This window comes from Pseudoalteromonas sp. MMG007, assembly GCF_018100985.1.
Classification (GTDB): domain Bacteria; phylum Pseudomonadota; class Gammaproteobacteria; order Enterobacterales; family Alteromonadaceae; genus Pseudoalteromonas.
The window spans coordinates 1-57671 of record NZ_JAGJEI010000005.1; the positions used below are offsets into that span (position 1 = coordinate 1).

Consider the following 57671-nt stretch of genomic DNA (forward strand, 5'->3'; position numbering starts at 1 on the left):
CCAAGCAGAGGCTTATTTTGCGTTTTGGAGCGAAGCGACAGCAAAATAAGTCCTGCTGCCTTGGTTTGTTAGGCATTTTTGATTCAAAGCCCATAGAAGCCTTTAACCGCATTTTTTATTACGTCAGTTGCCACTGAAATACCCACCTTCCAAGTACCATCTTCTGCTTTCTTAAGATTACTAAGAAGCCATTGCTTAGCTTTACTACCTAGTGGCTCATCTTTTGACTCTGGTGATTCAGCCTTAACAATTTCGGACAATTCTTTAGCCGATTCTTGTGATATACCTGATTCTTCGAGTGTTTTTTCAAATGTTTCAGAGTTACCCTGAATAGCTTTTACTTCAATATGAGCGCTATCCCCTGAATTAGAAATTTCAGTATAATTTCCATAAATAGTTTGATTGATAATTTTAGACACTTCACCCTCATCAATATTCTCCATACCTTCCGGCACCAATACAATTTCAGCAGCAGCTGGTACAGATTTTTCTAACTCAATAGTTAATTCCAGCGCTCTACTTTTTACTTCGTTTTGAATTTGAACCAATGAACTTCTAGAAATTGATCCTCGGATATCATTACATGCATAGTCTTCATATATCTTACCTTGCAATAGTAATATTAAATTAGAGCAATCTAACCCAAGTGATCCAGGTTCTTGGGCGCTCTTAACTAAATCATCAATTGCTGCAATGCCTTGCCTGACTCTATGATTACTCCAATGTTCACCTGCATGTTGCTCTACAAGTGCAGTTGGGATAGGTGCATTATTAATTCCTGAACCAAAAGCACCACTAAAGGTACCTTTAAAGGACACACCTATAACTCTGTAATCTGGCAAATCGACATCGTTTGGATAGCCTGACATTTCATGTTTTACCCAATCACTCAGAATATCACTACCTAACCTTGCCGCGAGTAATCGTAGCTTTAATAGAACACCACCTAAGTTTGGTTCATCAGATATGAGTGATGCTTGAATTTCTCTCAAAAGGCTCAATATTTCCTCCTAGATGCCTAACGCCCTGTTAACAGGCACAAAATAGTTGGTTAAAATTAGCGACGAAGGAGCAAAACCAACTGTTTTTTGTCCTTGTTGAACAGCTTGTTATGACAACAGTTGCATATATGGAAATTTAGCGTGTGAAGATCCTGTTCTTTGATTGATTTTAAAGAACGGCTGTACTCCATGAATTTTATCTACGTCAGCGTTTTTCGGTTCTTTATGAGGGAATTTCACGACAAAAGATAACTTATCCTTTGAAATCAACCCTGTAGGTTTACTGTACTCGTTGGGTAGTATACTGTTGCCAACATTAATTTGGCTATTAAAAAAATCAAGAATAGGCTGAAAATTGACTCTTTCAGGTTTACTTCCTTTAAAGAATATACGATTCAAATGAAATATACACAAAGATACAAAACCTAATGAATAGCGTAAGAAAAAATCATATGATATCGCTGTACTCGCCCCGAGATATTCTTCATGAATTTTGGGGCATGGCCCTTGTAAGTCATTTTTACCAATTATGTTTGAAAAATAAAACCCCTCAACTTGACGCCCTTTATGATCAGTAACAGTTAAGTAACAAATGGTATGAGTGTCATGCTTTATTACATTAGCCATATCACGTATCATTTTATGTGATTTACTTGTGCTGTCCTTAAACTGCGTATAGAATTTAGAAGTGTTATCTTTTAACCATATATCAGCATTTCTATTATCTATTTCAGAAGGCTCTGTAAGCCCTTTCATAACAAGGAGTAGGCGATCATAAAAAGAGTCAAGCTCACATATATAGTTACATATAGCCTTCTCTTTAAATTCATCTAAAGCATGACTTTTTTTCCTTTCAATAAATTGACCTAAAGCGACATTCAGTTTTTCTATCGACATTTTAAATGTATCAGCAGGATGCCTAATCTTATGTTGTTCATGATAAGTACTTTTAATTTCCAAAAGGTTATTATATAGCTTTAAACCAGATTTCTGTGAAACTCGAAGCTCCATACTTTCCCCATGTTGTCATAACAACTTTATCAGAGGACACTTTCCTCTTTTTATGAGCAATGTATGTCCTCTTAATTATTTTTAATATTAATAACAAATCCTGTAACACATTGCCAGCTTTAAACTTTAAGTCAGGCTGTTCTTTTATTAAAATGTAAAAAAGAGGAAAATGTCCTCATTTCTTGACTTAGGAGGAAAAACGTCAATACTGTATATAATTACAGTTAATTGAGATTTAAAATGAAAACTAAATCCCCTTTTCTTAATAGTATTATCAACTATATGTATAGCCATCACTACGCTAAAAAATCTATTGAAACTTATGTATTTTGGATTACTGCCTATATCCATTTTCATAATAAGCGGCACCCTACCAGTATGGGCAATAATGAAGTTGAAATATTTTTAAATCACTTAACAGTCACTAAAAAAGTGGCAGCGAGAACACAAGCAACCGCTTTAAATGCACTTGCTTTTTTATATAAACATATTATAAAGAATGAGCTCTCATTAGATTTAAATTTCGTTAAAAGTAACCGCCAACAGAAACTTCCTGTCGTACTTACACAAACTGAGGTATCGCTATTTTTTAGAAATATAAATAAACGACATTATTTGATAGCAAGCCTGCTATATGGAAGTGGTTTACGGCTGATGGAAGCAGTAAAAATAAGAGTTCAAGATATTGACTTCGACTATAAAAACATACGCATTTGGAACGGTAAGGGTAATAAAGCTACGCACTTGCTGCAAAGCGGCGCTGATATACGCACAGTACAAACTTAGTTAGACTACAGTGACATACGTACTATGCACATAATTCCCGCTGTATTGAATTAGTGAACAATTATAGCGATAGATAAATAGCTCAGTAACAAGGCAAATACTTAGTTATATAGTTTATCTATATGAGAAGTTTTTAACGCAGTTAATGAGTTATTTAGAACGCTAAAATGTTCAACGTTTTAATTCAGCGGGTATCCTACCCATGTACTACAACAAGGTGCTAACGGGGTTGTTAGCCCTTTTTCAAGATTATAAACCTCCCCTATTGAAAACAAAAAAGCACAACTCGTTTGAGCTGTGCTTCCAATAATTAAATGAGAGCTGACAAATTACAAACGAATACCGCCGTCTATTTCAACCACGCGGCCGGTAAAAAAGTCGTTTTCAATTATGTATTGTGCAGTATGGGCAATTTCGTCGCTTTCGCCTAAGCGCCCTACGGGCGTTACAGCGAGCATACGTTGTTTGGCTTCGGGTTTCATGGCATCGGTCATGGCGGTGCTTATTACACCTGGTGCAATAGCGCCTACGCGTATACCAAAGCGGCCAAGCTCTTTAGCCCATGTGGTGGTAAGTGCCACTACGCCAGCTTTTGATGCTGCGTAGTTTGTTTGGCCTATGTTACCTGCGCGCGCGACGCTCGACATATTAACGATTACGCCGCCTTTGCCTGATTCAATCATTTGGCTTGCAGCTTCTCGCCCTGCTAAAAATACGCCTGTCAGGTTTACATCAATTACTGATTGAAATTGCTCTAGGGACATTTTTTTTACCACTTTGCCGTCTTTAGCTTTAATAAACATGCCGTCGCGTAAAATACCGGCGTTGTTTATAAGCACACCAATGTGGCCAAAATCACTATTAATGGTATTAAATACGTTTTCTACTTCGCTCTCAACAGTTACGTTTGCGGCATAACCTTCAATGTTGCCTGTGACACCTTCAAGCTGTGTGAGTTGCTCGCATGCTGTATTAAGAAGCTCTTGCGCCATATCTATTAAAGCAATGTTAGCGCCCATAAGGGCAAACTTTTGCGCCATTGCAAAGCCTAAGCCTTGTGCGCCACCGGTTATAACTACCATGTTATTTTTAATTTCCACGCCTTGCTCCTACTTAGAAAACAGTTTAAAAATGGCACTAAAATCATCACTGCCTGAACCTTGGTGCTGCAGCATAGTGTATAAGTTTTTAGCCATTGACCCCATTGGGGTTGATGAATTACTTTGCTGCGCGGCTTCCATGGCAAGGCCTAAATCTTTAGCCATTAAATCGACCATAAAGCCCGGTTTATAATCGTTACTTGCAGGGGCTGTATCCATTACACCTGGGCATGGGTTATAAAGTTCTAGCGTCCAGTTACGGCCAGAACTTGCGGTCATTATGTCGCTAAGTACTTTAGGGTCTAAGCCATTATTAATACCCATTTGCAGTGCTTCGCTGGTACCTGCCATTAAAATGCTAAGTAGCATGTTGTTACATATTTTGGCAACTTGCCCTGCGCCAATATCGCCTGCATGAAATATGTTTTTACCCATATCACTGAGTATTGGCTGTGCTGTATTAAACGCAGCTTCACTACCACCAACTATAAACGTAAGCGTGCCAGCCGCTGCGCCTGCAACGCCGCCCGATACTGGTGCATCTACAAAGCTAATGCCCTGCACGCCAAGTGCGCTACCAACTACTCGGGCTGATTCTGCATCTATTGTTGAGCAATCAATAACTAGGGTGTTTTTGCTCAGCACATTAATCAAGCCGCTGTCGTCGTTATTACCTAAGTAAAGCGATTTAACATGTTTGCCTGCTGGTAACATACTAATAAGTATATCGGCATTGGTTGCACATGCTTTTGCATTTTCAGCTGCGTGTGCACCTTTGCTTACAAGTTCATTTAAGACCGACTGGTTTAAATCGAATGCCGTAACACTGTGGCCGGCTTTAATTAAGTTAGCCGCCATAGGGCCGCCCATATTACCTAAGCCGATAAAACCAATATTGAGTTTAGTCATCGTCTTTCCTTTATGTGTGTGATGGCGTGTGTAAGCCATTGAGTGGGTGATTTTCGCCAAAGCGATTAGCAAAAAAGCTCTCTATTATTGTTTGTGGTACATCGCTCAGTGTTTTGTATTGCCAATTTGGCGCGCCGTCTTTATCTATTAATAGCGCCCTTACGCCTTCTTGAAATTCACCAACTTCGCCAGCGCGTACTGACATACCCAGCTCCATTTTAAAACACGCTAATAAGCTTTTGCCTTTACTGGCTTTTAATTGCTCACTAACCAGTGCACAACTTAGTGGGCAGCCATGCTTGAGTGACTTTTGGGCGCGTTGCAGCCATTTATCGTCAGTAGTTAGGCCTAAAATATAATCAACTTGTTCTTGTAGCGTATTAAATTCAGCTAATTTTTGAATGGTTGCTAAATTAGCTTTAATATTACCTTTGGGCATTCGCGCAGATTGGTTATCTAAATCGGTTAATAATTTTGTTAAACGCTCATGATTTAAGCTTGCAGTTTTGCCCCACTTAGCAGCTAAAATTTGCGCTAGCATGGCATCGTACTTTGTGCTGTCGATAAAGTGATCGGCAAGCGATACAAAGCGTGCATCTTCACAATTAATAGAAGCCGACGTTAGCCCTAAAAATAGCCCTACACTGTGTGGCATTTTATGTAAAAAGTAACTGCCGCCTACATCTGGGTATAAGCCTATGGTTTGCTCTGGCATGGCAATACGCGATGTTTCGGTTACTACGCGGTGGCTAGCACCTGCCATTAGACCTAAACCGCCACCCATTACTATGCCGTTACCCCAAACTAGAAATGGTTTATCAAAGGTATGAATAAGGTAATCAAGCTGGTACTCAAGGGTAAAAAACTCTTCAACTAGGCTTGTGGGTTTACCTTGCGCCATTGCATGATGCAGGATTACTACATCACCACCGGCGCAAAAGGCTTTATCCCCTGCGCCTTTTAACAATACCATTGCAACTGCATCATCGCTTTGCCAAGCGCGCAGATGCGGCTCTAGTAATTTGATCATGTCAAAATTAAGTGCGTTTAATGATTTTGGTACGTTGAGTGTAATAACCCCAATTAAGCTGCCGTTTGCTGCACTTGCCGTTTCAAATAGCACGGGGTCGCCTGCATTATTTAATAACGTTAAATTACTCATTAGCCATTTACCCAATTTGCGCGGCGTTTTTCTAAAAAGGCATTAACGCCCTCTTGTTGATCTTGTGTATCAAACAAACCAACAAACAATTCACGTTCAAGTGGTAATATACTTGCCATTGGTTGGTGTCGCCCTTTTTGAATTAGTGTTTTACATACAGCTACCGAGCTTGGGCTTTGCTCGCTTACTTGGTTGGCAAGTGTTAACGCCGCAGCAAAGCTTTCACCTTGTGGTACTACTTCTTCTACTAAGCCAATTTGCAGGGCTTTATCAGCTTTTAAGCGCTCGCCGCATAAAATCATGCGCTTTGCCCAGCCTTCACCTACAAGCCATGCTAAATTTTGCGTGCCACCCGCGCATGGTAATAAGCCCACTTTTGCCTCTGGCAGTGCCATTTGTGCTTGCTCTTCTGCTATGCGTATATCACATGCAAGCGCCACTTCTAGCCCGCCACCCATGGCATAACCATTAATGGCCGCAACCGACACCCCTGTAAAATTAGTTAGTGCTTCAAATGCTTCACCAAATACACGCGACATATCAGCGGCAACGCCTTTATCGCCACTGGCAAATACGTTTAAATCGGCACCGGCGCTAAAAAACTTCTCGCCTTCGCCGGTAAGTACTAAGGCATATATATTTTTGTTGTTATTAAGCTCGTTAACTTTGTTTTTTAAATCTATTAAGGTGTCTTTTGTCCAGGTATTAGCTGGCGGGTTAGACATAGTTAAAATTGCAACATGGCCTTCGGTTGTTAGCTCAATACTCGGATTAGATTTAGACTCTGACATAACTTGCTCCTTATAAAACGTCGCTTGCAGATTCAGCTAAAATACGGCGCGCTATAATTACGCGCATAATTTCGTTTGTGCCTTCTAAAATTTGATGAACGCGCACATCACGTACATGGCGCTCAAGCGGGTATTCTTTTATGTAACCGTAACCACCATGAATTTGCAGTGCCTCGTTACACACGGTAAAGCCAACATCGGTCGCAAAACGTTTAGCCATGGCGCAGTAAGTCGTTTTTTCGCAATCACCGGTATCAAGTTTAAATGCCGCAAGCCTTACCATTTGGCGCGCAGCGACAAGTTCGGTATTCATATCTGCAATTTTAAATTGCAAAGCCTGAAACGCAGCCAGTGGCTTACCAAATTGAGTGCGCTCTTTTAAGTACTCTTTTGCCGTGTTTAGCGCGGCTTGTGCTGTACCAATTGAGCACGTTGCAATATTTATGCGCCCGCCATCTAAGCCTTGCATTGCAAATTTAAAGCCTTCACCTTCTCTACCTAATAAGTTGTGCGCAGGTATACGCACATCTTCAAAACTAATTAAGCGTGTTGGTTGTGCGTTCCAACCCATTTTTTCTTCTGCTTTGCCGTACTCAACACCTTTAGCATCGGCCGGGACTACAAATGCCGAAATACCCGCAGCGCCTTCGCCACCGGTACGTGCCATTACCACTAATACTTCAGTTTCGCCCGCGCCCGATATAAACATTTTTGAGCCGTTAATAACGTACTCATTACCCTCAAGTACGGCTTTTGTTTTTAGTGATGCCGCATCTGAGCCCGAGCCTGGCTCTGTTAAACAATAAGAGGCAAGTAGTTCCCCCATTACTAATTGTTCTACGTATGTGTCTTTAACTGCGTCGGTTCCAAAACTTGCCACCATCCAGGTCGCCATATTATGTATGGTTAACATGGCCGTTGTAGCAGTACAACCCATAGCAAGCTGCTCAAATATAATGCTTGAATCTAAACGTGATAAACCAAGGCCGCCGGCTTCTTCTGGCGTGTATAAACCGCAAAAGCCAAGCTCACCCGCTGCTTTAATTGTATCTTTAGGAAAAATATGCTCGCGATCCCACTTTGCTGCATGTGGGGCAAGCTCTGATTCGGCAAATTGGCGTGCTGTTTCTACAAAGGCGTGTTGATCTTCTGATAAGTTAAAGTCCATGGTAGACCTCTTTAATTGTGTGTTGTTAGTGTGCCCTATTGGGATAGGTGTGAAGAGCGGCAAAGGCTGATGTGTGTGTTCTAGTTGCTTGTCAGCGAGTTTAGCCTTTGCGCTCTTCTTTATTATTATTTTTGAGTGTGTTTATTTTAAATTAATGCTCATGTTTGGACCTGAAGCAATGTCGTCTTCAAACCAACGTGAGGTAATGGTTTTAGTTTCTGTGTAAAAACGTATACCTTGCTTACCGTAGGTGTGCGTATCGCCGTAAAACGAGCCTTTCCAACCTGTAAACGAGAAAAACGGCAGCGGCACCGGAATAGGTACATTAATACCCACTTGCCCGACTTCTATTTCGTGTTGGAATTTACGAGCAACAGCACCGCTTGAGGTAAATAGTGATGTACCGTTACCGTATGGGCTGTCGTTAATAAGGGCAATTGCCTCATCTAGCGTATCTACAAACATACAGGCAAGCACAGGACCAAAAATTTCTTCTTTGTATAAATCCATCTCTTTTGTAACGTCGGTAAATAGCGTTGGGCCAACCCAGTTACCTTGCTCATAGCCTTTTACTGTAAAGTTTGAGCCGTCTATTAAACAAGTGGCGCCTTGCTCTTTACCGCTTGCTATAAGCGATAAAATACGCTCTTTTGCGGCTTTTGATGTTTGTGGGCCGTAGGCTGCGTCTTTATCATCCCACACGCCTGGGCGTACGTTTTCAAAGCCTGCTTTTATTTCATCTACCCACTCACTTGCTTGGCCTACAAACACAGCAACCGAAATACCCATACAGCGCTGGCCTGCGGCACCAACCGATGCGCCAACAAGGTTATTTACAACATGCGATTTACTCGCATCTGGCATAATAACCATGTGGTTTTTAGCACCTACACACGCTTGCACGCGTTTAAGGTTTTGTGTGCCTTTAGAATAAATATACGCACCTACGCCACACGAACCTACAAACGAAATTGCACGTACTGCTTTATCTTCTAGTAGGCGGTCTACTTGTGGTTTTGTACCGTGTACAACTTGTAAAACACCTTTTGGGGCGCCAGCTTCAATAAATAGCTCAGCTAAGCGCATAGGTGTAAGTGGGTCTTGCTCAGACGGTTTTAAAATAAAGGTGTTACCACATACAATAGCCAGCGGAAACATCCAAAGTGGGATCATCGCCGGAAAGTTAAACGGAGTAACGCCTGCACAAACGCCAAGGGGCTGCATGTAAGAGTAAGTATCTATTTTACGGGCAACGTTTTCCATTGTTTCGCCCATCATTAATGACGGTGCATTTGCAGCTTGTTCTACTACTTCAATACCGCGCCACACATCGCCTTTTGCGTCTTCAAACGTTTTACCTAGTTCGTGGCAAATAATGGTTGCAAGCTCATCATGGTGCTCTTTTAATAGCGTCGCGTATTTCATCATAATGCGGGCACGCTCTGTAATGGGCACGTCTTTCCACGTTTTAAATGTTTCTGAGGCCGAGGCAATAGCTGCATCCATTTCTGAGTCGGTAGTACATGGAACTTGTGCAAGCACTTCTTGGTTTGCTGGGTTAATTACATCAATAAGCTCGTTTGAAGCCGACTGAACAAATTCGCCATTTATAAGTAGTGGAACTTGGTGCATGTGTAAATCCTGTTGTTAGTGTGTTCTTTTAAAAAATGGCACCGTTTTGTTATTAGTATGAGTACGGTGCATTTTAGTTGCTGTTAGTTAATTAACTGCTTTGTTAGTAAGCCTCTACAGCCATGGCTACGGCTTCGCCGCCACCAATACATAAAGACGCAATTCCTTTTTTAAGGCCTCGGTTTTTAAGTGCGTGAATAAGCGTGACTAAAATTCTCGCGCCGCTGGCACCAATTGGGTGGCCAAGTGCACACGCGCCACCGTTTACGTTTACTTTGCTCTCATCAAGTTTTAATTCGTTAATAGCAAGCATGGTAACCATTGCAAAGGCTTCGTTAATTTCCCACAGGTCTACATCAGCGGTAGTCCAACCTGCTTTTTCAAGCACGCTGTTCATTGCGCCCACAGGTGCTACTGTAAATTCACTTGGTTTTTGAGAGTGCGTGCTGTGCGCTACAATTTTACAAAGCGGTGTTAAGCCTTGCGCTTTTGCTTTTGATTCGCTCATTAATATAAGCGCTGCGCCACCATCAGAAATTGACGATGAATTAGCCGCAGTAATGGTGCCGTCTTTTTTAAAGGCAGCACGCAGGCTTGGTATTTTTTCTGGGCGGGCATTACCGGGTTGCTCATCAACCGATACGGTTACATCGCCTTTACGGGTTTTGATGGTGTGCGGCGCAATTTCGTTCTCAAAGCTGCCGTTTTCAATTGCTGTATTAGCTTTACTTAACGAGCCCAGGGCAAACTCATCCATTTGCTCACGGCCAATGCCGTACTCATCGGCGGTGTATTGTGCAAAACAGCCCATTGCTTTGTTATCGTAAGCATCTTCTAGGCCGTCGCTCATCATGTGATCTTTAATTTCACCGTGGCCCATTCGCATACCACCACGCGCCTTAGGTATAAAGTAAGGTGCATTACTCATGCTTTCCATACCGCCGGCAATTGCGCTGCTAATTGAGCCCGCTTTAATTAAGTCGTTTGCTAGCATGGCTGCTTTTAAACCAGAACCACATACTTTATTAATGGTAGTGGCACCGGTACCCAGAGCAAGGCCTGCTTTTAACATGGCTTGGCGAGCAGGCGCTTGTCCAAGGCCTGCTGGCAAAACACAGCCCATAATTACTTCATCTATTGCATCATTAGCTAAACCAGTTTGTGCCAGTGCACTTGCAATGGCGGTAGCGCCAAGCTCGGTAGATTGTGCATCGGTTAATGCGCCCATAAAGCCGCCCATAGGCGTACGCTTAGCTGCTACAATTACCACTGATTCTAAAGTCATAACTAACTCCGTTGTATTTTTATGCAAATAGTTGTTAGAATATTTGCTCTATTAATTTAGTATTCATTTATTATTTAATACCCATACACAATACTAACGTTTACGCTAACGTCAACTAAAAAACGCTTAATTTTTAGTTTTAAAAGTGTAAGGTTTATTTTCCAGTAGCACGGTTAATCAACACAAATAAAAATAAGCCACTGAATATTAATAATTAAATTTAACATTTCACGCCAACACTCCTTTATAAATAGTTTCATACCACACTGGGCTTTACCTTTACGTAAACTTCACTTATATTGGAGTTATTCGAATGAGGTAAACACAACTATGAAACCAGATAACCAAACAAACTTCGCAAGTTCAGCCAACGTACCTGGCAGTAACGAACAAACCTTTAGCATTAGCGATTTAGCTAAAGAGTTTGATATTACTACCCGCTCTATTCGTTTTTACGAAGACCAAGGCTTAGTAAGCCCAGAGCGTAACGGCCAAACCCGTATTTATTCAAAGCGCGACAAAGTTCGCTTAAAGCTTATATTACGCGGTAAACGCCTAGGCTTTACCCTTGCTGAAACAGGCCGTTTGTTTGAGCTGTACGACGCCGATAAATCAAGCGCTAAACAGCTGGTGACTATGCTCGATTTAATAGCTGAGAAAAAAGCCGACCTTTCTCAACAAATGGACGACATAAAAGTTGTGCTTATGGAATTAGTGACAGCGGAGCGCCGCTGCAGAGACACACTCAATAAAATAGACGAGTAGCCTATTTTAATAATAAAAACACACTGACAACACACACTCACACAGGAATGAATCATGAGCACTATTTCACTTTATAAAGAGATGAACTTTGGCCTAGGCGAAACCGCCGATATGATCCGCGACCATGTAAATAGCTTTGCAAGCCAAGAAATTGCGCCACTGGCTGAGCAAACTGATATTGATAATGCGTTTCCTAATCAGCTTTGGCCGCAAATGGGCGAAATGGGTGTACTTGGTATGACCGTTTCTGAAGACTTTGGCGGTGCAGGCTTAGGTTACTTAGAGCATGTAATTGCAATGGAAGAAATTAGCCGCGCTAGTGCCTCAATTGGCTTAAGCTATGGTGCGCATTCAAACTTGTGTGTAAATCAAATTAACCGTAACGGTAACCAAGCACAAAAAGAAAAATACCTACCAAAACTTATTAGCGGCGAACACATTGGTGCCCTTGCCATGAGCGAGCCAAACGCAGGCTCTGACGTGGTATCGATGAAACTTAAAGCAGAGAAAAAAGGCGATAAGTACATTTTAAATGGTAATAAAATGTGGATCACCAATGGCCCCGACGCACACACCTTTGTTATTTACGCTAAAACAGATTTAAACGCCGGCGCTAAAGGCATTACCGCTTTTATTGTACAAAGCAGCTTTGCTGGTTTTTCTACTGCGCAAAAGCTCGACAAGCTGGGCATGCGCGGCTCAAACACCTGTGAGCTAGTATTTGAAAACTGCGAAGTGCCAGAAGAAAACATTTTAGGTAACTTAAACGAAGGCGCTAAAGTACTTATGAGTGGCCTTGATTACGAACGCGTAGTACTTGCAGCGGGCCCGCTTGGCATAATGCAAGCGTGTATGGATATAGTTGTGCCGTACATTCATGAGCGTAAACAGTTTGACACCCCTATTGGTCAATTTCAGCTAATTCAAGGCAAAGTGGCCGACATGTATACGCAAATGAATGCAGCGCGCTCATACGTTTATACTGTTGCAAAAGCCTGCGACCGCGGCGAAACCACCCGTAAAGATGCCGCTGGTGCCATTTTATATGCCGCTGAACTTGCCACTAAAATGGCGCTAGATGCCATTCAAATTTTAGGTGGGAACGGCTACATAAACGAATACGCCACAGGGCGCTTACTACGTGATGCCAAATTATACGAAATTGGCGCTGGTACATCAGAAATTCGCCGCATGCTAATTGGCCGCGAACTATTCACCGAAAGCCGTTAAGGATTAAACTATGACGATATTAAAATCGAGCGTTAATCCTCACGATCCTACTTTTGTGCAAAATCACAAAAACATGGCGGCTTTAGTTGATGATTTACAAAGCAAAGTGGCCACCATTAGCTTAGGCGGTGGTGCTGCATTAAAGGAGCGCCACGAAGGCCGGGGTAAATTATTTGTACGCGACCGCATTAGCACTTTATTAGATGAAGGCTCACCGTTTTTAGAAATTTCGCAATTTGCAGCCTTTGGTGTGTACGAACAAGAAATTGCATGCGCAGGTGTAGTGGCAGGTATTGGCCGAGTTAAAGGCATTGAGTGCATGATCATCGCAAACGATGCCACTGTAAAAGGCGGTACGTACTTTCCGCTTACTGTTAAAAAGCATTTACGCGCACAAGACATAGCTGAGCGCTGCCACTTACCATGTATTTATTTAGTTGATTCGGGCGGTGCTAACCTGCCTGAGCAAGACGATGTATTTCCTGATAAATTGCATTTTGGGCGCATCTTTTACAATCAAGCCCGTATGTCGGGTAAAGGCATTCCTCAAATTGCTGTGGTAATGGGTTTGTGTACCGCAGGTGGCGCATACGTACCCGCAATGGCCGATGAAAGCATAATTGTAAAAGAGCAAGGCACTATATTTTTAGCAGGCCCGCCGCTTGTAAAAGCAGCCACAGGTGAAGTAGTAAGCGCTGAAGAACTTGGCGGCGCCGATGTGCATTGTAAAACATCAGGGGTTGCCGATCACTTTGCTGAGAATGATGCCCATGCGCTGTCTATTGCGCGCCAATGTATTGAGCGTATTAACTACACGCGCCCTACAGCGCCGTTACTTAAACAAGAGCTAGAGGATATTAAACCGCCACGTTACGATATAAACGAGCTTTACGGCATTGTAGGCACCGACCTTAAAAAGCCGTTTGATGTACGCGAAGTAATAGCGCGCACAGTGGACGACTCATCATTTGATGAATTTAAACGTTACTTTGGTGAAACGCTCGTCACCGGTTTTGCCAGCATTTATGGCAACCCGGTTGGCATAGTGGCTAATAACGGCATTTTATTTAGTGAGTCGGCGCAAAAAGGCGCGCATTTTATTCAACTATGTGCACAGCGCAATATTCCTTTAGTGTTTTTACAAAATATTACCGGCTTTATGGTAGGTAAAAAATACGAAGCTGAAGGCATAGCAAAGCACGGCGCTAAAATGGTAATGGCGGTTTCGTGTGCTGATGTGCCTAAATTTACGGTGCTAATTGGTGGCTCTTACGGCGCGGGTAACTATGGTATGTGTGGCCGCGCATTTGAACCAACCATGATGTGGATGTGGCCCAATGCCCGTATTTCAGTAATGGGCGGTGAGCAAGCCGCAGGTGTAATGGCTCAAGTTAAGCAAGATGGTTTAGCACGTAAAGGCCATAGCATGAGCGAGCAAGAAGTTAGCGATTTTAAAAAGCCAATTATTGATCAATACGAAGAGCAAGGCCATCCGTATTACGCAAGCGCGCGCTTGTGGGACGACGGCATTATTGACCCTGCCGATACGCGTAACGTATTAGGCCTTGCCTTAAGTGCAGCTAAAAATGCACCACAGCAAGACTCTAAGTTTGGCGTATTTAGAATGTAACCGGAGCGCAAAAATGTCAGTAACACTACAAATAACAAAATCTAATGTGGCTGTACTTGTTTTAAGCCGAGTTGAAAAACGTAACGCATTTAATAGTGAAGTAATACACGAGCTGATTCAGTGCATAGAGCATGCAAATACGCTGGATATTCGCGCTTTAGTTTTAAAAACTGAAGGAAAGCATTTTTCTGCAGGTGCCGATTTAGCCTGGATGAAATCAATGGCTGATAACAATTACGCCGATAACCTTGCCGACTCTATGCAACTCGCTAAATTAATGCAGGTGTTAGCGACCTCCCCTCATCCAACCATATGTGCTGTACAAGGCGCTGCGTTTGGCGGCGCATTAGGCTTAATTGCTTGCTGCGATATTGCCCTAAGTAAAGATGACGCTCAGTTTTGCTTAAGTGAAGTAAAATTAGGACTTATCCCTGCGGTAATTAGCCCCTATGTCATTAAAGCCATTGGTGAGCGCGCTGCGCGCCGCTACTTTTTAACCGCCGAGGTGTTTGATGCCCACACAGCAAAACAACTTGGTTTGGTTCATCAGGTAACCGGTAATTTAGATTGTGCGCTTGATAACATGCTGCAAACATTAATCGATAACGGCCCTGTGGCTGTAAAAGCCGCTAAATCATTAATAAATGATGTAGCAAATAAGCAAATTAACGATGAACTTATTGAGCTCACGGCCGAACGTATTGCAAAAATTCGTGTATCTGATGAAGGCCAGGAAGGGCTAAGTGCCTTTTTTGATAAACGCCCTCCCGCTTGGCAACTGTAGGATTAACTATGAACACACACACTTTAAAAAAGATATTAATTGCCAACCGTGGTGAAATTGCATGCCGTGTAATGCGAAGTGCAAAACAAATGGGGTTGACTACGGTGGCTGTTTATTCTGACGCCGACAAATATGCACAACATGTAAAAATGGCTGATGAGGCCTACCACATTGGTCCAGCACCCAGTAAAGACTCATACCTAGTTGCCGACAAAATTTTGCAAGTGGCTAAAAACGCAGGCGCTGACTGTATTCACCCTGGTTATGGGTTTTTATCTGAAAACAGTGAATTTGCTAAAGCCTGTGAAGTTAACAACATTGCGTTTATTGGCCCACTTGCAAGCAGCATAGAAGCTATGGGCTCTAAAACCCGCGCTAAAGAAATAATGGCCGCTGCCAATGTGCCATTAGTGCCTGGGTATTATGGTGATAATCAAGACCCTGCTTTTTTACAGTCTGAGGCTGAAAAAATTGGCTACCCCGTGCTAATTAAAGCGGCCTTTGGTGGCGGCGGTAAAGGCATGCGCGTAGTTGAGCAAGCCAACGATTTTATAACTGCACTTGAGGGCGCACAGCGTGAAGCAATTGCCGGTTTTGGTAATGACTTAGTACTGCTTGAACGCTACGTTAACCAGCCTCGCCATGTAGAAGTGCAAGTATTTGCCGATAACCACGGTAACTGTGTTTATTTAGGTGATCGAGATTGTTCCCTGCAGCGCCGTCATCAAAAAGTAATTGAAGAAGCTCCTGCGCCTGGTTTAAGCGATGAACTACGCAAAGAAATGGGTGAAGCCGCAGTACGCTGCGCTCTGGCAATAAATTACAGAGGTGCAGGTACCGTTGAGTTTTTACTGTGCGGTGATGAGTTTTTCTTTATGGAAATGAACACGCGCCTGCAAGTAGAACACCCCGTAACCGAAATGGTAACTGGTGTAGATTTAGTTAATTGGCAAATTAATATTGCCGCTGGGCAAACACTACCACTAACACAATCAGACATACAACTCCAAGGCCACAGCTTTGAAGCGCGTATTTATGCAGAAGATCCAAGTAACGACTTTATTCCCTGCTCGGGCACAATAGAAGCGTTAAGCACACCACTTAACAGTGAGTTTGTACGTATTGATACCGGTATTGCACAAGGCGATGAAATAAGTCCGTTTTACGACCCTATGATTGCAAAACTGATTGTGCATGATGATAACCGAGAGCAAGCATTATCGCGTTTACGCCAAGCACTTGAGCAATTTCACTTAGCGGGTTTTAGCACTAACATTGGCTTTTTACATAATTTAGCAAGCCACCCTACGTTTGCTCAAGGTGCGCCAAGCACCCACTTTATTGCTGAGCAAGGTGATGCATTGGTGAGTATTGATAGTATCGCACTTGAAAAAGCACACGTAATTGCAGCCTATACCTACCTTGAATCGCTTAGCGCTAAAAACGAAGCAAAGCAAAGTGCAAGCCCTTGGCAACAATTAAGAGGTTTTACGCTTAATGCACCGCAAAAAGTGGATGTTCCATTTACAGATTTATCTATAAACGCCGTTAAAATTAAAGCGGGTTTTGTCATTAACCATAATGAAAAGCCGTTTGAGGTTAGCGGTGAAATAAACCAAAACGTATGCAACGTGTTTATTAATGGGGAAAAATTTACCGCCCATGTAAGCCACGTTGATAACAGTATTAGCGTGATGTTTGCAGCGCTTCAAATCAAGCTTGCTCTAAATACTAAACATTACATTAGTAGCCATGAAAATGACGCACTGCCACTTGCTGCGCCACTTAATGGCACAGTAGTTAAGCATTTAGTTGAAGTAGGAAGCACTTTAACCAAAGGCGATGCAGTCGTTATTATTGAAGCTATGAAAATGGAATACACGCTGAGCGCACCACACGATGGTATTTTACAAAGTTATTGTTTTGCCGAGGGCGAACTTGTAACCCATGGTGCCCTACTTGCAATTGTAGAAGATACCACGGCGCAGGAGGCATCGTAATGACCGCCTTTCCTAAAAAAGTACGTATTGTAGAAATGGGTGCCCGCGATGGTCTGCAAAACGAAAAAGCGGTGTCTTCAAAAGATAAAATCACCTTAATTAATGCACTCAGTGATGCAGGCTTAAAAGATATAGAAGCAGGCGCATTTGTATCACCTAAATGGGTGCCGCAAATGGCCGACTCAGCAGAGGTGATAAAAGCGCTTGATTTACCCCATGTAAATTTAAGCGCCCTTACGCCTAATTTAAAAGGTGCCCAAGCTGCACTGGATACAGGTGTTAAAGAATTTGCTATTTTTACTGCTGCAAGCGAATCGTTTTGCCAAAAAAACATAAACTGCAGCATTGATGAGAGTATTGAGCGCTTTAGTGAAGTAATGGCGTTTGCAAAAGCCAATAACATACGCGTGCGTGGTTATGTAAGCTGCATTGCTGGTTGCCCATACGAAGGTGACATAGCGCCACAAAAAGTGCTTGAAGTAACACAAAAGCTACTTGCACTTGGCTGTTATGAGGTAAGCCTTGGCGATACCGTAGGTGTCGGTACCGCCAATAAAATTACCGAGGTGTTATCTTTATTATTACAACACATAGATAAAACTAAATTAGCGGTTCACTTTCATGATACTTATGGCCAAGCGCTCACAAATATTTACGCAGCACTTAGCTTAGGAATAGCAACGGTTGATGCCGCTGTTGCAGGCCTTGGCGGGTGCCCTTATGCAAAGGGTGCGTCAGGAAATGTTGCCACTGAAGATGTTGTTTACTTACTCAATGGGCTTGGCATTGAACATGGAATTGATTTACAAAGGTTAAGTAACGCAGGCTGGCAAATTACGCAAGCACTTGGTAAAGCCCCTGTAAGTAAAGTGGCAATTGCACTGCACAACACACAAAAATAATAGTTTGACTTGCCAAATGGCAGTTAACACAATGAGGAGAGTCTCATGGCCGGTTTTGATAAGGTGGTTTCTAGTTACGAAGCTGCAATGGCAGGTTTAAAAGATGGCGATACTGTAATTGCTGGTGGTTTTGGCTTATGCGGTATTCCTGAGGGCTTAATTAAACACATTAAACAAATGAAAACTAAAGAGCTAACGGTGGTTTCTAATAACTGCGGTGTAGATGACTTTGGATTGGGTATTTTACTCAAAGACAAACAAATTAAAAAAGTGATTGCCTCATACGTTGGCGAAAACGCCCTGTTCGAACAGCAACTTCTTAGCGGCGAAATTGATGTAGAGCTTACCCCGCAAGGCACGCTTGCTGAAAAAATGCGTGCAGGCGGTGCGGGTATCCCGGCGTTTTATACCGCAACAGGTTACGGTACGCCAGTTGCTGAGGGTAAAGAGGTTAAAGAATTTGACGGCCGCCCTTATATTTTAGAAGAGTCCATAACGGGTGAGTTTGCCATTGTAAAAGCATGGAAAGCCGACCGCTTTGGTAATTTAGTGTTTAGACACACCGCTATGAACTTTAACCCTATGGCGGCAACAGCAGGTAAAATTACCGTTGCCGAAGTAGAGGAAATTGTAGAACCCGGTGAGCTTGAGCCCAGCCAAATTCATACCCCAGGTATTTTTGTAAATCGCGTTATTAAGGGTAACTTTGAAAAACGCATTGAACGTGTAACAACACGAGATTAAGCAGGAGCACAGTTATGGCATTATCACGTGAACAAGTTGCAATGCGCGTTGCACAAGAACTACAAGACGGCTACTACGTTAATTTAGGCATAGGAATTCCGACACTCGTCGCAAACTATGTACCTGATGGCATAGAAGTTATGTTACAGTCCGAAAATGGTCTGTTAGGCATGGGACTATACCCTACTAAAGAAGAATTAGACGCCGATATGATCAACGCGGGTAAAGAAACCGTGACAGCTGCAACAGGCGCAGCCATATTTAATAGTGCAGATAGTTTTGCCATGATACGGGGTGGTCATGTAGACTTAACCGTTCTGGGTGCATTTGAAGTTGACCAGAACGGCAACATTGCGTCGTGGATGATCCCAAAAAAGCTGATTAAAGGCATGGGTGGCGCGATGGACTTAGTCGCTGGCGCGAAAAATATTGTTGTTACTATGACCCATGCAAGTAAGCATGGTGACTCTAAATTGCTAGAAAACTGCTCATTACCGCTTACAGGCGTTAATTGCGTTAAAAAAATAGTAACAGATTTAGCCGTATTAGAAGTTAAAGACGGCGCATTTCATTTATTAGAACGTGCTCCTGGCGTATCAGTTGATGAAATCATTAGTAAAACAGCAGGTAAACTACTTGTTGACGGTGAAGTACCAGAAATGGTTTTTTAAATTATGTTACTGATCACATAAATATAAATAGCTTTACCATGTACCGACCTCATTCCCAGTGCCAATGGCGCTGAGTTACCCAAAATCCCTCGCAAGAGGGATTTTTTTTGCTTATTACTGTCTTATTCATACATCTGTAGTAAATTTATATCTATAATAGCGTTATATATAAAATGTAAGCGCTTAGATTAATTGCACTAATTTGTAGATAGTCTGCACCTTTTTTGTGAACTAGCGCCAGTTTTATTTTTAACTATATGATATTATTATATTAAATAGTTGGTTCGATTTTTGCCTTACATAGGCGTCTTAATAAATTAAATAATACTGGAAAACATGCAAACTCCTATACGTGGCCTCCGCTCTTTTTGCTTTGCAGCAAGAAGTTTAAGTTTTAAGCATGCAGCCAATGAGCTGTATTTAACGCCGTCTGCGGTAAGCCATCAAATAAAACAACTTGAGGAACAACTTGGAATAGAGCTATTCCAACGTAAAACACGCTCTATTAGTTTAACTACAGCAGGTAAAAACTTTTTTGATGCTATATCGCCCATTATTAGCACTCTAGAGGGCACTATTAATGAGTTTAGCCAAATGCAACAAAATACTAATTTAACAATTACGTTGCCTGAATTTTTTGCTAGCGAATTGCTCATGCCAAAGCTAAGTGAGTGGACATCAGAGCATCCTAATATAAACTTGCAAATGGATACGCTAAAGACTCGCAAAGAGTTAACCCGCCATAGCGATTTATCTATTGTTTTATCATCGAGTAAACCCACCGAAGGCTTAGCTACAGAGCTATTTAATCTTGAATATATACCTGCTTGTAATGAAAAGCTTTTAAAGCAATGGAAAGATGATCATTGCCAAGCGCTTAATCAAGTACCGCTTATTCTACATAAAGCACGCCCGTGGGCATGGCATCAATGGGCGGAAAAAGCAGGGATTGATGACTTCTCGCCTTCACAAATCATTCAAATAGACAGCATGTTTGGTGTAGCCCGTGCAGCGCAGCAAGGTATCGGTATTTCACTTATTCCATTACCCATTAGCCAAAGCTGGCTTGATGAACAATGGTTATATAAATTATTTGAACGACCACTTACCACTAAAGATAAATATTACTTAGTACAGCATGAAACTAACACACCTAATCCTGCGTTAGATCTGTTTGCTAAATGGGTGGTATCTACATTTCGAAAAATCCAAAATTAACTTATGCAGGGCGGCGAGCGCTTAAAATACGCAATACTACTTTTTAGTTATTTTAAAATAGTTGCCTAATCTTCGCCCTTCTCTCCTCGTTAAATAAACTTTTATTATACTTATAAAAATCATCATTATAGCCTCGCGAGTTAGACTAAAGTCTATAGCTTAATTTTTTTCACTTATTAGTTTTATTTTTATCGTTTGTCGAGCTGCTACGTTTATTTTAAAGTTAATTTATCGAAAGCAAACAATGAAATACTTTAATTTTATTTATTGTTTTGCTCCAAATAAATGCAACCTTTTTGGATGTGATAGCTCTAACTAGGTAAGAAAAGAATCTTATATTGTGTGTGTAAGATGTTGTCAGTGTGAAAAAGCAGTTCAAGTTAGGTGGTGACTTGGTTTGGACTGTTTTTTATTCCACCAATACCACGCAATAAATTAATTAGCTACTGTGTAGCAAACCAAATCTTATATTGTGTGTGTAAGATGTTGTCAGTGTGAAAAAGCAGTTCAGGTCAGGTGGTGACTTGGTTTGGACTGTTTTTTATTCCACCAGCACCATGCAATAAATAAATTAGCTACTGTGTAGCAAACCAAATCTTATATTGTGTGTGTAAGATGTTGTCAGTGTGAAAGGCGGTTCATATGAGGTGGTGACCTTATATGGGCCGTTTTTATTTTTGGCTTATTATTCTATCATTATGTGGTGCTTGCGCTTCAATGCATTAATCTCTTCTGTATTTTCTTTTAAAAAAATATCAAATTTGTGAACTACTTCAGGGTAATTAACACTCGATAGCTTATAAGCTTGCTTAGCTATAGGTAGATGATGCTGAAAATACACAGGATCAACCACGTCAAAAAATTCTTTGATGTTGTAGGTAAGCACGTTATGTGAAATATAGATGCAATTAATACGCTTTTTATAAAGTAAATAAATCATATCGAGTACACTTTCAGACTCTACAATACGCACATTAGCTTTATTAGTTAAACTAGGGATACCTTGTAAGGTAAACCCCCTCACTTTGCCAATAATTTTGCAATCGCCTAAGCTGATATTTTCTTTTAATGAAGCAATGCCAGTATGCGGAACAATTAAATCCTGTGAATAATTGATACTAACCTGCTGTTTTAATTTATAAGGTTTTTGCCAGTTAGGGTTATCAGGATATTTAAAATCTACACGTTGGTGTTCAACAAATTCTTTGTAAAGCCTTGGGATAGGTAACGTATAAAACTCAAACTGTATATTGTTTTGTTTAGCAAACAACTCTAAAAGTGCACGACTAAAACCCGTATATACTTGCATGGTGGTCATACTGCCATCATAAAATGGCAGATACTCGATATTCTCCACACCAACCACATATTTCTTTTTAGGCTCTGCAATAGTATTACCGCAAGCTAGTATAGTGGTCATAGAAAGTAAAAACGTGAGTGTTTTAATAATTCACCATTATCGAAGATTTTATATTAGTTTAGGTTTACTTACCGTTACCTGCCAACTTGAATAACTAAATTTATTAACTCAAATGTAATTATAGGTATTTGACATCATTTAACAGCTTCTAGTTTATTACAGATTGTAAAATCACCATTTGATCACGGTAATAAAGAGCTTGGTATTAGCATGAGTAAATACCAAGCTCTTTTACAATTACTTAAGAATTATCACGAGGGACAAATTCTAGCACTGTCGCATTTATACAGTAACGGTCTGTGCCTCTTGGCCCCTCTCCAGGGAATAAATGCCCAAGGTGAATACCTGTGCTTTTAGATTTGAGTTCTATGCGCTGCATACCCCAACTACTATCATCATGCTGAGTGACACTATTTTTTACTGGATGCTTAAATGATAACCAACCTGTACCTGAGTTAAATCTATCGCGTGTATCAAATAATGGCTCTCCACTTAACTTATCTACAAATACACCATCAGGCGTATTTTTAAACGCTTTATATTCCTTGCAGTAAGGTCGATCCGTTCTTGCATTAAATGCCACTCTATATGCATCACTTTTACCCAGTTTGAAAGCACCTAGCGCTTTATAAAACTCTTTTGGGCTTGCATAACCTTGACGGCTATATACTTCTTCACCATTTTCTAAAAAAAGTATCGTAGGCGTAGCCCACGTTGCCGATTTAATCTTTAAACCTTCAAGCTGATCTGCATGACGAAACGACATAGGCACTGTGCCTTTATAATCGTTAGCGACTGTTTTTTTAAACTTTTCACAGTATGGGCAGTACTCTCGTGAATCAAGAACAACAATTTGCTTGCCTGTTAATAACATAGCGTTATCAACTTTTTCGGTTGGTTTTTTATTAAAAACTACACCGGTAGAATGATCAGGGCAATAACCATTTGGGTTCTTTTCAAGGTAATTTTGGTGATACTCTTCGGCTGAGACAAACCCTTCAAGCGGTTTAATTTGTGTGGTAATTTTGCCATAACTAGCGTCTGTTAATAGTTGCTGATACTGCGACTTAACTTGCTTAGCAATTTCGGCTTGTTTATCTGAAGTAGTTAAAATAATTGAGCGATACTGTGTGCCTACGTCGTTACCTTGACGATTTTTTTGCGTTGGGTCGTGACTTTCAAAGTAAGTTTTAAGTAAAGCCTCTGATGAAATAATATTACTGTTATACATAACTTGTACAACTTCAGCGTAATTATTTTCGTCAAACCGTCGTGATTGATCAGTTATGTTTTTATACGTTGCTTTAAAGCCATTTCCATCGGCATAACCCGACTCTGCATTAATAACACCATTTAGCGCTTCGTAACGCTTTTCAGCCCCCCAAAAACACCCTGAGCCTAGTACTATGGTTTCAACATGCTTTGTGGCTTCTAAATTACTGTGTTCTACTTTTTCCATCGATAAAGCAAAACTGCCTGCGCTAAATATAATAGCAGCGCCTGATAAATATAATAAATGCTGGTGTTTCATAAAATGCCTCTTAAACATGTACGTGCTAAGTAAGACCTCCTTATCGTGTTTTTAATTTCATTAATACGATTATAAGTACACAGAGTTCAGGTTAGCTTGCAGGATTTATTTATGCCTATTCATTCATCGCAACACTATGAACTAATTAATTTATCTGTGTTAGCGTTAGAATATGTTGTTTTAATCAGGTTATTTATGAGTCAGATCCCTACCCTTTATGCATTAAGTAACAGCTCATTACTCTTTGATGCATCGCATTTAGAACCAAATAACGTACTCTCAATCCAAAAAAAAATTTGGACACTAGCAGAATATTGCAAGCAAAGCGGCGATTTTACTGATTTGGTACCCGCGATGAATTCTCTTACTTTGTATTTAAAAGATGCCCAAAATTTAAATAAATGGCAAAAAGCGCTGTTAACTACTTGGAATGACATAAAAAGCACATCTTTTAAATTCCAGCATCATAAAATTAATACAGTTTATAACGGCGAAGATTTAGCCTACGTCGCACAATATAATAATTTAACCACTGAAGATGTTATCAACATTCATAGTAAAACCCATTACCACGTTTTATTTTTAGGTTTTCAACCCGGATTTGCTTACTTACATGGCCTTGATAAACGTTTACACACGCCTAGGCGCAGTGAGCCCCGCACAAAGGTGCCAAAAGGTTCTGTAGCCATTGGAGCTGACAAAACAGCTATTTACCCTGCTGACACTCCTGGTGGTTGGCATATTATTGGCCAGACTAGCACTCAATTATTCGACCACACTTTACAAACACCTTGTTTAATTAATCCCGGAGATACGCTTGAGTTTGTTCCGTGTAGTTTAAGTGAGGATATTACCCATGATTAAAGTGATAAAGCCAGGCGTGCAATTAAGCATACAAGATCTTGGTCGAACAGGTTATAGGCACTTAGGGGTAAGTAAAACAGGCAGTTTAGATCCCTACGCACAAGTGATTGCTAATCGTTTGATAAATAATAACGACAATGACGCAGTACTTGAGATTACTGTTGGCTTATGCGAGTTGGCGTTTTTATGCAGCACCGAAATAGCACTTCATGGTGCCGACTTACAAGCAAGCATAGATGGTAAACCAATTTACCCAGGCTGGAGTTATAAAGTTAGGGCCAACCAAACTATATGCTTTAATACAGGACGCGCAGGATTGAGAGCCTATTTAGCGGTTAAAGGTGGTATTAAAACACCGGTAATTATGCATTCGCGCGCTACTGATTTAAATGCTTCTTTTGGTGGGCTTAATGGCAAAGCGCTAAGCGCAGGCGATATTTTACCAATAGACGAATACATTAATAATAACTTTAAACAAACAGGTGCGTTAGCCCCCCCTAAACGACAAATAATTAGAGTTTACGCAAGCCCACATACCCACATTCTTGGGAATGTTATTGCGGATGTTTTTATAAATACACGCTTTAAGGTGTCTTATAATAGCAACCGCATGGGAGTCAAGCTGGAAAATGCAGTCAACTCACTGACACATACTCACTCACTACCATCAATTGGCGTTAGCCCAGGTAGCATACAATTACCACCAAATGGTGATCCTATTGTATTACTAAATGACGCTCAAACTACTGGTGGCTATCCTTTACTTGGGACTGTGATAGAAGCAGATCTTCATCAATTTGCACAATTTAGACCGGGTGATTTAGTAAAGTTTGAATACGTTACTATTGAAGATGCAGCTAAAGCGAAGCACAAATTGAGTGGCCATTTAGAACAATTAAAAATTGCACTAAAAAATAAAAAGTAACTTGTCTTGAAAGTGCCTCATGTTTAATTTGAGTTATTGGCTGCTTAATAACATATATTTTGTAATTGGCTTTACAAAATATATGTTTGAACTATATAACCAAGGCACTTTTAATTAAAGGTCACAGCATAAGCCTTGCCCATTAAGTGGTATTTGGAATGCACAGCGAATACTAGAACCCATAAATGGCTCCTTGTAAGTAAGCTTTAATATTATTAATGCACACTTTTTAGATTTAAATTTGATGGTTAATTTGTATTTGCCTTCTATACATCATGCACCACAATGGTGCTGAAATTATGTGTAAATATCCCATATAAACACGCTCAAGCTCACGATAGCTCAAGCTTTGAACAGCAATAATGGTGTAAAAACAATCATTGCAACCACGTTTTAACCTTTTTGGTGCACTCAACTCTGCCTTGGTGCATAAATTATTCTCAATTAATTGTAAAAGCAGTGTGACTTGAGTAATTATTTCTGATAAAACAAGGTTTCGCAGCATCGCAAAGTTGCCTTGCCGCACACATAATAGGAATGAGGAGTTACTATGTGTTCAATTTTTGGTGTATTAGATATTAAATCTAACGCCGCTCAGTTGCGAACCCAAGCAATTGAAATGTCAAAGCTACTTAGGCATCGAGGCCCTGATTGGTCTGGTGTTTATTCATCTGAAAAAGCGATTTTAGTGCATGAACGCTTAGCCATTGTTGGCGTATCAAGCGGCGCACAGCCTTTATACAACCCAGAAAAAACAAATATTTTAGCGGTTAACGGCGAAATTTATAATCACAAAGAACTGGCAGCAGAATTAGAGGTTGATTTTAAATTTCAGACTCAATCAGACTGTGAAGTTATTTTAGCGTTATATAAACAAAAAGGTCCTGAGTTTTTAGATGATCTAAATGGTATTTTTGCATTTTGTTTATACGATGAAGAAAATGATGCTTACTTAATTGGCCGTGACCACATTGGTATTATTCCACTTTACACAGGCCACGATGAGCACGGTAACTTTTATGTTGCCTCTGAGCTTAAAGCACTTTCGCCAATCTGTAAGCACATTGAAGAATTCCCTCCTGGTCATTACCTTTACAGCAAAGATGGTGAGCTTAAACCTTATTACAAACGTGACTGGGAAACTTTCGACGCAGTTAAAGATAACAGCGCAGAAGCTCAAGATGTTAAAGAAGCATTAGAAGCGGCAGTTAAACGCCAGCTAATGTGTGATGTACCATACGGTGTATTGCTTTCTGGTGGTTTAGACTCATCTGTTATTTCGGCTATTACACAGCGATTTGCTGCAAAACGTATTGAAGATAATGATGAAAGCGATGCATGGTGGCCTAAGCTTCATTCATTCTCTGTTGGTCTTGAAGGTTCACCTGATTTGGCGGCTGCACAAAAAGTGGCTGATATGATCGGTACTGTTCACCACCCTATCATTTTTACTATTCAAGAAGGTATTGACGCACTACGTGAAGTTATTTACCACATTGAAACGTACGATGTAACCACTATTCGCGCATCAACCCCTATGTATTTAATGGCTCGTCAAATTAAAGCAATGGGTATTAAAATGGTGCTTTCGGGTGAAGGCGCAGATGAACTATTTGGCGGTTACTTGTACTTCCATAAAGCGCCAAACGCACAAGAGTTTCATGAAGAGTTAAACCGCAAAGTGTCAAAACTACATATGTTTGACTGTTTACGTGCTAATAAATCAATGGCGGCATGGGGCGTTGAAGCACGTGTACCGTTCCTTGATAAAGAATTTGTTGATGTAGCAATGCGCATTAACCCTGAAGCTAAAATGTGTAAAGATGGCAAGATCGAAAAAGACATTTTACGTGCAGGCTTTGACGGCTACCTACCAGAAGAAGTGTTATGGCGCCAAAAAGAGCAGTTTTCAGATGGTGTTGGCTACAGCTGGATTGATACATTAAAAGAGTTTGTAAACGAGCAAGTAAGTGACCAAGAGCTTGCAAATGCTAAGTTTAAATACCCTATTAATACACCAGACTCAAAAGAAGCGTACTACTACCGTACAATTTTTGAAGAGCATTTCCCAGGTGATGCATCAGCTAAGTGTGTACCTCATGGTAAGTCAGTGGCGTGTTCTACCCCTGAAGCACTTGCATGGGATGCATCATTTCAAAATAATGCAGATCCTTCTGGTCGAGCTGCTGGCGTTCATAACGACGCATATGCAAGCAAAGGCTAATCGCACTTGTTTAACGCAGCATAGGCCCTTTTGGCTTATGCTGCGCTTTATTAAACACACCTTCACCGAATCTGTTTTTTATAGCCATAAACATAACTTATTAGGCTCAAGCGCCTTAATCGTTATTTATAAAAATGGGCTTACCTCTAAAATGATGCAGCTCATAGCATCAAAGTCTAAACACCCAGCCACCGTATTTTTAAACTTAAATGAAATAACCAAACCTAGGTGTAAAATTCGCTGGTTTAATCAAACAAACGAAATTAAACGTTGCGGTCACGGGTCGTTAGCAGCCGCTAAATGCTTAACAAGTCACTTCAATTACTGCCCAAATGTATTTGTGTCATCCTCTGATGAAGAATTTAATATAAATATTAAAAGGCAAAAAGCACATCTCAAACTACAAACACTCAGGATGTATAAAACAAATTATAAAAAAGAACTAGCCGCTCTGTTTTCTCTTCCTATTAAAGCGACGTACAGTAGTGCAAACGAAAATGGTTACACGATTTTACTGTTTGACTCAAAAGAAAATTTAGAAAGCTTACAGGTTGATTTTGACAGCTTAGCTAAAGCTCATAACAATGCAGCTATTGCACTGTGCATCCCCCGTTATAACAGCGATAAAGCAGTAGCGCATTTTAGGTATTTTGCACCGCAATTTGGCGTAAATGAAGATGCAGCCACAGGCTCTGCGGTATCAGTTATTGCGCCAATCGCATTTAGACTTACCGGTTTAAATAAAGTTAAGTTAGAGCAAAAATCAAGTAATGGCGCGTTGTTAGAGTTTATATATAACCACGTCCATGTTGACGTGAGTTAAATAAGCTTATTGCGGCCTTAATAAGCAAAGGGCAAAGTAGTTGTTATCATCCTGCCATGTTTGCTCTAAGTTTAAGTTAGCCTGCCCTGCAAGTTGTTTAAACGACTCAAGAGTATACTTATGTGAATTTTCAGTATGGATGCTTTCACCTTTTATAAAATCTACTTGTTGGTTATTTATAACCACACTTTGGTCGCACTTACTCACTAAGTGCATTTCTATACGACTATGATGTTCGTTAAAGCGTGATTCGTGACTAAAGTTATCCAAATCAAAAGTACCGTTAAGCTCGTTATTAATTCTTTGTAGTAAGTTTTTATTAAACGCAGCGGTGATACCTGCGCCATCGTCGTATGCATCGAGCAATACTTGGCGCTCTTTTACTAAATCGATACCAATTAATACATAACCATTTACACCACATAAGCGATGAAAGTTATTCATAATTTCAATGGCTTTTACGGGGGCAAAATTCCCAAGTGTAGAGCCTGGGAAATAAACTAAGTTTGTTTGGCTATCTAGGGATGTATCTTTTGTTAGCTGCTTTACCATTTGGCTATGAGTAAAGTCGCCAAGTAGCGGCGAAATAGATAACTCAGGAAATAACGGCGATAAATGCGCCAGTGAGTAGTTAAGCATTTCTGATGATATTTCAAAAGGAACAAACGTTTTAACATTGCTCATATGAGCGAGCAAATACGCTACTTTTTTACCCGACCCGCAACCAGGTTCTATTATTGATAGGTTTTCAGGAAGCATATTTGCAATTGCTTTTGAATAATCTTCTAAAATTGCCAGTTCTGTACGTGTAACATAATATTCTTTTAGTGACGTTATTTGCTCAAATAATGCAGCGCCTTTGTCATCATAAAAATACTTACATGGCAGTGTTTTTTGTTGTTGGGCGAGCCCGCTTAATACATCATTTAAAAACTCAGTGTCGGTTATGCTGCACTGCTTTATTGCTGTTAGTTGGCACATAGTATGTCCTTTGCTAGTCGAATTCCGCTGCACATCCACGCTTGGTGTGGGTAATAAAAATTTCGGTAGGTTTGTCGCAGGTGGTTTTTTGGGGTGAGTACACACCCGCCACGCAACACCATTTGATTGTTCATGAACTTGCCATTGTATTCACCTGCCACCCCTTCAATAGGTTTAAAGCCGGGATAAGGTAAATACGCGCTATTAGTCCACTGCCAACATGCATCACTTAATTGTTCTATGTTTGCCTCACCTTTTGCTGGCGCTGGCATTAAGTTGTCATCAATCGTTTTATTTGTCGCACTATTTTGAGCCGCATATTCCCATTCAAACTCAGTTGGCAAACGTGCTTTTACAAAATTAGCGTAAGCACTGGCCTCAAAATAACTAATATGGCAAATGGGTGCATTTAAATTAAGTGGCTGTAGGCCATAATGTGTAAATTCGTACCACTGTTCATTAATACATTGCCAATATAGCGGTTGCGTTAACTGATTTTCTTGAATGTTTGCCCAGCCATCACTCAACCAATAATCGGCAGTGTTATAACCGCCCGCATTAATAAAAGCTAAATATTCGCCATTGGTAACCAACCTGTTTGCAAAACTAAATGGGTGAATGAGTACTTGGTGCTTTGGCTGTTCGTTATCATATGCAAATTCAGTTTCTGCATTTGTGCCTATATTAATAATTGCTTGATCAAACTCTATAAACTCCATAGCTTTAATATCGGCTTGTTTTTCTGTGTAGAGCTGTGATGGACTAAGGTACTGTGGATATAAAGGGTTAACAGAAAAATTATATTTAATGTCCATGAGCATCAGTTCTTGATGTTGTTGCTCATGATTTAAGCCAAGTACAATGATGTTTTTAATATCATCACTAAGCGAGGTATTTAGTAATTGAGTCACATGCTTATCTACGTAGGTTCTATAAGCTATTACTTCATCAAGCGCTGGCCTTGATAAACTTGCGCGGTTTGCGCGCTTAAACTGCTCCCCTATGCCGTTATAGTAAGAGTTAAATAACATTTTAAAATGCGGATTAAATACACTGTACTGCTCATCGTGAACACTTAATAAAAAAGTTTCGAAAAACCATGTAGTGTGCGCTAAATGCCATTTAGTGGGGCTTGCATCTGCCATCGCTTGTAACTGGCAGTCTTCAGCACTCAAAGAAGCAATAATATTTAAACTGTTGCTTCTTATACCTATAAAACGGTTAACCAGCTCATTGTTATGGGAGGTGCTTACAGCGCTCTGACTCATAATAGTATTAATCCTTTGCCTATTTACTTAAAATATAGTCTAGACCTTGAGTAGTGTTAAATCATATTCATATTACAACTTGATTAAAGCAAAACATCAGCCTATAAAATAATGACTATTCTCACTAGTCAGTATTAAATAATCAAAAAATTATGATCTTTATTTGTTTAATTAAGTACCATAATGCTTTTAATACCAAACTAATTTTTAACCCTAACTGAACTTATTGTTTTTTACTCAAACACTACTAAATCATAATTTTGGCCATATAAACAGCGTTTTAAATACAAATTCATTTACATTTAATATTTAACTCATACACTAGTAGCTGTATGATCACTCTTCAAATTAGTTAGTCTTCAAATAATTACAGTATTACTTTTTACTTGATATTTAAAGGCTAATGTAATTCGATATAACGCCGATTTATTTCGGCTTGTTAGGACAACAATAGAGGTATTGCATGAAGGAAAATCATGACAAATATAGTATCGACAATACGGACTACACCGTAGGTCAGGATAATGTACAAAAATGGGGATTTGATATACATAACCCTGTTTTTGGTATCAGTGCAGGCCTGATTGTCGTTTTTTTAATCGCCATTTTAGTTACTGAGCCGCAAACTGCAAAAGCCGCACTCGACGGCGTTAAGCTCGATATTATTAATAATTTTGATGCTTTATTTATGTGGGCAGCAAACTTTTTTGTATTATTTTGCTTGGCATTAATTGTATCTCCTTACGGTAACATCCGCTTAGGTGGCGATGATGCTAAACCATCACATTCTCGTATCTCTTGGCTCGCTATGTTATTTGCTGCTGGCATGGGTATTGGCCTTATGTTTTGGGGCGTTGCAGAACCTGTAGCCTATTTTACTGGCTGGTATGAAACACCACTTAACGTAACTGCTAATACCCCTGAGGCTGCAAAGCTTGCCATGGGTGCAACTATGTTCCATTGGGGATTACACCCATGGGCAATTTACGCAGTCGTTGCGCTTTCTTTAGCATTTTTTACCTATAATAAAGGGTTACCTCTTTCAATTCGTTCTATTTTTTACCCAATATTGGGCGACAAAGCTTGGGGATGGCCTGGTCACGTAATTGATATTTTAGCCGTACTTGCCACCTTGTTTGGCCTAGCAACCTCGTTAGGTTTAGGTGCTCAACAAGCATCTGCAGGTATTAACCATGTGTTTGGAACAGATGGTGGTGTTGGCTCTCAAATATTAGTAATAGTGGGTGTAACCCTGCTAGCTATTATTTCTGTTGTGCGTGGAATTGATGGCGGCGTAAAACTTTTAAGTAACATTAATATGCTAATTGCTTTTGCCTTATTAGTGTTTGTTTGCTTAGTAGGTTTTGCTGTTGCTATGGGTAATGTTCCTAATACAATTATGGGTTATGTAGAAAACATAATTCCGCTTAGTAATCCTCATGGTCGTGAAGACGAAACATGGATGCACGGCTGGACTGTATTTTACTGGGCTTGGTGGATTTCGTGGTCACCGTTTGTAGGTATGTTTATAGCACGCGTATCACGTGGTCGTACAATTCGTGAATTTTTGGTAGCGGTATTATTAATTCCTACATTAGTCACTGTTTTATGGATGTCGATTTACGGCGGTATTGCTATAGACCAAGTAGTTCAGGGTGTTGGTAGCTTAGGCACTAACGGTTTAACTGATGTACCTTTAGCCATGTTCCAAATGTTTGACGAGCTACCTATGGCTAATATTCTATCGTTTATTGCTATTGTGTTAGTGCTGGTCTTTTTTATTACTTCGTCAGACTCTGGCTCGCTTGTAATAGACTCTATTACAGCAGGCGGTAAAATTGATGCACCAGTGCCACAGCGTATTTTTTGGGCATCGGTAGAGGGTGCAATTGCAGCAGCTCTACTTTGGATTGGTGGAACAGAGGCTATTCAGGCACTTCAAGCTGGTGCGGTATCAACTGGCTTACCATTCACCATTGTATTATTACTAATGTGTGTAAGCTTATTATTAGGTTTACGTACTGAGCCACGCTCACTAAGTAAATAAGTAATATATATTAAACGCTAAAACGCCGCATAATTGCGGCGTTTTTTTTATGTTTGAAGTTAAGCCCTGTTGGCTCTTATAAATTAAGAATTGTTTTTAAGAGAGTAACCGCGTTACTTAAGTCCAGTTGTGCATGAGTCCTTAACGTAATGCTAAAAATTTAAAATCAAAATGTATCTCTCTTTAAGCCGCTAGCTTAAAATTTCACTAAGCGGCGTATCGCTTCTGTAGTGATATTGAATCTGCGCTATTAACAGCTCTGCCGTTGCTAATGCGTCAATTAACGCATTGTGATTATGATAAGCCGGCAGTGAATAGCGTTTTCTACAATCATTTAACCTTACTGAGCCCAACTTACTCTTAAATAACCGCCCTAGTAAGCCTTGTCGTGCATGTAGCGCTTTGCGTTCTATTTCCATGGTATCGACTAATGCAAACTCAATACCTTCGCTTATACGTGCTAATAAAGCATTATTTAAAAAATGACGTTCAATAGCTGCATAATGCACAACAACAATTTTACCGCTAAGCGCATTTAACAAAGGTCCTAAAATAGAGGCTAAATCGGGTGCTTCATCAACTTCTGAGTGTGTAATACCATGAATAACAATAGACTCTTCACTTAAGCTCTTTCGAGGTTGTACAACCCAGTGTTTACTTTGCTTGCAGTACACTCGCTCTAAACTAAATGGTACTAAACCAACACTCACTATATCATCGACTTCGCTATTTAGACCGGTTGTCTCAAAATCTAAAGCCACAAAAGGAACATCTTTTAAAGGGGTTTTAATGTCACTAAACGCATGAGTATAAAAATGCCTTAAAAAAGTATTTTTAGTTTTAGAGGCATTTTGCTTGTATTTTTTTTCCCAATTAGCGTTATTGTACGAGCACTTACCCATCAGTGTTTTACACCAACATTGGCAGAGTAACTAAATTTTAAGTAGCTTTGTGCTTTTTCAAGTATTGCAAACGCCTCTTTTAAATTGCGCTGCTCAAACGGCGATAATAGATGTGGGTCTAGATCATTATCTGGCTCTTCGCCTTGCTCGATTTGCCACGCCTGATGACGTATCCGCATCATGGCGATATACTCTAGTGAATCTCGTAAATCTTGTGCTTTTCCTTCAGGTAGTAACTTGGCCTCTATAATATCCTCTAAGCGCTCAAACGAGTTTTGCTTACGTGAGCCAATGGCTAATGCATGGACTCTTATTACATCTGAAAGAGGTGCTGTTCCTCTACGCTTTAGGTTCATAGAGCGTTTGTGTTGGCCATTATGCTCAAGCACAAACCCTTTAAAAAAGCCCAGAGGTGGTGTTCTATTACGTGCGTTTGAAGCCATGTTTGCTAAAAACACCCTATTCGTTTTACTTTGCTTAGCAATAAATTTTTTAAGCTCTTCAGCCCACTTGGTTTTGCCCCATACGCCATCTAAATCAAAAAATATTGAGCTATTTAATAACGCTTGCGGCTTAGGCTGCTCAATCCACTGTGTAAATTGATCAAACCACTGTGAGCGTGTTTTACGCCATTTTTTAAATGACGCCATAATTTCACCATCACAATAGGTATAGCCACATTGCGCTAAGCCATCACAGACAAAATCAGAAATATTTTGGAAGTAATCATCGTGTTTATCGTCATCGTAACTGTCATCTAAAATAAGCGCGTTATCTTGATCGGTTACAATTAGCTGCTCGTCGCGTGCCATTGAGCCAAGGGCTATAAAGCAATACGGTACAGGTGGCGGGCCAAATTTTTCTTCGGCTAAGACTAATAAACGTTGCTTAAATGTGCGCCCTATTACGGCCATAGCCGTGCCGACCATATGCGAATTGGCATCTTCATTTACCATACGTACAAATACGTTGGGTAATTGGCGCGCATAGTGCGCTAAATCTTCAATTGTTTGTTGCGCTAATATTCCACGTACTAGCAATAAGCTACTTTGCGACTCGTAGCGTAAAATATCAGAAAGAGAAATAACCCCAATTGGGCGGCGTTTTTGTACTACAGGCAAATGGTGTAAGTTGTCGCGAAGCATGGCTAGTACCGCTTCAAACACGTATGCGTTTGCATCTAGCAATACCAAATTAGTTGACATAATTTGCTCCGCTTTTACGTTAAGCGCTAAGCCCTGTGCAACTACTTTAGTTCTGAGGTCTCTGTCGGTAATAATGCCTGCAATTTGGCCGTCATCTTCTTCTGGGTCATCACTTATTGGCTTATTAGCGTCGGTAACTAATACTGACGATACAGCTTCTTCTGTCATGATTTTAGCTACATCTTGTACCGTGGTTTGTGTATCAACAGTCACCACATCACGATGAATTAAGGATTTTACTTTTGCAGTGGTTAAGTCGTTCCCGTCTGCTTGCTCAACAATTGCTTGGCGAAGGCGTACATTACCATCTTCTTCAAAGTAATCTGCAAACGAGTCAAATTCATCACAATAGCGATTAAATATGTCAACGTTAATACAATAAACAAGCGTGTCTTCTAATGCTTTAGCAGGAAAACGCACTTTGCGATTCATTAGCAGGCCCATTTGACCAAATATCCCGCCAACCTCTAATCGATTATAGAGTTCGTTATTACGACGGTATATTTCGACAGAGCCACTTCTAATAACAAATAGATCTGCTATATCTTGGCCAAGCGTTAAAATATCGGTTTGTGATCGGTAATAAGCGACTTCAACTTGTTGAGCAAGCTCGTTTAGGGCGTTAGTTGGTAAATCATCAAATGGTGGGTGCTGCGCCAAAAACTGCGCTATTTCAACTTGTTCAGCTTGCATTGGGGATTCCTTGTGAGCACTCAATAAGGCATGTATATGCTTAAGTGGCTATCTTAACAAACAAATATAGCCAAGCAAGATTTAACTAATAGCCTCACCATTTTAAAAATAAAAGTGGTGAGGCTATAACTATAATTGCACTTTAAGTTAGCTTTTCAAGTTCTTGTTCTAGCTCTTTAGATTCGTCCCCTCGAGGGGTTGTAAAGCGTGCTAAGCCTAAGTAAATAACAGGCGTTAAATAAAGCGTAAATAATACAGCCAGTGCAAGACCACCAAACACTACCCAACCAATTGCATTACGTGCTTCAGCGCCTGCCCCTGTAGACATAATTAATGGTAATGCACCTAATAAGGTTGATATAAGGGTCATGGTAATTGGTCTTAAACGCACTAATGCGGCTTTCTCTACTGCATTTCTTACTGATAACCCTTGGTCACGTAATTGATCTGCAAATTCAACCAGTAAAATCGCGTTTTTAGCGATTAAGCCAATCAGCATAACTAAGCCGATTTGAGAGTAAATATTTAACGATGTTCCCGTTAAATAAAGCGCTAAAATTGCAGAAGTAATCCCAAATGGTACGGTTATCATAACGACTACAGCGCTGTTTACATTTTCAAATTGCGCAGCCAGCACTAAAAATACAATCAAAAAAGCCAGTACATAAGTTACAAGTACTTCGCTAGATGTTTCCTCATAGGTCAATGCTTCCCCTTTGAACGCAAGTGCAATTCCAGGCGCTAGCGACTGCTCAGACACTAACTTAATTTGCTCAACCAACGATGCAATCGTTAACCCTTCAGGCAGTTCCATACTAAGCTCTATAGAGCGGCGCTGCGCATGTCGTTCTAGTTCAGCTGCTACGCCTTCTTCAGAGATATAAGCCACACTACTCAAAGGCACTAAGCTGTTATTACCTGCCCTTATGTATAAATTAGCCAAATCGCTCGGATCGTTTATTGTTTGATTTTGTGCTTGCAACATTATGGGAACAGATTGGTCACCTATGTTTAAATCTTCAATATCGTCGCCGTTAATGGCCGCTCTTAGTGTAATAGCAATGTCGCTGAGCGCAACGCCAAGCTCTTGAGCGCGTCGCCTGTCTATATTGACTCTAAGCTGTGGTTGCGAAGGCTGATAAGAAATACGCACGGGAGCAACTTCGGGTACTGCTTTTTCAAGGGCTGCTGAAAACTGTTGAGCGGCTTTGAATATTTGCAAGTAATCTTGCCCTAGTAAGGCAATCTCCACACCACCACCTTGGCCACGCAAATTTAAACTATTGGCACCGCCTGGAAATGCAGGAGCACCGGGAATATTGCCCAAAGGCTCACGAATTTTGTTGATTATTTCTTGTTGGCTAAAGTGCCTTTCATCCCAGTGCTTTAATGGCACAGTAATAAATACAATATTTGGATCCCACTGGCCAACTACGGTGTAAATTGATTCTATTTCGCCACTATCAATAAAAGGTAATAAAATATCTTCCATTTTTATGGCTTGTCTATCCATAAAATTAAGCCCTACACCATCAGGTCCCCGTGCAAATATACGTATTTTTCCGCGATCTTCACTCGGCAATAATTCACTGTCTAAACTCGTATATAAAGCGCCAGAGCCACCGGCAACTAATAAACAAGCAATAAACGTAAGCCATGCATGATCAAGCACCTTATGAATTGATTTTGTATAAATACCACCAAGCCAGTGGCCTAGCTTTGCAAATGGATGAAAACCACCCTGCTTTAACTTTAATTTAGAAGTAAGTGCAGGCACTAAAGATAGCGCTACAAAACTAGATATAATAACCGCGCCTGCAAGTACACCACCAAATTCTCTAAATAATCGCCCTGCAGTGGACGGTAAAAATGCAATAGGTATAAATACTGCAGCCAACACAGCTGTAGTTGCCACTACTGCAAAAAACACTTCCCGAGTGCCTATTACCGCAGCAGCACGTCTACCTAGCCCTAAACCTCGTTGTCGCTGAATGTTTTCGCTTACTACAATGGCGTCATCAACAATTAAGCCAGTAGCAAGTACAAGGGCGAGTAATGTTAAAATATTAATCGAAAATCCAAGTGCCCAAATAAGTGCTAGCGAGCCAATTAAGGCCACCGGAATTGCAAAAGCCGGTACGAGTGTGGCTCGCCAAGAGCCGATAAAAACCCACAGTGTAATCACTACTAACAGTACGGTAAGCAATAAAGAATAAATTACCTCATCAACTGAGCTTCTTATAAACTGTGCATCATCAGAGGTAAGGGTAAACTCCATTTCAGGAAAACGTGTTTGCATACTGTTGATGAGCTTTAACACTTCGTCAGATATTTCTATTGTATTTGATTGTGCTTGGCGAATTATTTCCATACCTATAACAGGTTTACCGTTAAGTCTTACCATAGAGCGCGGATCAGCAGGTCCAAAGTAAATAGCCGCAACGTCGCTAATGCGAGTATCGCCTTGAATTATTATGTCGCCCACTTGCTCAGGGGTTATTGATGTAGCATCAGCTCGCACAATTATTTGCTGATCGTTTGCCTTCAAACTCCCAGCTGGCACGTCAAACGGCGCTTGGCTAAGTACTTGTGCTACATCTGGAATAGTTAAATTAAAGCTGCTTAATTTAAGCGGGTCGATTCGTACTCGAAGTACTCGCGCTCTATCACCATTTAAACGTACATCAGCAACCCCTGGAATGGTTAAAAATTGTGGTGCTAAATCAACATCAACTCGCTCGGTAAGTGCCTCAAGCGATAAACTATCGCTAGCGACTGTTAATGAGACAACGGCTTCTGCATCATTATCGGCTTTTATAATTGATACTCGCTCTACTTCTTCAGGGAGATCGCGTTGAACGCGCGCTACCGATTCTCGCGTTTCATTTGCGGCATCGTCTAAATTAATACCTGGTCTAAACTCAACGACAATACGCGAGTTTCCTTCTTCACTTTGCGCGCGTATAGATTTAACACCACTTACGCGAGCTACTGCACCTTCTAATTTGCTGGTTACTTCCGTGTCTACCGTTTCTGGGGAGCCACCGAGAAATGGAGCGGAAACGGTTATACGCGGCCTATCTACATCAGGAAGCTCTCTAACCTCAACCCCTGCAATAGCTGCAATGCCAGCAATAATAATAAGTAAGTTAAGTACAACAATGAGTACTGGGCGGCGAATCGCCATGGATGGCAAGTCTTGCATCATAGGTTGCTGTTTCATACTTACTCCTGCGTATCTGCTATGGTGAAGCTTAGCGCTTGCTGAGCACGCAAACGCTGTACGCCTTCAATGACTAAAATATCATCTTTATTTAAAGTGCCAGATACTAATAAACGTCCCGAAAGACGCTGCTCTATTTTTACATCAACCCGTGTGGCTTTGTTATTAACACTTGTCCACACGTAGGGCCCAGTTGCTCCCCACAGTAATGCAGCTTCTGGTATTGCGGCATAATTATTACCTAACACTTCAATATGAACTCTAAAGCTCATACCCGGTAAAAACTGCTGATTGGCGTTGTTTAGCTTTGCCTTAACTCGTAGAGTGCGAGTTTGCGGGTTAATTCGAGAGTCTAAGTAAGCAATTTCAGCCTTAATTGGGTTTTCTGATTGCCACGGGAATACTGTTATATTGCTCTTATTACGGAGCATGGATATCGCTGACTCTGGCGCATTAAAATTAATATATAAATCACTGGTGTCATCAATACTCGCTATTTCAGTAAGCTCAGAAATTCTATCACCAACCTCAACATCTGTAAGACCCATAATTCCACTTATAGGTGCGATAACTTTCCTATCTTCAAGCTCAGTTTGTGCTTGAGTTAAAGTAACTTTTGCAAGTTCAACAACGGTTTTAGCATCATCTACATCACTTTTTGGCACAGCCCCTTTAGCTTGGCTTTGCTGTAATCGTTCTAAAATTCGTTGCGTATCGGCAAGTTTAATTTTAGCCTCACTAAGTGCGGCTTTTTGTCTACGTGAATCAAGTTCGAGTAAAATATCGCCCTTTTTTACTTTATCGCCAGGTTTAAAGTATACAGCGGTTACCCTATCACCCACCGCTGGGTATAACATAACCGAATGAATCGCTTCTGTATTACCAACAGCTTGAACTTGTTGCTTAGCACGCTCTAATGTTATTTTTTGCACGACAACGTTTGCGCTCAATACTGGTAATGTCACAAATACTAAAGCAGTTAATATGCTTGTTAAAAAAATATGCGATTTCAAAGTAACACCTTAATTAATTATTATTTACATTACCTTACGAAGTTTAACAGCTGTGTGATCAATAAGTAGGTTAGAACGATAAATTGGCAGAACAATGAGATGAAATAGCTTTTGTAATACCAATTTAAGCACAGTACAAGCCTGTGTATTTATTTGGTAGCTAAAACAAAAAAGCCCAGCAAAAGCTAGGCTAATAAAATGTATTATATAAATATTATTTACCGCGCTGAGCATCCTTTTGCGCTTTTTTAGCTTCTTTACGTTGCTGTAAAACAGCTTGGGCTTCATTGCCAATGTGACCTTCGCCACGGGCTTGTGCAAGCTCTATTTGCTTTTGGCGCTCAGCAAAACGAGCGCGTTGCTCATCAGTAACATCATCAATACAGTGGTGACACGATACACCTTCCATATACTCTGGTTTTTGCTTTTCTTCTTCAGTGATTGGCATACGGCACGCATGACACTGATCGTATGAACCTTTTTGTAAATCATGATTTACCGCAACACGGTTATCAAATACAAAACATTCGCCTTCCCACATGGTTTCTTCTTTTGGGACTTCTTCTAGGTATTTTAAAATACCCCCTTCTAAGTGATAAACCTCGTCAAAACCTTGCTCTTTCATGTAGGCAGTCGATTTTTCGCAGCGAATACCACCGGTACAAAACATAGCCACTTTTTTGTGTTTTTCGGGGTCTAAATTTTCTTTAGCCCACTGCGGGAACTCACGGAAAGTTTTTGTGTTAGGGTCGACTGCATTTTGAAAAGTCCCAATTTCTATTTCGTAATCGTTACGTGTATCAATTAGGATAACTTCAGGGTCAGAAATAAGGTCGTTCCATTCATTAGGCTTTACATAGCTCCCTACCACTTTAAGAGGATCGACACCTTCAACACCCATAGTAACAATTTCGTTTTTAAGCTTTACTTTTGTGCGGTAAAACGGGCATTCATCATCGTATGATTCTTTAGTAACTATATTTTTTAGGTTGTCTTGGGTATCTAGCCACGCGAGTAAATTATCTATACCTTCGCGTTTTGCCGACACAGTACCGTTAATACCTTCAGCTGCAAGTAATAAAGTGCCGCGTACTTCGTTAGCTTCCATTACTTCTAGAAGTGGTTTACGCAGTGCTTCAAAATTGGGTAAGCCTACAAACTTGTACATTGCACATACAACAAAATGCTCGTTTGTTACATTATCTTTATGGACGACAGTCATTTTTATTTCCTATTTTGCTTTGATAGCCTTAAGTGGCGTTTACCGAATCGTAAATCCGGCGCATATGGGGCGCGTATTTTACGCTTTTTATAATTAATTGCAAAAAATAGCGCGTTAGAATGGTTTTTACTGTCGGCATAACCCTTGTGTGGGCTATAATGCGGCCATTAATTTAAGTTGCACATTGGAGAACACGACTTTGCACTTTACTGATCTTGGGATTGATACTCGCCTTGAAACACAATTAGCACATCAAGGGATCACCCAGCCCACAGATATTCAAGCACATGCAGTGCCTACCGCACTTGCAGGGCATGACATTTTTGCTCAGTCTAAAACTGGGTCGGGCAAAACATTAGCGTTTTTATTACCTGCTGTTCAGCGAGTTATGAAGCAAAAAGCGCTCAGTAAACGCGATCCTCGTGTACTTATCGTTGCACCTACCCGTGAGCTTGCAACGCAAGTATTTACTCAATTACGCTTATTAATTGCCGGCACAAATATCAAAGCTGTAAAAATATTAGGCGGTGAGAACTTTAATGATCAAATTAAAGCGCTTCGTAACGACCCTCACTTTGTTGTTGCGACACCTGGGCGTTTGGCCGATCACATCACAAAACGCTCATTACAATTAAGTGGTTTAGAGCTATTAATTTTTGATGAAGCCGACCGTATCCTAGATTTAGGTTTTACTGAACAGCTTAAAATGATTAATGAGCAAGCAAACCACCGTTTGCGTCAAACATTATTGTTTTCGGCTACACTCGATCATGCACAAGTAGATGCTCTTTCGCGTAACTTATTAAAAAAACCAAAACAGATTACGCTTAGCGCAGCAAACGAGCAGCACAGTGATATTAAACAAACGCTTTATCTAGCTGATAACCTTGATCACAAAGAAGCGTTACTTGAACATTTTTTAAAGCAAGACGATGTTGGTCAATGTATTATTTTTACAGCAACCCGTGCCGATACCAGTCGTTTAAGTGAAGCTTTAAATGACAAGGGGTTTAAATCGGTCGCGCTCGCTGGCGATTTAACACAAAGTAAGCGCCTTGAGATCATGGACTCGTTTAGCCGTGAAAACTTTAAAATACTAATTACCACCGATGTCGCTTCACGCGGATTAGATTTATTAAGTGTAACGCACGTAATTAACTTTGATTTACCAAAACACGCAGAAGAATATGTACACCGTATAGGCCGTACAGGCCGCGCTGGTTTTAAAGGTAACGCGTTATCACTTGTGGGCCCTAAAGACTGGGCTAGTTATATAGCAATAAAATCGTTTTTGAACGATGAGCTTGTATTTGCAAGTGTTGAAGGTTTAAAAGCTAAATTTAAAGGTATTAAAGAGAAAAAACCTGCTGCAGTTGTAAAAACTAAAAAAGTAACGCAGGTTAAAAAGCCACACGTTAAACGCAAAGCAAAACCTAAAAAGCCAGTGGCACCTATTAAAGCCCCTATGAATATCGATGGCGATTCACCAATGCGCCGCAAAAAAAAGCCTGAGCAGGAATAATTATGAGTTACCTAGGAACAACACAAACCCTATTTGTAAAAGAAGTAAGTAACGAAGGTGCTTACCTTGACGGCCATGACTTAGGTGAAGTTTTTTTACCAAAACAAGAAATTAAACATGAGCTCGAAGCGGGTGATAGCATTAGTGTATTTATTTATTTAGATAATGCTAACTTACCTACTGCGACCATAAAAAAGCCGTATGCTCAAGTAGGAGAATATGCCCTTCTTCGTGTTAAAGAAATAAATAGCATTGGTGCCTTTATAGATTGGGGGCTTGATAAAGACGTACTCGTTCCGTTTAATGAACAAAAGCCACGTATGCAAGAAGGCCATTCGTACCTTGTGCGTTTATATCTAGATAATGCAAGTCAGCGTATATGCGCATCGAATAACTTTAATCGCTTTTTATCAAAAGAAGAACCTAATTATTCGCATCTTCAAGAAGTTGATTTAATAGTTGCGGGTAAAACAGACATTGGATACAAAGTTTTAATTGAAGAATCTCACTTTGGTGTTGTGTTTTATAACATGGTATTCAAAAACTTATTTGTTGGGCAAAAACTTAAAGGGTTTGTTCAAAAGGTGCGTGAAGATGGTAAAATTGACGTTGTACTTGAAAAGCCTGGCATGGGTAAAGTAAGTGATCTTAGTGAAAAGATTTTAGAGAAACTCAAGCAAGAAGGTGGAATACTTGCCATTGGTGATAAGTCAGATCCTGAGCTTATCAAAAAGGTTTTCTCAACGAGTAAGGCTAACTATAAAAAAGCAATTGGTGGGTTATTTAAACAAGAGTTGATAGAAATTGAAGCTAAATCTATTCGTTTAAAATCTTAATATAAAATATACCCGCTTAGTTAGTTCTAACCTAGAATATATTTATAAGGCAATGTACATTTCGTGTATTGCCTTGAATAATCTAACACTTCAACTTCAGTTTCTAGATTAAGTGGTGCTAAGCGGAACACTTTCTTCTCACACTCTAGCTTTTTATTTTCATACTGCGACAAGCACTCCCTAACAGTGACATTTTGCGTATTAAGCGTTGCCTCATTTTTATAGCACAAGTGATGTGCATAACCTTCCATTACTTTTTTAAAGTCAAATATATTAACAGGATAAACAGAAATAACATCTGTAACTGCAGTCACGCCATCGTATGCTCTACTAGAAAACACATACTTATTAATTGAAAAACCAGCAACGATAATTAATATAGAACCTAAAAGTAACTTCAAAATAAACCCCTACACATTCTGATTTTAGTAATGTAACACAAAATCTACATAAGGTAAGGGTTTAGTACTAAATAACTGGTTTTTGTTAAATTAAGCTATTGACCTGTTAACATCTTCCAATACTTTTACTGGATTGTCAGCTTTAGTAATTGGCCTGCCAACAACTAGATAATCACTACCGGCATCAACAGCCTGTTTAGGCGTCATAATACGTTTTTGATCGCCAGCATCACTGCCTTCAGGCCTTATACCTGGAGTAACTAATTTAAAGTTATTACCTAGTTCAGCTTTTAAGATTTTAGCTTCTTGGGCTGAGCAAACAACACCATCAAGTCCTGCCTCTTTTGCTAACTTAGCAAGGTGCATAACTTGTTGTTGTGCTGTTTTTTCTATACCTAAACGTTGTAGCTCCACTTCATCCATACTTGTTAGTACCGTTACAGCAATTAACAGTGGCGCTTTATCACCAAATTTTTCGAGTGCTTGTTTGGCCCTATTCATCATTTCAAAACCGCCAGATGCATGCACATTTACCATCCACACACCCATATTTGCCGCTGCAGTAACTGCTTTAGCAACCGTGTTAGGGATATCATGAAATTTTAAATCTAAAAATACATCAAAGCCTAAATCAATTAACTCTTTTACAAATGCAGGCCCAAAATAAGTAAACATCTCTTTGCCTACTTTTAGTCGGCAAGTATCAGGAGAGAGTTGCTTTACAAAACTAAGGGCGGCTTCTTGAGAGTCATAATCTAGGGCAATAAGAATTTTTTTTGAATGTTCGAAAGACATAGCTATCCTAATGAATGGCAGTAAAGTTATAAATAGTTAGGGGTTATTAAAATCCGTCTAAGCCTCTACTTGGTACAATGGTTTCCCAATGTTTACAAGATGGGCAGTTCCAATAAATTGTGTGACTGGTAAATCCACAGTGCTGACATTGAAAATCAGGTTTTGTGGCTATATACGAGGTTACAAGCTTATCAATTTCATTGAGTACTTCTTTTGTATCTTTATTTTGATTACCCATAAGTTGCAGTAAAAAGCTAAAGCCACGAATAGTAGGTTGACGCTTTAAACTATCAGTTAAAAAATCAAATGCTTGCTTAGTATGTCCCTGCTCTAATAAAGCTTGGCAATGTTTTATTTTTATTAGCACACCACCCTTATCTAAAAGGTCGTTTAATAAATCATGAAATTGATGCGTTAAGTTTAATTGTTTATAACTATGTGCTAGCTCATCAATAAATAGAGGGGCAAACAACGTAAACTGGCAAACAAGCTCTCGCCAGTAATAAATAGCTTTAACGTAATCCTCGCTTGTATAAGCTGTTAAACCTAATTCGTAAAGCGGACGGATAGCTTTATAGTTTAAACCAATCGCTTTACGCATTAATTGAGGGTTATCATCACTCAGTGCCAATTCACAATAAAAGTTAGCAATGGCTTTAAAATGCTGCTCTTTAGAAAATAGCTCGCTATGGGCTTCAAACATATTGATGCCCTTTTCCCACTCTCGCGTTTGCGAATAAAGAGTAATAATGGGATCGAGTGCCTCGGATTCTCCTGCTTTAACAAGCCACACTAAATGCTCTTCAGCACTGTCAAGTAACCCGGCCATAATGTAATCTTCGGCAAGTTCTAAACGTGTTGTTGCGGATTCTTTTTCGCTTAAGCTAGGATGCTTTAATAGGAGTTCGTGAATTTTTATAGCGCGGTCTAGTTCACCTCGTCGGCGAAACATAGTAGCTAAAGTAGAATAATGTTCAACAGAGTCAGCGGCCACTTCGAGTAAGTTGATTAAATGCTCTAAGCCCTGATCTTCTTCTCTATCAAGTAAAAATTTTAAACCTTTACTGTATTCAGAAGTAATTTGTCTGTTAAGTTGATGAGCTTGGTTTTTAGCACTATTTTTACCCATTATCCAGCCGTAACCAGCAGCTACAGGCAGTAGTAAAAACAAAAGCTCAATCATAATTAGGCGTCTTTATTAGCAGCAAGCTTGTTTTTTTCTTTTTCAGGCGCTAATTGTTTTTTTAAACGGTAATTTTGCCACTTTAACTTTGAAAATATTTTAAAGCTTATAAAGCAACCAATTACAACACCTATTAAAAAGCAGATACTTATTATTACAGCTAAAGGTAATGTATTACTGGCAATAATATAATTAATTTGTACTAATTGTGGATTTTGAGAACCCAATACAAATGCGCATATAAGTAAAAACGCAACCAGAATAATTTTTAATACCTTAAACAAGTAACTACTCCAATGAGTTTAACTAGGCGATACTCTCGTTTACGCGGTCGCGTAACTCTTTGCCTGGTTTAAAATGAGGTACATGCTTTCCTTCAAGCTCTACTGTATCACCAGTCTTAGGATTACGACCTGTGCGAGGAGCGCGGAAATGCAAAGAGAAACTACCAAAACCTCTGATCTCAATACGATCTGAAGTAGATAATGAGCCGGCCATTTGTTCAAGAATTTCTTTTACTGCATTTTCAACATCTTTCACTGGAACGTGTGCGTGTTGTTCCGCAAGTGTTTCTATCAATTCTGACTTAGTCATAGCGTTTCCTTAATAAGAGATATAGGAAGGGCAAAAATGCCCTTCCAACTAAAAACTAATTATATATTAGTCTTTTTGTGCATTTGCGAAAGCAGCTGCCATTGCGTTTTCAAACACTGGCTCTTCTTTCTTAAGCTTCTCAAGTACTTCTTTCTCTTCTGCTTCGAAAAGAGCTTTAACTGATAAGCTTAAAGTGCGGTTCTTACGATCAACACCAACGTATTTAACTTCAATCTCGTCGCCAACAGAAACAACAGTAGTTGCATCTTCAACGCGCTCTTGAGCGATATCAGCTACACGGATGTAACCTTCAACGCCTTCGATAAGTTCAACAGTTGCGCCTTTCGCATCAACTTCAGTCACTTTACCTTTAACAATAGCACCTTTCTTGTTTGCATCAAGGTAGTTATTGAACGGGTCAGCTTCGATTTGCTTAACACCTAGAGAGATACGTTCACGCTCTGGGTCAACTTGCAATACGATAGCAGTGATTTCGTCGCCTTTCTTGAATTCACGCACAGCTTCTTCGCCAGGTGTATTCCAAGAAATGTCTGAAAGGTGTACAAGACCATCAATACCACCGTCAAGACCGATAAAGATACCGAAGTCAGTGATTGATTTGATCTTACCAGTAACTTGGTCGCCTTTGTTTTGAAGACGAGCAAATTCCTGCCAAGGATTAGCAATACATTGCTTAAGACCAAGAGAAATACGACGACGTTCTTCGTCGATTTCAAGAACCATAACTTCAACGTTGTCGCCAAGGCTTACAACTTTAGAAGGATGGATGTTCTTGTTAGTCCAATCCATTTCAGAAACGTGTACTAGACCTTCAACGCCTTCTTCGATTTCTACGAAGCAACCGTAATCAGTAAGGTTAGTTACACGACCAGAAAGTTTAGAACCTTCTGGGTAACGACCAGCGATAGCTGCCCATGGATCTTCACCAAGCTGTTTAAGGCCTAGAGATACACGAGTTTTATCTTTGTCGAATTTAAGAACTTTAACTGCGATTTCGTCACCAACATTAACGATCTCTGAAGGGTGCTTAACACGCTTCCAAGCCATATCTGTAATGTGTAGTAGACCATCAACACCACCAAGGTCAACGAATGCACCGTAGTCAGTAAGGTTCTTAACGATACCTTTAACTTCTTGGCCTTCAACAAGGTTAGCAAGAAGCTCTTCACGTTCTTGTGAGTTTTCAGATTCGATAACTGCACGACGTGAAACAACAACGTTGTTACGTTTTTGGTCAAGCTTGATTACTTTAAATTCAAGCTCTTTGCCTTCAAGGTGAGTTGTGTCACGTACTGGACGAACATCAACAAGTGAACCAGGTAGGAAAGCACGGATTGAATCAACTTCAACTGTGAAACCGCCTTTAACTTTACCGTTGATAACACCAGTAACAGTTTCTTGCTCTTCACATGCTTTCTCAAGACGGATCCACGCTTCGTGACGCTTCGCTTTCTCACGAGAAAGGATAGTTTCACCGAAACCGTCTTCAATTGCATCTAGTGCAACATCTACTTCGTCGCCTACAGCAACTTCTAGTTCACCAGCAGCATTTTTGAACTGCTCTGCAGGGATAGCACTTTCTGATTTAAGACCAGCATCTACAAGTACAATGTTATTCTCGATAGAGATTACTGTACCTTTAACAATAGAGCCTTGCTCTGCTTCAAAACCCTTTAAGCTTTCTTCAAATAACTGCGCAAAATTTTCTGACATACGAATATACGTCTCATATATTAATACCAATAAGCAACCATGCTGCATGGGGTTGTTAAAATAGCACTGGCATCCTGCTGGCGCATAAAATGTGTTTAGCTTCGTTTAGGAAGCTTCCCTTCAGATATTGCAATATCTACTAAAGTTATAACTTTATCAAACACTTGCTGAGCATTAAGCTCGCTAGTGTCTATCTCGATAGCATCTTCTGCAGGTACAAGCGGAGCAACGGCACGATTCATATCGCGCTCATCACGAGCTTGAATGTCCTGTAATAGACCACTTAGTGTAACATCATGGCCACGCTCATTCAACTCAACAAAGCGTCTACGAGCGCGTTCTTCTGCACTAGCAGTTAAATATATTTTTAATGGCGCATCTTGAAATACCACAGTGCCCATATCTCTGCCATCGGCGATTAAGCCATTTTCAGTGCGAAACGCACGCTGACGACGTAATAGAGCTTCACGAACGCGAGGTAAAGCAGCCACTTTTGATGCTGCGGCCCCCACTTCTTCATTACGAATAGTGGTTGTTACGTCTTCGCCTTCTAAAATAACTTTTCCTGCATTAGTTTGGCTATCTACCAAAAACTGCACGTCTAAGTTTGCAGCAAGCGGGACTAACCCTTCTTCATTGTCTAATGCGATTTGGTGATGAAGTGCAGCTAAAGATAAAACACGATAAATCGCACCGCTATCTAACACATCCCACCCTAACTTGTCGGCTAACAAGCGACAAACAGTTCCTTTACCTGAACCACTTGGGCCATCAACGGTGATCACGGGCATTAATAACGCCTGCATTTAAAACCTCCTGCAATGCACACCTAAATAAACCGCGACATTATACGTCAGTTATTAAAATATATCTGCTATAAGTGTGTAACTTTTTATAAATAGTTATGAACGTGCTATTCACTCACCGACGCTAAAACATTGAAAAAAGTAGGAAATGTTTTATAAGTACACTTAGGATCATTAATAGTTATGGGCTTGCCCCCTACGGCAACCATTGAAAAACACATAGCAATACGGTGATCGTCATAAGTATCAATAGCTACATCATTAAATGTTTCTGGTGGTGTGATTTCTATAAAATCTTCGCCTTCTACTACATGCGCACCGACTTTACGAAGCTCGGTAGCCATTGCATATAAACGATCTGTTTCTTTTACGCGCCAGTTATATATATTGCGAATAGCGGTTGGGCCTTTGGCAAAAAGTGCAACGGTTGCAAGTGTCATTGCAGCATCAGGGATAGCATTAGCGTCAATGTCCACGCCTTTTAAGTCACCTTTGCGAACCACTAGATGCTCATCATACCAATCTATTTTAGCACCTACTTGCTCCATTACTTTTGCAAAACCAATATCACCTTGCACCGATTTAGCGCCAACGCCTTTAATTTCAATCTCGCCACCAGCAATGGCTGCTGCTGCAACAAAATAAGACGCCGACGATGCATCACCTTCAACCATTATACGTTCAGGTGATTGGTACTGCTGACCACCTTTTACTTTAAAAGTTGCATAATCACTGTGCTGAACATTAATTCCAAAGCGTGCCATAACACCTAAAGTAATATCAATATAAGGCTTAGAGACTAAAGTACCTTTTATTGTTATCTGTGTATCACCACTAAATAAAGGAGCAGCCATTAATAATGCAGTTAAAAATTGACTTGAAATACTGCCGTCGATTTCAACTTCACCGCCATTTATCTGCCCACCGACTATTTTAAGTGGTGGGTAATCTTTATGTTTAGTGTAAGAAATGTCACCGCCTAGTGCTTGCAGTGCATCAACTAAGTGCCCTATTGGGCGCTCTTCCATGCGTGGCTCACCTATTAACTCATATTCGCCACTGACAGCAGCAAGCACTGCTGTTAAAGGGCGATATGCAGTGCCCGCATTACCTAAAAATAAAGGCTCGCTAGGTGTTTTGAAAACACCCCCCACACCAGTTACAGTCGCTACGGTGCGCTCTTCGTTAAGTGTTACATCTACACCTAAAAGCTTTAAAGCCCCCAGCATATGACGAATATCATCACTATCGAGTAAGTTCTCTACAACGGTTGTGCCATTAGCAAGTGCTGCTAATAATAAAATACGGTTTGATAAGCTTTTTGACCCAGGTAAAGTGACTGTTCCATTTACACGAGCAATAGGCTCTAAGCGAAGTTGCTCCATTAGCTATTCTCCTTTGCAAAGCTAGCCATAAAATCCACAAGCGCCTGAACACCTTCAAGCGGCATTGCGTTATAAATACTTGCACGCATACCGCCCACAATTCTGTGGCCCTCAAGTGCTAACAAACCTGCATCTTTAGATTGCGACACAAATTTTTCATTTAAGCTTTCATCGTTAAGCCAAAATGGAACATTCATTCGTGAACGACAATGCTTAGCTACTTTATTGGTATAAAAAGACGATTCATCAATAAAGTCATAAAGTAACTGCGCTTTTGCAATATTTTGCGCTTCCATTGCTTTAACGCCGCCATTGCTTTCAAGCCATTCAAATACTTCAGCAGCTAAATACCATGCAAAAGTAGGTGGTGTGTTAAACATGCTGCCCTGTTTTGCTTCAAGGGCGTAATCTAAAATCCCTGGCTTTGCTAAACCTTCACGATCGAGTAATGTTTTACGAACAATAACGATTGAAATACCCGATGGACCGATATTTTTTTGTGCACCAGCATAGATTAAATCAAATTTATTAACGTCGATCTCGCGTGATAAAATAGTCGATGACATATCTGCGACAATTGGCGCCGTTGGGTGTGTTGGTACTTCAAAAATTTCTAGTCCATCTACCGTTTCATTAGGACAGTAGTGAATGTACGATGCATCAGCAGGTAGAACCCAGTCAGCTACCTGTTTGATTGAAAACTCGCCATTAGCGTCATTACGTACATCAATAGAGGTTGCTTTAGTAAACTTATTAGCTTCATCTGTTGCACTTTTAGACCACACACCATTTTCGCAATAAACCGCAGCTTTACCTTCTTGGTGCAAGTTTAAAGGGACGGCACTAAATTGACCGCGGCCACCACCGTGCATAAATAGCACTTCAAACTCATCACTAATGTCCATTAATCGACGAAGGCTGGCTTCGCATTTAGCTGTGAGTGCTAAAAAGTCTTTACTGCGATGGCTTATTTCCATCACAGATACACCTAAATCTTGCCAATCTAAGAATTCTTTTTGTGCTTTTTGCATAACCGCTTGCGGAAGCATAGCTGGCCCCGCACAAAAATTGTATTTACTCATTACCTTTGCCTCATTCCAGTAATTTAACTACTGAGCATGAATAAAAATTGATGCTCTATTAATTTTTTTCAACAACATTAAAAAAAGCGGCCTTAGCCGCTTTTTCAATTTCAATTATTCAGAAGGAGGATTGTCATCCACGGCTTCGTCTATAACTGTATCAACGTCTTCAATATCAATTAAGTCACTTTCTGTAACTTCAATCTCTTCGATACGTTGTAAACCAACTACTTGCTCTTCGTCAATAGTTCTGATCAAAATAACACCTTGGGTGTTACGGCCAACCGTAGAAACTTCATTAACGCGAGTACGTACTAAGGTACCACGATTAGAAATAATCATTATTTCATCGTTGTCGTCAACTTGTACTGCACCTACAACAGCACCGTTACGCTCACTCACCTTGATAGATACAACACCTTGTGTTGCACGGCTCTTAGATGGGTAATCTTCAAGTTGAGTACGTTTACCGTAACCGTTTTCAGTTACCGTTAAAATTGCACCATCCGTTTTTGGCACAATTAAAGATACTACACGTTGATCATCGGCCATTTTAATACCACGAACACCTGTAGCAGTACGACCCATAGGACGTACACCTTTGAAACGAATTTCTGGGTTACCCTCTTCGTCTAGAACCGGGTTACCGTCTTCATCAACTACCGCTGATTCTTCAGCTTCTTTAAAGCGTACAACTTTACCTGCATCAGTAAACAACATAATTTCGTTGCTACCATCGGTAATATCAACACCAATTAGGCTATCGCCTTCATTTAGGTTAACAGCAATAATACCGCTCGCACGTTGACGACTGTATGCTGTTAGTGGTGTTTTCTTCACTGTACCAAATGCTGTAGCCATAAAGATGTATTTATCTTCTTCGTACTCGCGTACAGGTAAGATAGCAGTGATACGCTCATCATCTTCAAGTGGCAATAAGTTAACAATTGGCTTGCCACGCGCAGCACGACTTGCAAGTGGTAACTGGTAAACTTTAAGCCAGTATAGACGGCCCGCAGTTGAGAAACACAATATTGTATCGTGCGTGTTTGCCACTAATAGACGCTCAATGAAATCTTCATCTTTCATCTTCGTTGCAGATTTACCTTTACCACCACGACGTTGCGCTTCGTAATCAGACAATGCCTGATACTTAACGTAACCTTCGTGAGAAAGCGTAACAACAACGTTTTCTTCAGTAATTAAATCTTCTAAGCTAATATCGTGTGCAGCAGCGTTAATTTCAGTACGACGCTCATCACCATATTGCTCTTTTATTTCAACTAGCTCATCACGAATAACTTCCATTAAACGCTCAGGTGTAGCCAAAATGTATAATAGTTCAGCGATTAAATCTAAAAGCGCTTGATATTCAGTTAAGATCTTCTCATGTTCAAGACCTGTTAACTTGTGTAAGCGTAAATCAAGAATCGCTTGTGCTTGTTGCTCAGAAATATAGTACTGACCATCACGAATACCTAACTCCGCAGCTAACCAATCAGGACGAGCTACATTGTCTTCGCCGGCTTTTTCAAGCATCGCTTGTACATTACCTAATTCCCACGGACGCGCTGTTAAAGCAACTTTAGCTTCAGCAGGTGTTGGAGATTTACGAATAAGTTCGATTATTGGGTCAATATTAGCAAGTGCAATTGCTAAGCCTTCAAGCGTGTGAGCTCGGTCGCGGGCTTTTCGTAAATCAAATACTGTACGGCGAGTTACTACTTCACGGCGGTGAATAATAAACTCTTCAAGCATTTCTTTTAAGTTAAAACACTTAGGTTGATTATTAATTAACGCAACCATATTCATACCAAACACAGTTTGTAACTGAGTTTGCGAATATAAGTTGTTTAATATAACTTCGCCTACATCACCACGTTTGATCTCGATAACGATACGCATACCGTCTTTATCAGATTCATCACGTAATGCGCTAATGCCTTCAATTTTCTTATCTTTGACAAGCTCAGCTATTTTTTCAATTAAGCGTGCTTTATTCACCTGATAAGGAATTTCGTGAACGATGATTGTTTCGCGACCCGTTTTTTCATCGGTTTCGATGTCGGCACGTGCACGCATGTACACTTTACCACGGCCTGTTAAATAGGCTTGTTCAATGCCTTTTTTACCGTTGATAATTGCAGCCGTTGGGAAATCTGGGCCTGGGATATAGTCCATTAACTCATGAATAGTTAAATCAGGATTTTGAATAAGTGCTAAACAACCATTAACCACTTCAGTTAAGTTATGTGGAGGGATGTTTGTTGCCATGCCTACCGCAATACCTGATGAACCATTCACTAATAAATTAGGGATTTTCGTTGGTAAAACGTCAGGAATTTGCTCTGTGCCATCGTAGTTAGGTACGAAATCAACCGTTTCTTTTTCAAGATCGGCCAATAACTCATGCGACATTTTAGCCATACGAACTTCTGTATAACGCATTGCCGCTGCTGAATCACCATCAACCGAACCAAAGTTACCTTGGCCATCTACAAGCATATAACGCAAAGAGAATGGCTGTGCCATACGAACTATTGTGTCATAAACTGCACTGTCGCCGTGTGGGTGGTATTTACCGATTACATCACCGACCACACGGGCCGATTTTTTGTAAGGCTTGTTCCAATCATTACTAAGCTCGTTCATTGCAAACAAAACGCGGCGGTGAACTGGTTTTAAACCATCACGTACGTCTGGTAGTGCACGTCCTACAATTACACTCATCGCATAATCTAAGTAGGAATTTTTTAACTCGTCTTCAATATTGACTGGCAGAATTTCATTGGCGAGATCAGTCATTTGATATCACATTCCTTCAGTATCAGCTCTTTGCAACCCGGTATTAGGCGCTAAGAGTGTTTGTTATTATTTCTAAGTGACCATGCTATCACAATTAATTTAGATTTACAGGCGCAAAACTTTGCGATTTATCAATTTAGCCCTATATAATGGCCTCAGATTGACGAGGAAGTATTTTATGACCGAACATCAAAATGTAGATAACGCAGAAATAGCAAAATTTGAAGCCATCGCAGAGCGTTGGTGGGACCAAGACGGAGAGTTTAAACCTCTTCACGAAATTAACCCATTACGATTAGACTTTATAGCTAACAAAACACAGGGCCTATTTGACAAAGAAAGCCTTGATGTAGGTTGCGGTGGCGGCATACTCAGTGAAAGTATGGCACGTATGGGTGCACACGTAACGGGCATCGATATGGGGCAAGAGCCCTTAACCGTTGCTAAGTTGCACAGCTTAGAAACAGGTGTAAATGTAGATTATATAAAAGTACCTGCAGAAGAATTTGCTTCACAGTATCCTGAGCGTTTCGATGTAATAACGTGTATGGAAATGTTAGAGCATGTTCCCGACCCTGCTTCTATCATTCATGCAGTAGCAAAGCTTGCAAAACCAGGTGCGGACGTTTTTTTCTCTACTCTTAATAAAACCCCAAAATCGTACTTGTATGCCATTGTTGGCGCAGAAAAGCTGCTTAAAATGGTTCCTGAAGGTACGCACGATCATAAAAAGTTTATTAAGCCTGCGCAATTAATCGCATGGGCAGAGCAAGCTGGATTAAAAGTACGTGCAAGTGCTGGATTAACGTATAATCCGTTTTCAAAGCAATACACACTAAATACAGATGTAAGCGTTAATTACATCCTTCATTTTGAGAAGTTAGCTTAATGGCTGGCTCTCAAATCCATACTTCACTTGTAAATTACGATGCGTTTTTATTTGACTTAGACGGAACCCTTCTTGATACCGCAGATGATTTAGGCGCAGCTTTAAATGCTGTACTTCGCTCGCAAGGCGTAGATGAAGTAACCAGCGATGTATATCGCCCTGCTGCCTCTAACGGTGCTGGTGCGTTACTAGAAGCTGGTTTTAAAACGTTATGGCCTGAGCAAGCACAAAGCACACTTATAAAGCAGCTTGTTGATGAGTATGCTGCAAACATAGCAAATCAAACCGTTTGTTTTCCTGGTGTAGAACCACTACTTATTGCGCTTTCGCATAAAAAGATCAAATGGGGGATCATGACTAACAAACCCGGCTTTTTAACTGATCCTTTAGTGGCTGCTATTCCCGCTTTAAAAGATGCAAGTGTTGTGATCAGTGGCGATACTTTAGCTGAGGCTAAACCCTCGCCTTTACCACTTATACATAGTGCAAAGCTGATGGGGGTAGACCCTAAACGCTGCTTGTACATTGGCGATGCACAGCGTGACATTCAAGCAGGCAAAGCTGCAGGTATGCATACCGCCACTGCACTTTGGGGCTATGTACCTAGCATTGACGAAGCTGTTAGCTGGAATGCCAACTTTAACTGGCAAAGCCCGATTGACGGATTTAACCATATATAGTGCTATGTTAATTAATAAACACTATATATTGTGATTGTGTTAGTTTTTACACAAAGCTTGATGATAAAAAAACCAGTCAAAATTTATTTTCAAAATGCGTAAATTTAGCAGATCATTAGTTTACTTTTTAAACGCCTTTAGTTAAATGCTCGTTTAAGTGTGAGCGTCTACTAACATAAATGCGTTATCCCAAAGTTATCCACAAATAGGGGAAATTATGTCCCTTGCAAATCAACTCAGACCACATTAAAGTTTTATTAACACTTTGATGGAATTGATATTTCAACTAGGTGGCGGGGCTAACATCATACCCAAGGTTTGAATATGATGTTAGCAAAGACACTTGCTAAAATTTTAGGAAAGCGCCTAAGTGTGGAAGTTTGAGCATAACTTATTCTTATATTCTCAGCAAGTGGTTAACTCAGATTTAGGATAACTAAAGTTGAAGTTCAGTTTATCTATAGAAATATCAGAAAGTGTAATAATAGGTATTTTTAAAATTATTACACTGAGCAGCATGCTCTTTGTATAAATTTAAATGGGCTATCTTTTAGCCCATTTCTATATCTTACCTCTAATTATGCTTTTTATTTATAAAAGTGTTCTACCATGAACACTAAACAATTCACTTAGATAGTGCACTGAAACCATATATAGTGCTATGTTAATTAATAAACACTATATATTGTGATTGTGTTAGTTTTCACACAAAGCTTGATGATAAAAAAACCAGTCAAAATTTATTTTCAAAATGCGTAAATTTAGCAGATCATTAGTTGATTTTTACATATTTCAACTTAAATGATTGTTCGAAGGTGAGTATCTACTAACACAATTACGTTATCCCAAAGTTATCCACAAATAGGGGCAATTATGTCCCTTGCAAATCAACTCAGACCACACTATCTTGTGATCTCTAAATTGAACAACACCAGATATTGTGGCCAAATGTTATTCAATTAAATTCGCCAATACGGTGAAACTTATAATAAATGAGTATGTACCTTGCTATTGCGAGGTATAAAGCATTGGTCAAAATACATAATCCCCAAGGAATACAGGCAAATGAACCAACAGTTATCTGTAAGCAAGCGTGACGGGCGTAAAGAGCCACTTGATCTGGATAAGATCCATCGCGTTATTGAATGGGCCGCCGAAGGTTTAAATAACGTATCGGTTTCGCAAGTTGAATTAAAATCACACATTCAGTTTTACGACGGTATTCGTACTAAAGACATTCACGAAACCATTATTAAAGCTGCTGCAGATCAGATTTCTAAAGAATCGCCTGATTACCAGTATTTAGCCGCACGTTTAGCTGTATTCCATTTACGTAAAAAAGCCTATGGCCAGTTTGAGCCACCACGTTTATTTGACCATGTAACAAAAATGGTTGAAGACAAACGCTACGACGCTCATTTGCTTGTAGATTACACAGAGCAGGAACTTGACGAGCTAGACGCATACCTAGATCATTCTCGCGATCTTAACTTTAGCTACGCAGCAGTAAAGCAGCTTGAAGGTAAATATTTAGTTCAAAACCGTGTATCGGGTGAAATTTACGAAAGTGCACAGTTTTTATATATTTTAGTAGCCGCGAGCTTGTTCTCTGACTACCCACGTGAAACACGTACTGATTACATCAAACGTTTTTACGATGCAGTATCAATGTTCAAAATATCATTGCCTACGCCTATTATGTCGGGTGTACGTACGCCTACTCGTCAATTTAGCTCGTGTGTACTTATTGAATGTGGCGACAGCCTTGATTCAATCAATGCAACATCGTCAGCTATTGTAAAATACGTTTCTCAACGTGCGGGTATCGG

General features: G+C 40.2%; 48 protein-coding genes (1 of these 48 running past the window's edge). 20 read left to right on the plus strand and 28 right to left on the minus strand.

Going from position 1 to position 57671, the window contains the following annotated elements:
* Positions 1-83 precede the first annotated feature (83 nt).
* Together J8L71_RS08145 and J8L71_RS08150 are read right to left on the minus strand one after the other, a co-directional pair.
* Positions 84-1001 (minus strand): hypothetical protein, encoded by a 918-nt coding sequence (locus J8L71_RS08145; protein WP_211000100.1) that lies wholly within the window; start codon positions 999-1001, stop codon positions 84-86.
* Positions 1002-1109: 108 nt separating this feature from the next.
* Positions 1110-2012 carry a hypothetical protein gene (locus J8L71_RS08150; RefSeq protein ID WP_211000101.1) on the minus strand — a complete coding sequence of 301 codons (903 nt, stop codon included), beginning with the start codon at positions 2010-2012 and terminating at the stop codon, positions 1110-1112.
* Between the two features lie 240 nt (positions 2013-2252).
* Between J8L71_RS08150 and J8L71_RS08155 the strand changes: the two genes are divergently transcribed.
* Entirely contained in the window at positions 2253-2798 is a 546-nt protein-coding gene (locus J8L71_RS08155; RefSeq protein WP_211000102.1) for a phage integrase N-terminal SAM-like domain-containing protein, read from the plus strand.
* A 329-nt stretch (positions 2799-3127) separates the two neighbouring features.
* Here J8L71_RS08155 and J8L71_RS08160 read toward each other — a convergent pair whose 3' ends face one another.
* The 7 genes from J8L71_RS08160 to J8L71_RS08190 form a co-directional block, all read right to left on the minus strand.
* Positions 3128-3898 carry an SDR family oxidoreductase gene (locus J8L71_RS08160; RefSeq protein ID WP_211000103.1) on the minus strand — a complete coding sequence of 257 codons (771 nt, stop codon included), beginning with the start codon at positions 3896-3898 and terminating at the stop codon, positions 3128-3130.
* 9 nt (positions 3899-3907) lie between these two features.
* Positions 3908-4807 carry a 3-hydroxyisobutyrate dehydrogenase gene (gene mmsB / locus J8L71_RS08165; RefSeq protein WP_211000104.1) on the minus strand — a complete coding sequence of 300 codons (900 nt, stop codon included), beginning with the start codon at positions 4805-4807 and terminating at the stop codon, positions 3908-3910.
* 10 nt (positions 4808-4817) lie between these two features.
* On the minus strand, positions 4818-5969 hold the full coding sequence (locus J8L71_RS08170; RefSeq protein WP_211000105.1) for an enoyl-CoA hydratase/isomerase family protein: 1152 nt from the start codon (positions 5967-5969) through the stop codon (positions 4818-4820).
* Complete coding sequence (locus J8L71_RS08175) at positions 5969-6760, minus strand: enoyl-CoA hydratase (RefSeq protein ID WP_211000106.1); 792 nt, start codon at positions 6758-6760, stop codon at positions 5969-5971. The genes J8L71_RS08170 and J8L71_RS08175 overlap by 1 nt, the downstream gene beginning before the upstream one ends.
* A 10-nt stretch (positions 6761-6770) precedes the next feature.
* Positions 6771-7928 (minus strand): acyl-CoA dehydrogenase family protein, encoded by a 1158-nt coding sequence (locus J8L71_RS08180; RefSeq protein ID WP_211000107.1) that lies wholly within the window; start codon positions 7926-7928, stop codon positions 6771-6773.
* A 141-nt stretch (positions 7929-8069) separates the two neighbouring features.
* Positions 8070-9560 (minus strand): CoA-acylating methylmalonate-semialdehyde dehydrogenase, encoded by a 1491-nt coding sequence (locus J8L71_RS08185; protein WP_211000108.1) that lies wholly within the window; start codon positions 9558-9560, stop codon positions 8070-8072.
* A gap of 103 nt (positions 9561-9663) precedes the next feature.
* Positions 9664-10845, minus strand: coding sequence for an acetyl-CoA C-acyltransferase (locus J8L71_RS08190; RefSeq protein ID WP_211000109.1), 1182 nt, complete (start codon positions 10843-10845; stop codon positions 9664-9666).
* Positions 10846-11175: 330 nt separating this feature from the next.
* Here J8L71_RS08190 and J8L71_RS08195 point away from each other — a divergent pair, with 330 nt between their 5' ends.
* From J8L71_RS08195 to J8L71_RS08235, 9 genes are all read left to right on the plus strand, one after another.
* The gene (locus J8L71_RS08195) at positions 11176-11610 is read left to right on the plus strand and encodes a MerR family DNA-binding transcriptional regulator (RefSeq protein ID WP_089347611.1); all 435 of its coding nucleotides are present in this window, start codon (positions 11176-11178) and stop codon (positions 11608-11610) included.
* 54 nt (positions 11611-11664) lie between these two features.
* On the plus strand, positions 11665-12840 hold the full coding sequence (locus J8L71_RS08200; protein WP_211000110.1) for an isovaleryl-CoA dehydrogenase: 1176 nt from the start codon (positions 11665-11667) through the stop codon (positions 12838-12840).
* A gap of 10 nt (positions 12841-12850) precedes the next feature.
* Complete coding sequence (locus J8L71_RS08205) at positions 12851-14470, plus strand: carboxyl transferase domain-containing protein (RefSeq protein WP_211000111.1); 1620 nt, start codon at positions 12851-12853, stop codon at positions 14468-14470.
* 13 nt (positions 14471-14483) lie between these two features.
* A complete protein-coding gene (locus J8L71_RS08210; protein WP_211000112.1) occupies positions 14484-15254 on the plus strand; it encodes an enoyl-CoA hydratase/isomerase family protein in 771 nt (256 codons plus the stop codon).
* A gap of 8 nt (positions 15255-15262) precedes the next feature.
* Positions 15263-17254 (plus strand): acetyl/propionyl/methylcrotonyl-CoA carboxylase subunit alpha, encoded by a 1992-nt coding sequence (locus J8L71_RS08215; protein WP_211000113.1) that lies wholly within the window; start codon positions 15263-15265, stop codon positions 17252-17254.
* Positions 17254-18156, plus strand: coding sequence for a hydroxymethylglutaryl-CoA lyase (locus J8L71_RS08220; protein WP_211000114.1), 903 nt, complete (start codon positions 17254-17256; stop codon positions 18154-18156). Before J8L71_RS08215 ends, J8L71_RS08220 begins: the two co-directional genes overlap by 1 nt.
* A gap of 45 nt (positions 18157-18201) precedes the next feature.
* The gene (locus tag J8L71_RS08225) at positions 18202-18900 is read left to right on the plus strand and encodes a CoA transferase subunit A (RefSeq protein ID WP_211000115.1); all 699 of its coding nucleotides are present in this window, start codon (positions 18202-18204) and stop codon (positions 18898-18900) included.
* Between the two features lie 14 nt (positions 18901-18914).
* Complete coding sequence (locus J8L71_RS08230) at positions 18915-19571, plus strand: 3-oxoacid CoA-transferase subunit B (protein WP_211000116.1); 657 nt, start codon at positions 18915-18917, stop codon at positions 19569-19571.
* A gap of 336 nt (positions 19572-19907) precedes the next feature.
* Positions 19908-20789 carry a LysR family transcriptional regulator gene (locus J8L71_RS08235; RefSeq protein WP_211000117.1) on the plus strand — a complete coding sequence of 294 codons (882 nt, stop codon included), beginning with the start codon at positions 19908-19910 and terminating at the stop codon, positions 20787-20789.
* Between the two features lie 685 nt (positions 20790-21474).
* Here the strand turns inward: J8L71_RS08235 and J8L71_RS08240 are convergent.
* Positions 21475-22209 (minus strand): amino acid ABC transporter substrate-binding protein, encoded by a 735-nt coding sequence (locus tag J8L71_RS08240; RefSeq protein ID WP_211000118.1) that lies wholly within the window; start codon positions 22207-22209, stop codon positions 21475-21477.
* A gap of 241 nt (positions 22210-22450) precedes the next feature.
* On the minus strand, positions 22451-23740 hold the full coding sequence (msrA, locus tag J8L71_RS08245) for a peptide-methionine (S)-S-oxide reductase MsrA (protein WP_211000119.1): 1290 nt from the start codon (positions 23738-23740) through the stop codon (positions 22451-22453).
* Between the two features lie 195 nt (positions 23741-23935).
* Between msrA and pxpB the strand changes: the two genes are divergently transcribed.
* The 4 genes from pxpB (at position 23936) to J8L71_RS08265 (ending at position 28576) form a co-directional block, all read left to right on the plus strand.
* A complete protein-coding gene (pxpB, locus tag J8L71_RS08250; protein ID WP_211000120.1) occupies positions 23936-24604 on the plus strand; it encodes a 5-oxoprolinase subunit PxpB in 669 nt (222 codons plus the stop codon).
* On the plus strand, positions 24597-25529 hold the full coding sequence (locus tag J8L71_RS08255) for a biotin-dependent carboxyltransferase family protein (protein ID WP_211000121.1): 933 nt from the start codon (positions 24597-24599) through the stop codon (positions 25527-25529). The genes pxpB and J8L71_RS08255 overlap by 8 nt, the downstream gene beginning before the upstream one ends.
* Before the next feature lie 550 nt (positions 25530-26079).
* Positions 26080-27753 carry an asparagine synthase B gene (asnB, locus tag J8L71_RS08260; RefSeq protein ID WP_211000122.1) on the plus strand — a complete coding sequence of 558 codons (1674 nt, stop codon included), beginning with the start codon at positions 26080-26082 and terminating at the stop codon, positions 27751-27753.
* Positions 27754-27790: 37 nt separating this feature from the next.
* Entirely contained in the window at positions 27791-28576 is a 786-nt protein-coding gene (locus J8L71_RS08265) for a PhzF family phenazine biosynthesis protein (RefSeq protein ID WP_348771793.1), read from the plus strand.
* 6 nt (positions 28577-28582) lie between these two features.
* On the opposite strand, the gene egtD is transcribed toward J8L71_RS08265, so the two are convergent.
* On the minus strand, positions 28583-29557 hold the full coding sequence (gene egtD, locus J8L71_RS08270; protein ID WP_211000124.1) for an L-histidine N(alpha)-methyltransferase: 975 nt from the start codon (positions 29555-29557) through the stop codon (positions 28583-28585).
* Entirely contained in the window at positions 29545-30825 is a 1281-nt protein-coding gene (egtB, locus tag J8L71_RS08275; protein ID WP_211000125.1) for an ergothioneine biosynthesis protein EgtB, read from the minus strand. The genes egtD and egtB overlap by 13 nt, the downstream gene beginning before the upstream one ends.
* A 463-nt stretch (positions 30826-31288) precedes the next feature.
* Between egtB and J8L71_RS08280 the strand changes: the two genes are divergently transcribed.
* Complete coding sequence (locus J8L71_RS08280) at positions 31289-32872, plus strand: BCCT family transporter (RefSeq protein WP_211000126.1); 1584 nt, start codon at positions 31289-31291, stop codon at positions 32870-32872.
* 191 nt (positions 32873-33063) lie between these two features.
* Here J8L71_RS08280 and J8L71_RS08285 read toward each other — a convergent pair whose 3' ends face one another.
* The 5 genes from J8L71_RS08285 to J8L71_RS08305 all read right to left on the minus strand — a co-directional run bounded on the left by J8L71_RS08285 (position 33064) and on the right by J8L71_RS08305 (position 41130).
* Positions 33064-33774 (minus strand): 3'-5' exonuclease, encoded by a 711-nt coding sequence (locus tag J8L71_RS08285; protein ID WP_211000127.1) that lies wholly within the window; start codon positions 33772-33774, stop codon positions 33064-33066.
* A complete protein-coding gene (locus J8L71_RS08290; protein WP_211000128.1) occupies positions 33774-35672 on the minus strand; it encodes a DUF294 nucleotidyltransferase-like domain-containing protein in 1899 nt (632 codons plus the stop codon). Before J8L71_RS08290 ends, J8L71_RS08285 begins: the two co-directional genes overlap by 1 nt.
* A 142-nt stretch (positions 35673-35814) precedes the next feature.
* On the minus strand, positions 35815-38895 hold the full coding sequence (locus J8L71_RS08295) for an efflux RND transporter permease subunit (RefSeq protein WP_211000129.1): 3081 nt from the start codon (positions 38893-38895) through the stop codon (positions 35815-35817).
* A 2-nt stretch (positions 38896-38897) separates the two neighbouring features.
* Entirely contained in the window at positions 38898-39908 is a 1011-nt protein-coding gene (locus J8L71_RS08300; RefSeq protein ID WP_211000130.1) for an efflux RND transporter periplasmic adaptor subunit, read from the minus strand.
* A gap of 214 nt (positions 39909-40122) precedes the next feature.
* On the minus strand, positions 40123-41130 hold the full coding sequence (locus tag J8L71_RS08305) for a rhodanese-related sulfurtransferase (RefSeq protein ID WP_211000131.1): 1008 nt from the start codon (positions 41128-41130) through the stop codon (positions 40123-40125).
* A 199-nt stretch (positions 41131-41329) separates the two neighbouring features.
* Here J8L71_RS08305 and J8L71_RS08310 point away from each other — a divergent pair, with 199 nt between their 5' ends.
* The gene (locus J8L71_RS08310) at positions 41330-42652 is read left to right on the plus strand and encodes a DEAD/DEAH box helicase (protein WP_211000132.1); all 1323 of its coding nucleotides are present in this window, start codon (positions 41330-41332) and stop codon (positions 42650-42652) included.
* Between the two features lie 2 nt (positions 42653-42654).
* Complete coding sequence (locus J8L71_RS08315; protein WP_211000133.1) at positions 42655-43488, plus strand: S1-like domain-containing RNA-binding protein; 834 nt, start codon at positions 42655-42657, stop codon at positions 43486-43488.
* A 26-nt stretch (positions 43489-43514) separates the two neighbouring features.
* Here J8L71_RS08315 and J8L71_RS08320 read toward each other — a convergent pair whose 3' ends face one another.
* The 10 genes from J8L71_RS08320 to gyrA all read right to left on the minus strand — a co-directional run bounded on the left by J8L71_RS08320 (position 43515) and on the right by gyrA (position 54273).
* Entirely contained in the window at positions 43515-43889 is a 375-nt protein-coding gene (locus J8L71_RS08320; RefSeq protein WP_211000134.1) for a hypothetical protein, read from the minus strand.
* Between the two features lie 90 nt (positions 43890-43979).
* Positions 43980-44684 (minus strand): orotidine-5'-phosphate decarboxylase, encoded by a 705-nt coding sequence (pyrF, locus tag J8L71_RS08325; RefSeq protein ID WP_211000135.1) that lies wholly within the window; start codon positions 44682-44684, stop codon positions 43980-43982.
* A 46-nt stretch (positions 44685-44730) separates the two neighbouring features.
* Positions 44731-45867 carry a lipopolysaccharide assembly protein LapB gene (gene lapB, locus J8L71_RS08330; RefSeq protein WP_211000136.1) on the minus strand — a complete coding sequence of 379 codons (1137 nt, stop codon included), beginning with the start codon at positions 45865-45867 and terminating at the stop codon, positions 44731-44733.
* 2 nt (positions 45868-45869) lie between these two features.
* Entirely contained in the window at positions 45870-46151 is a 282-nt protein-coding gene (locus J8L71_RS08335; RefSeq protein WP_211000137.1) for a LapA family protein, read from the minus strand.
* A 22-nt stretch (positions 46152-46173) separates the two neighbouring features.
* Positions 46174-46461 (minus strand): integration host factor subunit beta, encoded by a 288-nt coding sequence (gene ihfB / locus J8L71_RS08340; protein ID WP_007583054.1) that lies wholly within the window; start codon positions 46459-46461, stop codon positions 46174-46176.
* A 66-nt stretch (positions 46462-46527) separates the two neighbouring features.
* A complete protein-coding gene (gene rpsA, locus J8L71_RS08345; RefSeq protein WP_058549119.1) occupies positions 46528-48195 on the minus strand; it encodes a 30S ribosomal protein S1 in 1668 nt (555 codons plus the stop codon).
* Between the two features lie 95 nt (positions 48196-48290).
* On the minus strand, positions 48291-49001 hold the full coding sequence (cmk, locus tag J8L71_RS08350; RefSeq protein WP_211000138.1) for a (d)CMP kinase: 711 nt from the start codon (positions 48999-49001) through the stop codon (positions 48291-48293).
* A gap of 107 nt (positions 49002-49108) precedes the next feature.
* Positions 49109-50386, minus strand: a complete 1278-nt coding sequence (gene aroA, locus J8L71_RS08355) for a 3-phosphoshikimate 1-carboxyvinyltransferase (RefSeq protein ID WP_211000139.1) — start codon at positions 50384-50386, stop codon at positions 49109-49111.
* Positions 50386-51468 (minus strand): 3-phosphoserine/phosphohydroxythreonine transaminase, encoded by a 1083-nt coding sequence (gene serC / locus J8L71_RS08360; RefSeq protein WP_211000140.1) that lies wholly within the window; start codon positions 51466-51468, stop codon positions 50386-50388. Before serC ends, aroA begins: the two co-directional genes overlap by 1 nt.
* Positions 51469-51582: 114 nt before the next feature.
* Positions 51583-54273, minus strand: a complete 2691-nt coding sequence (gene gyrA, locus J8L71_RS08365) for a DNA topoisomerase (ATP-hydrolyzing) subunit A (protein WP_211000141.1) — start codon at positions 54271-54273, stop codon at positions 51583-51585.
* Between the two features lie 178 nt (positions 54274-54451).
* Between gyrA and ubiG the strand changes: the two genes are divergently transcribed.
* From ubiG to nrdA, 3 genes are all read left to right on the plus strand, one after another.
* Positions 54452-55162 (plus strand): bifunctional 2-polyprenyl-6-hydroxyphenol methylase/3-demethylubiquinol 3-O-methyltransferase UbiG, encoded by a 711-nt coding sequence (gene ubiG / locus J8L71_RS08370; protein WP_211000142.1) that lies wholly within the window; start codon positions 54452-54454, stop codon positions 55160-55162.
* Positions 55162-55842 carry an HAD-IA family hydrolase gene (locus J8L71_RS08375; RefSeq protein WP_211000143.1) on the plus strand — a complete coding sequence of 227 codons (681 nt, stop codon included), beginning with the start codon at positions 55162-55164 and terminating at the stop codon, positions 55840-55842. Before ubiG ends, J8L71_RS08375 begins: the two co-directional genes overlap by 1 nt.
* A 1065-nt stretch (positions 55843-56907) precedes the next feature.
* Positions 56908-57671: the 5' end (the start) of a class 1a ribonucleoside-diphosphate reductase subunit alpha gene (nrdA, locus tag J8L71_RS08380; protein WP_211000144.1), read on the plus strand. Its footprint extends 1519 nt past the window's final position; 764 of the gene's 2283 nt are visible here — the first part of the coding sequence; its start codon is at positions 56908-56910; its stop codon lies off the right edge, out of view.

What these genes read in the sequence shown, in the direction of transcription:
- J8L71_RS08150 (WP_211000101.1), bottom strand. Translation starts at nt 2,012, where the DNA reads ATGGAGCTTCGAGTTTCACAGAAATCTGGTTTAAAGCTATATAATAAC.
- J8L71_RS08155 (WP_211000102.1), top strand. Translation starts at nt 2,253, where the DNA reads ATGAAAACTAAATCCCCTTTTCTTAATAGTATTATCAACTATATGTAT.
- mmsB (WP_211000104.1), bottom strand. Translation starts at nt 4,807, where the DNA reads ATGACTAAACTCAATATTGGTTTTATCGGCTTAGGTAATATGGGCGGC.
- J8L71_RS08170 (WP_211000105.1), bottom strand. Translation starts at nt 5,969, where the DNA reads ATGAGTAATTTAACGTTATTAAATAATGCAGGCGACCCCGTGCTATTT.
- J8L71_RS08175 (WP_211000106.1), bottom strand. Translation starts at nt 6,760, where the DNA reads ATGTCAGAGTCTAAATCTAATCCGAGTATTGAGCTAACAACCGAAGGC.
- J8L71_RS08180 (WP_211000107.1), bottom strand. Translation starts at nt 7,928, where the DNA reads ATGGACTTTAACTTATCAGAAGATCAACACGCCTTTGTAGAAACAGCA.
- J8L71_RS08185 (WP_211000108.1), bottom strand. Translation starts at nt 9,560, where the DNA reads ATGCACCAAGTTCCACTACTTATAAATGGCGAATTTGTTCAGTCGGCT.
- J8L71_RS08190 (WP_211000109.1), bottom strand. Translation starts at nt 10,845, where the DNA reads ATGACTTTAGAATCAGTGGTAATTGTAGCAGCTAAGCGTACGCCTATG.
- J8L71_RS08195 (WP_089347611.1), top strand. Translation starts at nt 11,176, where the DNA reads ATGAAACCAGATAACCAAACAAACTTCGCAAGTTCAGCCAACGTACCT.
- J8L71_RS08200 (WP_211000110.1), top strand. Translation starts at nt 11,665, where the DNA reads ATGAGCACTATTTCACTTTATAAAGAGATGAACTTTGGCCTAGGCGAA.
- J8L71_RS08205 (WP_211000111.1), top strand. Translation starts at nt 12,851, where the DNA reads ATGACGATATTAAAATCGAGCGTTAATCCTCACGATCCTACTTTTGTG.
- J8L71_RS08210 (WP_211000112.1), top strand. Translation starts at nt 14,484, where the DNA reads ATGTCAGTAACACTACAAATAACAAAATCTAATGTGGCTGTACTTGTT.
- J8L71_RS08215 (WP_211000113.1), top strand. Translation starts at nt 15,263, where the DNA reads ATGAACACACACACTTTAAAAAAGATATTAATTGCCAACCGTGGTGAA.
- J8L71_RS08220 (WP_211000114.1), top strand. Translation starts at nt 17,254, where the DNA reads ATGACCGCCTTTCCTAAAAAAGTACGTATTGTAGAAATGGGTGCCCGC.
- J8L71_RS08225 (WP_211000115.1), top strand. Translation starts at nt 18,202, where the DNA reads ATGGCCGGTTTTGATAAGGTGGTTTCTAGTTACGAAGCTGCAATGGCA.
- J8L71_RS08230 (WP_211000116.1), top strand. Translation starts at nt 18,915, where the DNA reads ATGGCATTATCACGTGAACAAGTTGCAATGCGCGTTGCACAAGAACTA.
- J8L71_RS08235 (WP_211000117.1), top strand. Translation starts at nt 19,908, where the DNA reads ATGCAAACTCCTATACGTGGCCTCCGCTCTTTTTGCTTTGCAGCAAGA.
- J8L71_RS08240 (WP_211000118.1), bottom strand. Translation starts at nt 22,209, where the DNA reads ATGACCACTATACTAGCTTGCGGTAATACTATTGCAGAGCCTAAAAAG.
- msrA (WP_211000119.1), bottom strand. Translation starts at nt 23,740, where the DNA reads ATGAAACACCAGCATTTATTATATTTATCAGGCGCTGCTATTATATTT.
- pxpB (WP_211000120.1), top strand. Translation starts at nt 23,936, where the DNA reads ATGAGTCAGATCCCTACCCTTTATGCATTAAGTAACAGCTCATTACTC.
- J8L71_RS08255 (WP_211000121.1), top strand. Translation starts at nt 24,597, where the DNA reads ATGATTAAAGTGATAAAGCCAGGCGTGCAATTAAGCATACAAGATCTT.
- asnB (WP_211000122.1), top strand. Translation starts at nt 26,080, where the DNA reads ATGTGTTCAATTTTTGGTGTATTAGATATTAAATCTAACGCCGCTCAG.
- J8L71_RS08265 (WP_348771793.1), top strand. Translation starts at nt 27,791, where the DNA reads ATGCTGCGCTTTATTAAACACACCTTCACCGAATCTGTTTTTTATAGC.
- egtD (WP_211000124.1), bottom strand. Translation starts at nt 29,557, where the DNA reads ATGTGCCAACTAACAGCAATAAAGCAGTGCAGCATAACCGACACTGAG.
- egtB (WP_211000125.1), bottom strand. Translation starts at nt 30,825, where the DNA reads ATGAGTCAGAGCGCTGTAAGCACCTCCCATAACAATGAGCTGGTTAAC.
- J8L71_RS08280 (WP_211000126.1), top strand. Translation starts at nt 31,289, where the DNA reads ATGAAGGAAAATCATGACAAATATAGTATCGACAATACGGACTACACC.
- J8L71_RS08285 (WP_211000127.1), bottom strand. Translation starts at nt 33,774, where the DNA reads ATGGGTAAGTGCTCGTACAATAACGCTAATTGGGAAAAAAAATACAAG.
- J8L71_RS08290 (WP_211000128.1), bottom strand. Translation starts at nt 35,672, where the DNA reads ATGCAAGCTGAACAAGTTGAAATAGCGCAGTTTTTGGCGCAGCACCCA.
- J8L71_RS08295 (WP_211000129.1), bottom strand. Translation starts at nt 38,895, where the DNA reads ATGAAACAGCAACCTATGATGCAAGACTTGCCATCCATGGCGATTCGC.
- J8L71_RS08305 (WP_211000131.1), bottom strand. Translation starts at nt 41,130, where the DNA reads ATGACTGTCGTCCATAAAGATAATGTAACAAACGAGCATTTTGTTGTA.
- J8L71_RS08315 (WP_211000133.1), top strand. Translation starts at nt 42,655, where the DNA reads ATGAGTTACCTAGGAACAACACAAACCCTATTTGTAAAAGAAGTAAGT.
- pyrF (WP_211000135.1), bottom strand. Translation starts at nt 44,684, where the DNA reads ATGTCTTTCGAACATTCAAAAAAAATTCTTATTGCCCTAGATTATGAC.
- lapB (WP_211000136.1), bottom strand. Translation starts at nt 45,867, where the DNA reads ATGATTGAGCTTTTGTTTTTACTACTGCCTGTAGCTGCTGGTTACGGC.
- ihfB (WP_007583054.1), bottom strand. Translation starts at nt 46,461, where the DNA reads ATGACTAAGTCAGAATTGATAGAAACACTTGCGGAACAACACGCACAC.
- rpsA (WP_058549119.1), bottom strand. Translation starts at nt 48,195, where the DNA reads ATGTCAGAAAATTTTGCGCAGTTATTTGAAGAAAGCTTAAAGGGTTTT.
- cmk (WP_211000138.1), bottom strand. Translation starts at nt 49,001, where the DNA reads ATGCAGGCGTTATTAATGCCCGTGATCACCGTTGATGGCCCAAGTGGT.
- aroA (WP_211000139.1), bottom strand. Translation starts at nt 50,386, where the DNA reads ATGGAGCAACTTCGCTTAGAGCCTATTGCTCGTGTAAATGGAACAGTC.
- serC (WP_211000140.1), bottom strand. Translation starts at nt 51,468, where the DNA reads ATGAGTAAATACAATTTTTGTGCGGGGCCAGCTATGCTTCCGCAAGCG.
- gyrA (WP_211000141.1), bottom strand. Translation starts at nt 54,273, where the DNA reads ATGACTGATCTCGCCAATGAAATTCTGCCAGTCAATATTGAAGACGAG.
- ubiG (WP_211000142.1), top strand. Translation starts at nt 54,452, where the DNA reads ATGACCGAACATCAAAATGTAGATAACGCAGAAATAGCAAAATTTGAA.
- J8L71_RS08375 (WP_211000143.1), top strand. Translation starts at nt 55,162, where the DNA reads ATGGCTGGCTCTCAAATCCATACTTCACTTGTAAATTACGATGCGTTT.